The 56,450-nt window shown below is 71.2% G+C and carries 56 protein-coding genes and 1 pseudogene (1 of these 57 running past the window's edge); 26 read left to right on the top strand and 31 right to left on the bottom strand.

Annotated elements, in window-relative coordinates; translation table 11 throughout:
- Positions 1-724, top strand: the end of a protein-coding gene (locus AC5L30_RS03815) for an LPXTG cell wall anchor domain-containing protein (protein WP_494865415.1). It extends 845 nt beyond the left edge of the window; 724 of the gene's 1,569 nt are visible here — the last part of the coding sequence; the start codon falls outside the window, past its left edge; it ends in the stop codon at positions 722-724.
- A gap of 129 nt (positions 725-853) precedes the next feature.
- A complete protein-coding gene (locus tag AC5L30_RS03810; protein ID WP_494865413.1) occupies positions 854-1,675 on the top strand; it encodes a DedA family protein in 822 nt (273 codons plus the stop codon).
- Between the two features lie 167 nt (positions 1,676-1,842).
- On the opposite strand, the gene AC5L30_RS03805 is transcribed toward AC5L30_RS03810, so the two are convergent.
- The 10 genes from AC5L30_RS03805 to AC5L30_RS03760 all read right to left on the bottom strand — a co-directional run bounded on the left by AC5L30_RS03805 (position 1,843) and on the right by AC5L30_RS03760 (position 10,806).
- Positions 1,843-2,220 carry an ArsR/SmtB family transcription factor gene (locus AC5L30_RS03805; protein ID WP_030332125.1) on the bottom strand — a complete coding sequence of 126 codons (378 nt, stop codon included), beginning with the start codon at positions 2,218-2,220 and terminating at the stop codon, positions 1,843-1,845.
- Positions 2,221-2,277: 57 nt separating this feature from the next.
- Positions 2,278-2,817 (bottom strand): orotate phosphoribosyltransferase, encoded by a 540-nt coding sequence (pyrE, locus tag AC5L30_RS03800; RefSeq protein ID WP_112586136.1) that lies wholly within the window; start codon positions 2,815-2,817, stop codon positions 2,278-2,280.
- Between the two features lie 169 nt (positions 2,818-2,986).
- On the bottom strand, positions 2,987-3,796 hold the full coding sequence (locus AC5L30_RS03795) for an SDR family NAD(P)-dependent oxidoreductase (protein ID WP_494865410.1): 810 nt from the start codon (positions 3,794-3,796) through the stop codon (positions 2,987-2,989).
- 10 nt (positions 3,797-3,806) lie between these two features.
- Positions 3,807-4,463, bottom strand: coding sequence for a hypothetical protein (locus AC5L30_RS03790; RefSeq protein ID WP_494865408.1), 657 nt, complete (start codon positions 4,461-4,463; stop codon positions 3,807-3,809).
- Between the two features lie 72 nt (positions 4,464-4,535).
- Positions 4,536-5,303, bottom strand: a complete 768-nt coding sequence (locus AC5L30_RS03785; RefSeq protein ID WP_494865407.1) for a hypothetical protein — start codon at positions 5,301-5,303, stop codon at positions 4,536-4,538.
- 92 nt (positions 5,304-5,395) lie between these two features.
- Positions 5,396-5,980, bottom strand: a complete 585-nt coding sequence (locus AC5L30_RS03780; protein ID WP_494865406.1) for a DUF4178 domain-containing protein — start codon at positions 5,978-5,980, stop codon at positions 5,396-5,398.
- A gap of 82 nt (positions 5,981-6,062) precedes the next feature.
- A complete protein-coding gene (locus AC5L30_RS03775; RefSeq protein ID WP_494865404.1) occupies positions 6,063-6,914 on the bottom strand; it encodes a hypothetical protein in 852 nt (283 codons plus the stop codon).
- A gap of 69 nt (positions 6,915-6,983) precedes the next feature.
- Positions 6,984-7,364, bottom strand: coding sequence for a hypothetical protein (locus AC5L30_RS03770; protein WP_494865402.1), 381 nt, complete (start codon positions 7,362-7,364; stop codon positions 6,984-6,986).
- 120 nt (positions 7,365-7,484) lie between these two features.
- Positions 7,485-10,076: an ATP-dependent chaperone ClpB gene (gene clpB / locus AC5L30_RS03765; RefSeq protein ID WP_494865400.1), complete on the bottom strand. Its 2,592-nt coding sequence runs from the start codon at positions 10,074-10,076 to the stop codon at positions 7,485-7,487.
- Positions 10,077-10,161: 85 nt separating this feature from the next.
- A complete protein-coding gene (locus tag AC5L30_RS03760; protein ID WP_494865398.1) occupies positions 10,162-10,806 on the bottom strand; it encodes a TetR/AcrR family transcriptional regulator in 645 nt (214 codons plus the stop codon).
- Positions 10,807-10,891: 85 nt separating this feature from the next.
- Here AC5L30_RS03760 and AC5L30_RS03755 point away from each other — a divergent pair, with 85 nt between their 5' ends.
- From AC5L30_RS03755 to AC5L30_RS03745, 3 genes are all read left to right on the top strand, one after another.
- Positions 10,892-12,028 carry an epoxide hydrolase family protein gene (locus AC5L30_RS03755; protein ID WP_494865397.1) on the top strand — a complete coding sequence of 379 codons (1,137 nt, stop codon included), beginning with the start codon at positions 10,892-10,894 and terminating at the stop codon, positions 12,026-12,028.
- Between the two features lie 204 nt (positions 12,029-12,232).
- Positions 12,233-12,733 carry a cation:proton antiporter regulatory subunit gene (locus AC5L30_RS03750; RefSeq protein WP_030332098.1) on the top strand — a complete coding sequence of 167 codons (501 nt, stop codon included), beginning with the start codon at positions 12,233-12,235 and terminating at the stop codon, positions 12,731-12,733.
- 5 nt (positions 12,734-12,738) lie between these two features.
- Positions 12,739-13,953: a cation:proton antiporter gene (locus AC5L30_RS03745; protein ID WP_494865396.1), complete on the top strand. Its 1,215-nt coding sequence runs from the start codon at positions 12,739-12,741 to the stop codon at positions 13,951-13,953.
- Here the strand turns inward: AC5L30_RS03745 and AC5L30_RS03740 are convergent.
- Positions 13,942-14,181, bottom strand: a pseudogene (locus AC5L30_RS03740) (GNAT family N-acetyltransferase); the annotation flags it as partial. The gene AC5L30_RS03745 and the pseudogene AC5L30_RS03740 overlap by 12 nt on opposite strands.
- A gap of 118 nt (positions 14,182-14,299) precedes the next feature.
- Here AC5L30_RS03740 and AC5L30_RS03735 point away from each other — a divergent pair.
- Positions 14,300-14,731, top strand: a complete 432-nt coding sequence (locus tag AC5L30_RS03735; RefSeq protein ID WP_112677468.1) for a hypothetical protein — start codon at positions 14,300-14,302, stop codon at positions 14,729-14,731.
- 84 nt (positions 14,732-14,815) lie between these two features.
- Here AC5L30_RS03735 and AC5L30_RS03730 read toward each other — a convergent pair whose 3' ends face one another.
- The 5 genes from AC5L30_RS03730 to dnaK form a co-directional block, all read right to left on the bottom strand.
- Entirely contained in the window at positions 14,816-15,010 is a 195-nt protein-coding gene (locus AC5L30_RS03730; protein ID WP_494865394.1) for a hypothetical protein, read from the bottom strand.
- Between the two features lie 138 nt (positions 15,011-15,148).
- Positions 15,149-15,589: a heat shock protein transcriptional repressor HspR gene (locus AC5L30_RS03725; protein ID WP_377523913.1), complete on the bottom strand. Its 441-nt coding sequence runs from the start codon at positions 15,587-15,589 to the stop codon at positions 15,149-15,151.
- A gap of 30 nt (positions 15,590-15,619) precedes the next feature.
- Positions 15,620-16,801 (bottom strand): molecular chaperone DnaJ, encoded by a 1,182-nt coding sequence (gene dnaJ / locus AC5L30_RS03720; RefSeq protein ID WP_494865393.1) that lies wholly within the window; start codon positions 16,799-16,801, stop codon positions 15,620-15,622.
- A gap of 85 nt (positions 16,802-16,886) precedes the next feature.
- Positions 16,887-17,645: a nucleotide exchange factor GrpE gene (grpE, locus tag AC5L30_RS03715; RefSeq protein ID WP_494865392.1), complete on the bottom strand. Its 759-nt coding sequence runs from the start codon at positions 17,643-17,645 to the stop codon at positions 16,887-16,889.
- 48 nt (positions 17,646-17,693) lie between these two features.
- The gene (gene dnaK / locus AC5L30_RS03710; protein ID WP_355417396.1) at positions 17,694-19,562 is read right to left on the bottom strand and encodes a molecular chaperone DnaK; all 1,869 of its coding nucleotides are present in this window, start codon (positions 19,560-19,562) and stop codon (positions 17,694-17,696) included.
- A 220-nt stretch (positions 19,563-19,782) separates the two neighbouring features.
- On the opposite strand from dnaK, the gene AC5L30_RS03705 reads away from it, so the two are divergent.
- From AC5L30_RS03705 to AC5L30_RS03695, 3 genes are read left to right on the top strand one after another with little or no spacing between them, the layout of a single operon-like run.
- Positions 19,783-21,603, top strand: a complete 1,821-nt coding sequence (locus AC5L30_RS03705) for an ABC transporter (protein ID WP_494865390.1) — start codon at positions 19,783-19,785, stop codon at positions 21,601-21,603.
- Positions 21,600-23,285: a GTPase gene (locus AC5L30_RS03700; RefSeq protein ID WP_494865389.1), complete on the top strand. Its 1,686-nt coding sequence runs from the start codon at positions 21,600-21,602 to the stop codon at positions 23,283-23,285. The genes AC5L30_RS03705 and AC5L30_RS03700 overlap by 4 nt, the downstream gene beginning before the upstream one ends.
- A gap of 57 nt (positions 23,286-23,342) precedes the next feature.
- Positions 23,343-24,566, top strand: coding sequence for a hypothetical protein (locus tag AC5L30_RS03695; RefSeq protein WP_494865387.1), 1,224 nt, complete (start codon positions 23,343-23,345; stop codon positions 24,564-24,566).
- Positions 24,567-24,637: 71 nt separating this feature from the next.
- On the opposite strand, the gene AC5L30_RS03690 is transcribed toward AC5L30_RS03695, so the two are convergent.
- Positions 24,638-25,261 carry a phosphatase PAP2 family protein gene (locus tag AC5L30_RS03690; protein ID WP_494865385.1) on the bottom strand — a complete coding sequence of 208 codons (624 nt, stop codon included), beginning with the start codon at positions 25,259-25,261 and terminating at the stop codon, positions 24,638-24,640.
- 65 nt (positions 25,262-25,326) lie between these two features.
- Complete coding sequence (locus tag AC5L30_RS03685) at positions 25,327-26,184, bottom strand: hypothetical protein (protein ID WP_494865384.1); 858 nt, start codon at positions 26,182-26,184, stop codon at positions 25,327-25,329.
- Between the two features lie 523 nt (positions 26,185-26,707).
- Here AC5L30_RS03685 and pdhA point away from each other — a divergent pair.
- From pdhA to AC5L30_RS03655, 6 genes are all read left to right on the top strand, one after another.
- Positions 26,708-27,886, top strand: a complete 1,179-nt coding sequence (gene pdhA / locus AC5L30_RS03680; RefSeq protein WP_494865382.1) for a pyruvate dehydrogenase (acetyl-transferring) E1 component subunit alpha — start codon at positions 26,708-26,710, stop codon at positions 27,884-27,886.
- Positions 27,886-28,875, top strand: coding sequence for an alpha-ketoacid dehydrogenase subunit beta (locus tag AC5L30_RS03675; RefSeq protein ID WP_494865380.1), 990 nt, complete (start codon positions 27,886-27,888; stop codon positions 28,873-28,875). The genes pdhA and AC5L30_RS03675 overlap by 1 nt, the downstream gene beginning before the upstream one ends.
- The gene (locus AC5L30_RS03670) at positions 28,872-30,338 is read left to right on the top strand and encodes a dihydrolipoamide acetyltransferase family protein (protein ID WP_494865378.1); all 1,467 of its coding nucleotides are present in this window, start codon (positions 28,872-28,874) and stop codon (positions 30,336-30,338) included. The genes AC5L30_RS03675 and AC5L30_RS03670 overlap by 4 nt, the downstream gene beginning before the upstream one ends.
- Positions 30,339-30,555: 217 nt before the next feature.
- Complete coding sequence (locus tag AC5L30_RS03665; protein ID WP_165435866.1) at positions 30,556-30,693, top strand: hypothetical protein; 138 nt, start codon at positions 30,556-30,558, stop codon at positions 30,691-30,693.
- Between the two features lie 344 nt (positions 30,694-31,037).
- Positions 31,038-33,809 (top strand): LppU/SCO3897 family protein, encoded by a 2,772-nt coding sequence (locus tag AC5L30_RS03660; protein ID WP_494865376.1) that lies wholly within the window; start codon positions 31,038-31,040, stop codon positions 33,807-33,809.
- A 127-nt stretch (positions 33,810-33,936) separates the two neighbouring features.
- Positions 33,937-35,769: an NHL domain-containing thioredoxin family protein gene (locus AC5L30_RS03655; RefSeq protein WP_494865374.1), complete on the top strand. Its 1,833-nt coding sequence runs from the start codon at positions 33,937-33,939 to the stop codon at positions 35,767-35,769.
- A gap of 32 nt (positions 35,770-35,801) precedes the next feature.
- Here AC5L30_RS03655 and AC5L30_RS03650 read toward each other — a convergent pair whose 3' ends face one another.
- From AC5L30_RS03650 to AC5L30_RS03640, 3 genes are read right to left on the bottom strand one after another with little or no spacing between them, the layout of a single operon-like run.
- Positions 35,802-36,551 carry a LamB/YcsF family protein gene (locus AC5L30_RS03650; RefSeq protein ID WP_494865372.1) on the bottom strand — a complete coding sequence of 250 codons (750 nt, stop codon included), beginning with the start codon at positions 36,549-36,551 and terminating at the stop codon, positions 35,802-35,804.
- A complete protein-coding gene (locus AC5L30_RS03645) occupies positions 36,535-37,497 on the bottom strand; it encodes a 5-oxoprolinase subunit C family protein (RefSeq protein ID WP_494866062.1) in 963 nt (320 codons plus the stop codon). The genes AC5L30_RS03650 and AC5L30_RS03645 overlap by 17 nt, the downstream gene beginning before the upstream one ends.
- Positions 37,395-38,081, bottom strand: a complete 687-nt coding sequence (locus tag AC5L30_RS03640) for a 5-oxoprolinase subunit B family protein (protein ID WP_494865370.1) — start codon at positions 38,079-38,081, stop codon at positions 37,395-37,397. Before AC5L30_RS03640 ends, AC5L30_RS03645 begins: the two co-directional genes overlap by 103 nt.
- 107 nt (positions 38,082-38,188) lie before the next feature.
- Between AC5L30_RS03640 and trhA the strand changes: the two genes are divergently transcribed.
- Positions 38,189-38,866, top strand: coding sequence for a PAQR family membrane homeostasis protein TrhA (trhA, locus tag AC5L30_RS03635; RefSeq protein WP_494865368.1), 678 nt, complete (start codon positions 38,189-38,191; stop codon positions 38,864-38,866).
- A 105-nt stretch (positions 38,867-38,971) separates the two neighbouring features.
- On the opposite strand, the gene AC5L30_RS03630 is transcribed toward trhA, so the two are convergent.
- On the bottom strand, positions 38,972-39,259 hold the full coding sequence (locus AC5L30_RS03630; protein WP_494865366.1) for a DUF6458 family protein: 288 nt from the start codon (positions 39,257-39,259) through the stop codon (positions 38,972-38,974).
- 112 nt (positions 39,260-39,371) lie between these two features.
- On the opposite strand from AC5L30_RS03630, the gene AC5L30_RS03625 reads away from it, so the two are divergent.
- Entirely contained in the window at positions 39,372-39,911 is a 540-nt protein-coding gene (locus AC5L30_RS03625) for a SixA phosphatase family protein (RefSeq protein WP_494865364.1), read from the top strand.
- 57 nt (positions 39,912-39,968) lie between these two features.
- On the opposite strand, the gene AC5L30_RS03620 is transcribed toward AC5L30_RS03625, so the two are convergent.
- The 4 genes from AC5L30_RS03620 to AC5L30_RS03605 all read right to left on the bottom strand — a co-directional run bounded on the left by AC5L30_RS03620 (position 39,969) and on the right by AC5L30_RS03605 (position 44,300).
- The gene (locus AC5L30_RS03620) at positions 39,969-40,238 is read right to left on the bottom strand and encodes a DUF6458 family protein (RefSeq protein ID WP_030487564.1); all 270 of its coding nucleotides are present in this window, start codon (positions 40,236-40,238) and stop codon (positions 39,969-39,971) included.
- 212 nt (positions 40,239-40,450) lie between these two features.
- A complete protein-coding gene (locus AC5L30_RS03615) occupies positions 40,451-42,307 on the bottom strand; it encodes an acyl-CoA dehydrogenase (RefSeq protein WP_494865362.1) in 1,857 nt (618 codons plus the stop codon).
- 128 nt (positions 42,308-42,435) lie between these two features.
- Positions 42,436-43,560, bottom strand: coding sequence for a PP2C family protein-serine/threonine phosphatase (locus AC5L30_RS03610; RefSeq protein ID WP_494866061.1), 1,125 nt, complete (start codon positions 43,558-43,560; stop codon positions 42,436-42,438).
- Positions 43,561-43,664: 104 nt separating this feature from the next.
- On the bottom strand, positions 43,665-44,300 hold the full coding sequence (locus AC5L30_RS03605) for a septal ring lytic transglycosylase RlpA family protein (RefSeq protein WP_494865360.1): 636 nt from the start codon (positions 44,298-44,300) through the stop codon (positions 43,665-43,667).
- A 187-nt stretch (positions 44,301-44,487) separates the two neighbouring features.
- Here AC5L30_RS03605 and AC5L30_RS03600 point away from each other — a divergent pair, with 187 nt between their 5' ends.
- On the top strand, positions 44,488-45,039 hold the full coding sequence (locus AC5L30_RS03600) for a phosphoribosyltransferase family protein (protein ID WP_494865358.1): 552 nt from the start codon (positions 44,488-44,490) through the stop codon (positions 45,037-45,039).
- A 148-nt stretch (positions 45,040-45,187) separates the two neighbouring features.
- Complete coding sequence (locus AC5L30_RS03595; protein ID WP_494865357.1) at positions 45,188-45,619, top strand: ASCH domain-containing protein; 432 nt, start codon at positions 45,188-45,190, stop codon at positions 45,617-45,619.
- Positions 45,620-45,654: 35 nt separating this feature from the next.
- Here the strand turns inward: AC5L30_RS03595 and AC5L30_RS03590 are convergent, their stop codons facing one another.
- Positions 45,655-46,536, bottom strand: a complete 882-nt coding sequence (locus tag AC5L30_RS03590; protein ID WP_494865355.1) for an LLM class flavin-dependent oxidoreductase — start codon at positions 46,534-46,536, stop codon at positions 45,655-45,657.
- Positions 46,537-46,762: 226 nt separating this feature from the next.
- Between AC5L30_RS03590 and AC5L30_RS03585 the strand changes: the two genes are divergently transcribed.
- The 3 genes from AC5L30_RS03585 (at position 46,763) to AC5L30_RS03575 (ending at position 48,577) form a co-directional block, all read left to right on the top strand.
- Complete coding sequence (locus AC5L30_RS03585) at positions 46,763-47,119, top strand: hypothetical protein (protein WP_494865353.1); 357 nt, start codon at positions 46,763-46,765, stop codon at positions 47,117-47,119.
- A gap of 76 nt (positions 47,120-47,195) precedes the next feature.
- On the top strand, positions 47,196-47,900 hold the full coding sequence (locus AC5L30_RS03580; protein WP_494865351.1) for a dihydrofolate reductase family protein: 705 nt from the start codon (positions 47,196-47,198) through the stop codon (positions 47,898-47,900).
- A gap of 32 nt (positions 47,901-47,932) precedes the next feature.
- Entirely contained in the window at positions 47,933-48,577 is a 645-nt protein-coding gene (locus AC5L30_RS03575) for a dihydrofolate reductase family protein (protein WP_494865349.1), read from the top strand.
- Between the two features lie 25 nt (positions 48,578-48,602).
- Here the strand turns inward: AC5L30_RS03575 and AC5L30_RS03570 are convergent, their stop codons facing one another.
- Positions 48,603-48,944 (bottom strand): VOC family protein, encoded by a 342-nt coding sequence (locus tag AC5L30_RS03570; protein WP_494865347.1) that lies wholly within the window; start codon positions 48,942-48,944, stop codon positions 48,603-48,605.
- Positions 48,945-49,087: 143 nt separating this feature from the next.
- Here AC5L30_RS03570 and AC5L30_RS03565 point away from each other — a divergent pair, with 143 nt between their 5' ends.
- Genes AC5L30_RS03565 through AC5L30_RS03550 form a run of 4 tightly spaced genes read left to right on the top strand, consistent with a single transcriptional unit; the run spans position 49,088 to position 52,523 of the window.
- The gene (locus AC5L30_RS03565; RefSeq protein WP_494865345.1) at positions 49,088-49,591 is read left to right on the top strand and encodes a SigE family RNA polymerase sigma factor; all 504 of its coding nucleotides are present in this window, start codon (positions 49,088-49,090) and stop codon (positions 49,589-49,591) included.
- A complete protein-coding gene (locus AC5L30_RS03560; protein WP_494865343.1) occupies positions 49,588-50,970 on the top strand; it encodes a hypothetical protein in 1,383 nt (460 codons plus the stop codon). The genes AC5L30_RS03565 and AC5L30_RS03560 overlap by 4 nt, the downstream gene beginning before the upstream one ends.
- A 50-nt stretch (positions 50,971-51,020) precedes the next feature.
- Positions 51,021-52,070 carry an LD-carboxypeptidase gene (locus AC5L30_RS03555; protein ID WP_494865341.1) on the top strand — a complete coding sequence of 350 codons (1,050 nt, stop codon included), beginning with the start codon at positions 51,021-51,023 and terminating at the stop codon, positions 52,068-52,070.
- A gap of 27 nt (positions 52,071-52,097) precedes the next feature.
- A complete protein-coding gene (locus tag AC5L30_RS03550) occupies positions 52,098-52,523 on the top strand; it encodes a DUF6924 domain-containing protein (protein WP_494865339.1) in 426 nt (141 codons plus the stop codon).
- A 350-nt stretch (positions 52,524-52,873) separates the two neighbouring features.
- Here the strand turns inward: AC5L30_RS03550 and AC5L30_RS03545 are convergent, their stop codons facing one another.
- From AC5L30_RS03545 to AC5L30_RS03535, 3 genes are all read right to left on the bottom strand, one after another.
- The gene (locus tag AC5L30_RS03545; RefSeq protein ID WP_494865337.1) at positions 52,874-53,950 is read right to left on the bottom strand and encodes a GTP pyrophosphokinase; all 1,077 of its coding nucleotides are present in this window, start codon (positions 53,948-53,950) and stop codon (positions 52,874-52,876) included.
- Positions 53,951-54,598: 648 nt separating this feature from the next.
- Positions 54,599-55,324: a PP2C family protein-serine/threonine phosphatase gene (locus AC5L30_RS03540; RefSeq protein WP_494865336.1), complete on the bottom strand. Its 726-nt coding sequence runs from the start codon at positions 55,322-55,324 to the stop codon at positions 54,599-54,601.
- Positions 55,321-56,121 carry a GntR family transcriptional regulator gene (locus AC5L30_RS03535; protein ID WP_494866060.1) on the bottom strand — a complete coding sequence of 267 codons (801 nt, stop codon included), beginning with the start codon at positions 56,119-56,121 and terminating at the stop codon, positions 55,321-55,323. Before AC5L30_RS03535 ends, AC5L30_RS03540 begins: the two co-directional genes overlap by 4 nt.
- Positions 56,122-56,450 lie beyond the last annotated feature (329 nt).

Genomic DNA, 56,450 nt, shown 5'->3' with positions numbered 1-56,450 from the left:
GCGCGGCACCGGCAAGACGCTGTCGCTGAAGGCGGTCTCCGCCGCTCGCGCGGCCCGCGCCGTGCAGACCGACACCGACCCCAGCAACAACTTCAGCGGGTTGCAGGTAGACGTCACCGGCAAGAACGGCGCCGACCTTGAGGCCGTCGGCGCCACGCTCAACGGCAAGAAGGGTGCCGAGCTGACGGCCGCCCTCGGTTTCCGCAACAACGGTCCGGCGACGCTGGACTACCTCCGCAGCGACTCCAACGTGACGTACGTCGACGTGACGGTCCCGACCGGCACCACCGCCGTTGAGGTACCGATGGAGTGCGCCCCGCGGACCGGCAGTGACGTTGAGTGGCCGGAGGCGGGCACCCCCGGTGCCGGCGAATACCGCTGCTACCCGGGCCCGTTCGCGCCGGCTGGCGAGACTCTGACCGGTGAGTTCACGTTCCGGATCGACAAGGTGATCGCCAACGCCACCGGCACGGTCAAGGTCAACGTGCCGTGCGAGTGCGAGGGCGGCTTCTATGACGACCTGAACCCGGCCAACGACGTCGCCAAGATCCTGGTCAACGCGGCCGGCGGCACGGGCGGTGGCGACGGCGATGGTGACGGCCCCTCGCTGCCGATCACCGGTCAGTCCACCGGCCTGATCGCCGGCCTCGGCGCGCTGCTGCTCGCCGCCGGCGTCGGCGGCTACCTGGTGGCCAAGCGCCGCCGGACCCGCTTCGTCGCCTGATCCACCCCGCACCACCGGTGCCCCGTCGACCACCACGGTCGGCGGGGCATCGTCGTTGAGGCGCACGGCGCGGGCGGGTGGTGACGGGCCGGTCCGGCGCGGCCGGGACCCTGGGCTTCGGTACCCTTTGTGGCCGTGGACACAGCTGAGAAGACCCGCGCTCTCCTGGAGAGTGTCGCCCTGAACCCGCTCGATCCCAAGGATCTGTTGCAGACCTTTGGGCTGATCGGCGTGTGGGTGATCCTCTTCGCCGAGACCGGCCTGCTGGTGGGCTTCTTCTTCCCCGGTGACTCGCTGCTGTTCCTCGCCGGGGTCGCCTCGTCACCGGTGGCGGACGCGATCTTCGGCGACGGCACCCGACTCTCCCTTACCGGCCTGCTGATCGGCGGGCCGATCTGCGCGATCGTCGGCGCCCAGCTGGGGCACTGGCTCGGCGCGCGGTACGGCCGGCCGATGTTCGAGCGGCCGAACTCCCGGCTCTTCAAGAAGGAGTACGTGGAGAAGGCCGAGTATTACTTCCAGAAGTTCGGCCCGGCGAAGGCCGTCGTGCTGGCGCGCTTCATTCCGATCGTCCGGACGTTCCTCAACCCGGTCGCGGGCGCGCTCGGCATGCCGGCCAAGAAGTTCCTGCTCTGGAACGTCGTCGGCGCGGTGCTCTGGGTGGACGGCATCCTGCTGATCGGCTACCTGCTGGCCGAGCAGATCTACCAGGCCATCGGCGACAAGATCGACCACTACATCCTGCCGGTGGTGGCCCTGATCATTCTGATCTCGGTGCTGCCGATCTTCTTCGAGTTCCTGCGCGACCGGCGGGCTCGTAAGCGCGGCGAGGCGGTCGCGGTGGTCGCGGCGGCCAGTGCCGCCGGCGCGGTGGAGGCGGCCCGCGAGGCGTTCGACCACGACCGGCACCAGCCCGGCCGTCAGCGCCCGGAGCACGGTCAGGACCATTGAGAGGTACGACGACGGCCGGCCCCCTGGGGAGGGGGTCGGCCGTCGGCATGTCGAACCCGGCCTCCGGTGGTGCGACCGGGGACGAGCAGGTGTCAACCACCGGTGGCGCCACCCCTGGCTCGCCACCGGACGCCGCCCCGGCTCGGGACGGCGGGTAGTGCCCTACGTCAGCGAGCCTTCTTGGTGGCCCGCTTACGCGGCGGGGTCAGCAGGTCGGCGATCGTCGCGATCGCACTCGGGACCAGGCTGTAGTACGCCCAGACACCGCGCTTCTCCCGCTGCAACAAGCCAGCCTCGGTGAGGATGCGCAGGTGGTGACTGACCGTCGGCTGAGAGAGGCCGAGCGGCGCCGTCAGGTCACAGACGCACGCCTCGCCCTCGGGGGCCGACTGGATCAGGCTGAGCAGCCGCAACCGAGCAGGATCAGCAAGGGCCTTGAGGACCCCGGCGAGACGCTCGGCATCGGCACGTTCGATCGGCTCGCCGTTTAGCGGCGAGATCTGAGGCATAGTCATTTCGGCCAACGCAGTTCCCACGTATTCCATCCTTCCACCAGCAGCATCGATCCGCCTGCATATCAGCAGATCCGAATCGGCAGACTTTTACGCCACAAGGCCGAGGTCAGCCAACGTATAGGCCGCCCGGTACGGCAATCCGGCGGCTCGCACCGCGTCGCCGGCGCCTCGATCAACAATAACCACCACGCCCACGACTTCCGCCCCGGCCTCGCGAAGCGCCTCGACCGCGGTCAAAACACTTCCGCCCGTCGTGGATGTGTCCTCCACCGCCAACACTCGGCGGCCGGCCACCTCCGGTCCCTCGATCCGTCGCTGAAGACCGTGGGCCTTGCCCGCCTTGCGCACCACAAAGGCGTCCAGGGCCCGGCCGGTCGGAGCGGCGGCGTGCAGCATCGAGAGCGCGACAGGGTCCGCGCCCAGGGTGAGGCCACCGACAGCGTCGAACTCCCAATCGGCGGTGAGGTCGAGCAGCACCCGGCCGACCAGAGGAGCGGCCCGGTGATGGAGCGTGACGCGCCGCAGATCCACGTACCAGTCTGCCTCGCGCCCCGACGAGAGCACGACCCGCCCGTGGACCACAGCCAGGTCGGTAATGAATTTACGCAGGTCGTCGTGGTCCCCCATGGCGATAGAGGTTACTGCGCAACTCTGAACGCCGTGTGCGGGGTCCACCCTGATCAGCCCCGGGGGGAACCGATGACTGGCGATGTTCGACTACGCTCAGCGACTGGGCCGACAGCGGCGCGCCAACCCCGTCCCACCGTTCGCTCGGGGTCGGCGGGCCGGTCGAAGCTCAGCGCTCGTCGCGACCGATCCGGCCGCGGGTGTCCCGCGCGACCGCCTGGAGCAGCCGTCGCGGCGCGTGTCGCATGCCGGCGACGACCACCTTGTACTTCCACGCCGGAATGCTGACGGCCTTGCCTTTGCGCAGGTCACGCAAGGCTTCGTCGACCACGTCCTCGGCCCGCAGCCACAGCCACTCCGGCGTCTTGGACATGTTGATGCCGGCCCGCTGGTGGAATTCCGTGCGGGTGTAGCCGGGGCAGAGGGCCATCACCTGAACGCCGAACGGCCGCGTCGACTGGCCGACGGACTCACTGAAGTTGGTGACCCACGCCTTGCTGGCCGAGTACGTCGATCCGGGCATCGCCGTACCGAAACCAGCGACCGAAGAGACATTTATCACTGCCCCATTTCGCCGTTCGGTCATCGGTCGAAGCGCCGCCAGGGTCAGCCGCATGACCGCGTGCACGTTGAGCCGCAACAGCCTCGCCTCGTCCTCCGCCGTCGAGCGCAGGAACGGTTTGTTCAGACTGATCCCCGCATTGTTGACCAGCAGGTGCACCGGGCTGCCGTCGGCGAGCCGCTGCTCCACGGTGGCGCAGCCGTCGTCGGTGGACAGATCCGCTGGGATCGTCTCCACCTCGCGGCCGTACGCGGAACCCAGCTCGGTGGCCAGCTCGGTCAGCCGGGCCGCGTCGCGGGCAACGAGCACCAGGTGCCAGCCGTCGGCGGCCAGCCGCCGGGTGAACGCCGCGCCGATGCCGGCGGTGGCCCCGGTGATCAGGGCTCGGCGCTCGGCAGTCGTGGGGTCGAGCGTCACGGGGCGGTCCTCACCTGGGCGGGTACGGGGGCGCGGGTGGCACCGACGGGGGCTGGGGCGGGGCGGGCGTGAACATGGGCGGTGCGGTTGGCGCGGGCGAGCGGTGGCGGCCGAACCACCTGTTCGCCGCCGGCAGCGCCAGCAGCGTAGCTACTACAAGGTAACCGAGCCCCTGTGCGACGGAAAGCCCGGCGTTGAACGGGATCCACCAGGCCGGGTACGCGTCGCCGATCAGGCCCAGCAACTCGGCGAGCGCCTGCTCGTCGGAGCCCAGTTGCAGTGGCGCGGCCCGTTCGCCGACGACCACCGCCACGCTGCAACAGCCGGCGAGCAGGCCGAGCCCGCTGACCACCCAGGTCGCCACCCGGACGCCGTTACGACCGGCCAGCAGCCCCAGGGCCAGGACGGCGAGCAGCAGCGCGGAGAGCGCCGCCACCACCGCCGACAGCACCCCGGACGCGCGGAGCAGAGTCACCACGTCGTCAATCTGCTCCTGGCTCGCCGAGGTGTCGCGGGCGGCGGAGCGGAACGCGTCGACCGTTCCACCCAGCACCACCAGGTCGAGCACGGCGTACGCGAGGGCGGCGACCGCCATCACCAACAGCACGGTCACGGCCGACAGCACGGCGGCGGGCCGGCGGGCCGGTGCCGATTCCGGGTACGACACGACGAATCCCTCCGGTAGGCGTCGGGTTGCAACCTACTCGGAGGGATCGTCGGCGTCGTGCTTATCGAGCCGTCAGCTCGTCGACGGCGGGGTTGACCCGGGCCGGTCCGTGGGCGGCGTGTCGTCCGGCCGGTTCGCGGCCGGTGGCGGCGGGTAGCTGGGCTCCCCACTCGACGGATAGCCCGGCTCGCCGGATGCCTGCGGGTAGCCGGGCTGACCCGGCGCCTGCGGCTGACCCGGGTAGCTGGCGCCCGGGGTCGGCGGCTCCCAGCCCGCGGTGGGCTTGCGGAAGAACGCGTTCGCCTTCGGCAGCGCCAGCAGGACCAGCGCCGTGATCAGCGCGATCAGGCTGAGCACGCCGAGCAGGAGGCTGACCGGGGTGACCCAGGAGGGCAGGGCCTCCTCCAGGCGGCGCTGGATCTCCTCGGGGCTCGGCCCGTCGCCACCGGTACCGCCACCGGTGTTGAACCCACCGGCCGCGTTGCTGAGCAGGCCACCGCCGACGCAGCAGACCATGATGCCGCCGACGATCCAGGTGGTGATCCGGGCACCGTTGCGGCCCTGGTTGTTGAAGAGGGCCAGCACGCCCAACACGATCGCGAGCAGCAGCAGGACAATGCTGCCGCCGATGCCGATGACGGCGAAGACGTCGGCCACCTGCTCGCCGTCGGTGGTGCTGCCCGCGTACGCCTCACGAAGCGCGTCCCGCGTCTTGCCGAAGGTGCTGAGCGTGATGATCAGACTGATCACCTGGAGCGCCAGGAACAGGAAGAGCAGGTAACTGGAAATCGACACAATGGATGGCCGCTGACGGGCCGGCGTGCTCTGGGGATCGACCACGATTCTCCTTCCCTAAGATCGCGCCCACACCGTATCGACAACCAGCCAGTTCGGCATGCCGTGACGAGCCCGGCGCGCCCGCCCGTTCGGGATCAGCGGGCCTCAGGCGTGGGGCGGATCGTCAGGTCGGCCGGGTCGAGCAGCTCACCGCGGGCCACCCGCCAGCCCTCTTCGCCGTACGCCTCGAAGGAGAGCCGCGCGGCGCCACCGGACTGGTAGTCGTGGTAGCGCATCGTCCCGGTCGACGGCAGCCCGGTCTCTGTGGTGGCGGTGTAACGCGCCTGCCCGGTCTCGGCCCAGGTGTAGCGCCGCCCGCCCAGCTCGATGGTCGGGGCGCCCGGGGTGACGGTGGCGCCCGGTTCGGCGGTCCAGAGCACCAGCTCGAGTTCCGGACCGTCCTCCACCGAGAGCCGGTGTCGGGTGCCGGAGTCGTCGTCGAGCAGGTGCTGCACCCAGCTCCAGTCGCCCTCGACCAGACGGATCGTGCCGCTCACCGCGTACTCCCGCTCGCGGATCCGCACGCGGTCGCCCGGGGTCAGGCGGAGCGGGCCGCCGCGCGGCGACTCCGCCGGCTGGCCATCCGGCCGGCTCGCCGCCCGCCGGCGGGCCCGCACGACGACCACGACCACCGCGAGTACGGCAACGGCCGCCACCAGGCATGTCACCAGCGCGTCCACCCGACCACCTCCCCAGGTACGTCGGCGCAGACGGTAACAACCTCGGGCACCAGGAAGGCCCGCGCTGTGGCCGACAGCTCAGCTAGCGGAGACCGTCGGGTCGGTCCTCCGGTGGCGCTGTCGGTGGTCCGGTCGGCCCTGGTGTCGTGCTCGGCAATCCCGGCGTCAGGTGTGCGGCCGGGTCGGGGCAGATCAGGTAGCCGGGTGGGAGCGGCTGGTTCGGCGGCAGGAAGCCCGGCCCGAGCGGATGGATCGGGTATCCGTAGCCGGCCGGCGCGTAGCTGGGAGCGGGCATCGCCCAGGCCGGGCCGGGCAGCGCCTGGTTCGTGGTGCCCGGCACGAACCAGCGGTTCGTCGGCGGCAACGCCAGCAGCAGGACCACGGCCGTGGAGAGGGTCAGGACGGTGAGCACGCCCAGCCCCGCCGCGGGGAAGAACAGGTCGTCCCAGGGATCGGTGCCGGCGTAGAGCGTGTCGAAGAACGTCGAGGTCTCCCACTCGTCCCACTCCGGTGGCGGCTCCGCGCCGGTCTCCGGGGTGGTCAGCAGGGGCACGAGGAACCCTCCGGAGCAGCACTGCGCGAAGCAGACCAGCAACTGCGCGCCACTGGCGACGAAGGTCAGGATCCGCGCGACGTTGGCGCCCCGCCGGACCGGGACGGCGGTGACCGCCAGCCAGACCGCGAGCAGCACCGCCGGTACACCGAGGATCAGCGCCATCGCGACGTTGCCCTGCCGCTCGCCCGCCACCTCCTCCGGGTCGGCGTCCGGCACCAGTCGCACCGCGCGGTCGATCTGGCCATCGAAGTGCACCGCCTGAGCCACCGTCAGCGCGGCCAGGCCGAGCAGCACCAGCACCACGGCGAGTTGCAGCCAGAAGGCGATGGTCACGGTGATCGGGCGGGCCGGACGCGGCGCCGTGTCGGGCGGGCTCATGGCTGGCAACGTACGGCGCGCCATGGGCGAGCGGCAGGACCAATCGGGCAGCACCGACCGGCGAATGGATCATGCTGCGGCTAGCCGCCGGCTGGCGTAGGTGCCCAGGGTTTCGCGGTCCATCACGCAGCCGACGAAGGTGGTGAACTCGCTCGGGTCGTCCCGCAACGACGTCCAGGCCGCTCGGGCCGCCTCCGGGTCGACGCGCTCCAGCAGCGTGGCCGCGTACGCCCGGCCGGCGGGTGTGCCGTCGGCCAGCACCCGGTCGAGCTGGCGGCGCACCTCCTCGGGGTGGTCGTCGAGCGCGGCCGAGACCCGCTCGTACGCCTCCGTCACCGGCAGCAGAGTCCCGGCGATGCCAACGCCCCCGAAGGCGAGCGTGTCAGCCGCCACCAACGTGTCGACGGCCGCGCCAAGGTCCCGCTCCCATTTCTTCCCAATCCCAAACATGCCCCAACTCTTTCCCCATCCACCCCACTTCGACCCCGGTGATCATGAAGTTATTGTCCCGACACGCCGCGTAGTCGGGCAATAACTTCATGATCAACGCAGGGAAGCATCAGGGGTGGGTCAGGCGGCGGTTACGGAGAGGGTGTTGGTTTCGGTGGCGCGGTCCACCTTCACCGTTTCGCCGTCGTGGATCGTCCCAGAGAGCAGCGCCTTGGCCAGTTGGTCTCCGATTGCCGTTTGGACCAGGCGGCGGAGGGGGCGAGCGCCGTAGATCGGGTCGTAGCCGTGCTCGGCCAGCCAGTCCCGGGCGGCGTCGGTGATCTCCAGGCCCAGCCTGCGGTCGGCCAACCGCCGCCGCATCCGGTCCAGCTGGATGTCGACGATGGAGCGCAGGTCGTCCCCGCGCAGCGAGGCGAAGACCACGATGTCGTCCAGCCGGTTGAGGAACTCCGGCTTGAAGTGCGACCGGACCACGGCCAGCACACCCTCCCGGCGCTGCTCATCGGCGAGCGTGAGGTCGCTGATGACCGACGACCCGAGGTTGGACGTGAGAATCAGGATCGCGTTCCGGAAGTCCACGGTGCGGCCCTGTCCGTCGGTGAGCCGGCCGTCGTCGAGCACCTGGAGCAGCACGTCGAAGACGTCCGGGTGGGCCTTCTCCACCTCGTCCAGCAGCACCACCGAGTACGGCCGGCGGCGCACCGCCTCGGTGAGCTGACCACCCTCGTTGTAGCCGACGTAGCCGGGCGGCGCACCCACCAGGCGAGCGACCGAGTGCTTCTCGCCGTACTCGCTCATGTCGATGCGGACCATCGCCCGCTCGTCGTCGAAGAGGAACTCGGCGAGGGCCTTGGCCAGCTCGGTCTTGCCGACACCGGTGGGGCCGAGGAAGAGGAAACTGCCGGTCGGGCGATCCGGGTCGGCGATACCGGCCCGGGCACGGCGTACCGCGTCGGAGACCGCGCCGACCGCTTCGGTCTGGCCGACCACCCGGCCGCCCAGCGAATCCTCCATCCGCAGCAGCTTGGCCGTCTCACCCTCCAGCAGGCGGCCGGCGGGGATGCCGGTCCAGGAGGCGACCACCGCGGCGATGTCGTCCGCGCCGACCTCCTCCTTGAGCATCGCGCCGTCGGCCTGGAGCTGGGCCAGCTCCTCCTCGGCCTGCTTCAGCTCGACCTTCAGGGCGGGGATCCGGCCGTAGCGCAGCTCGGCCGCGCGTTCCAGCTCGCCGTCCCGCTCGGCCCGCTCGGCCTCGCCGCCGAGGCGCTCCAACTCCTCCTTGGCGGTGGAGAGCTTGGTGATGTGGCTCTTCTCCGTCTGCCAGCGCTCGGAGAGCACGGTGAGCTGCTCGCGCTTGTCGGCCAACTCCTTGCGGAGCCGCTCCAACCGCTCGGCCGAGGCGGCGTCCGGCTCCTTGGCCAGGGCCATCTCCTCGATCTCCAACCGGCGGACCGCCCGCTCGATCTCGTCCACCTCGACCGGACGGGAGTCGATCTCCATCCGGAGCCGGGACGCGGACTCGTCGACCAGGTCGATGGCCTTGTCCGGCAGGAACCGGTCGGTGATGTAGCGGTCGGACAGCGTCGCGGCGGCGACCAACGCGGCGTCGGTGATCCGTACGCCGTGGTGCACCTCGTAGCGCTCCTTGAGCCCACGCAGGATGCCGATGGTGTCCTCGATGGTCGGCTCGCCGACCAGCACCGGCTGGAAACGGCGCTCCAGCGCCGGGTCCTTCTCGATGTGCTCGCGGTACTCGTCCAGCGTGGTGGCGCCCACCATCCGCAGCTCACCACGGGCCAGCATCGGCTTGAGCATGTTGCCGGCGTCCATCGAGCCCTCGCCCTTGCCGGCGCCGACGACGGTGTGCAGCTCGTCGAGGAACGTGATGACCTGCCCGTTGGAGTTCTTGATCTCTTCCAGGACGGACTTGAGCCGCTCCTCGAACTGGCCGCGGTACTGCGCGCCGGCGACCATCGCGCCGAGGTCCAGCGAGATCAGCTTCTTGTCGCGCAGTGACTCGGGCACGTCGCCGGTGACGATCCGCTGGGCCAGGCCCTCGACGATCGCGGTCTTGCCGACGCCCGGCTCGCCGATCAGCACCGGGTTGTTCTTGGTACGCCGGGAGAGCACCTGGATGACCCGACGGATCTCGGAGTCCCGGCCGATGACCGGGTCGATCTTGCCGTCCCGGGCGCTGGCGGTGAGGTCGACGCCGTACTTGGTCAGGGCCTGGTAGGTCTGCTCGGGGTCGGCAGTGGTGACCCGGCGGTCCCCACCGCGAACGGTCGGGAAGGCCGCGACCAGGGCCTCCTCGGTGGCCCCAGCGGTCTTCAGCGCGCCGGACACCGCGCCGCCCACCCGGGCCAGGCCGGCGAGCAGGTGCTCGGTGGAGGTGTACTCGTCGCCCAGCGGCCGGGCGATCTGCTCGGCGGCGCCGATGGCGTTGACGAACTCCCGAGCCAACGTCGGCTCGGCGATGCTGGAGCCGCGGGCGGCCGGCAGGTTGTCGACCGCACGCTGGGCGGTCTGGCGCAGCTCGGTCGGGTCGGCCCCGACGGCGCGCAGCAGACCGGTGGCGGTCGAGCCGTCGGTGTCCAGGAGTGACAGCAGCAGGTGCCAGGGCTCCACGGTGGCGTGACCACGCTGGTTGGCCAGCGCGACGGCGCCCGTGATGGTCTCGCGGCTCTTGGTGGTGAGTCTTTCGGTGTTCATGGGCTCCCCCGGATCGGCGTTGTCCATTGGGTTGGACACAACCAGAGTTGAGCGTATTCCGCTCAACCTTAGCGCGTGATGCCCATCACTCCCGGCGCCGCCACCGCCAGTCGAACTCGCCGGCCGCCGGGGGCGGGCCGGGCAGCGGGTCCGCGTCCGGCACCGACGACAGGCCGGCCAGCAGGACCGCGAGCTGCCGGCGGCGCAGTTGGCGGGTCCGCTCCGGATCGGGTACGCGGACCGCGGCGCACGCCTCCAGCAACAACCCCAGATCGTGTACGACCGCGTCAGGGCGCAGCCGCCCGCTGGCGTGGGCCCGGTCGACCAGGACGGTGGCCAGCTCGCCGGCGCGCCTCGCGTCCCGACCCATCTCCTCGGTCGGGGTGAACGTGCCGGCCAGATGGACGGTGAGCGAGTGCACGTCGGCGTCGACCACCCGGGCCAGGAAACCGGTGAACGCGGCCCAGTCGTCCGGCTCGGCGAGGGCGGTCTCAGCCTCCGCCACGTACCGGCGCAGGCCGTCGTGGCAGAGCTGGCGCAGCAGGTCCTCCTTGCCCGCGTACCGCCGATAGAGCGCGCTGATGCCGACGCCCGCGCGTTCGGCGACGGCGGCGATCGGCGCCTTCGGGTCGTCGAGGAAGACGGCGCGGGCAGCTTCGAGGATGACCTCGTCGTTGCGGGCGGCCTGGGCGCGGCGACCGCCCAGCGTCTTTCCGGAAGTCGTTGACATGCCCTCAGCCTAACAGTGGAACGGATCGTTCCGCTCTGCTATGGTGATTGCAGAACGAAACATTCCGTTCCGAAGGAGTTCCGGCATGAGCGACACCGCGATCCGCCCGTTCCGCGTCGAGATCCCGCAGACCGCCCTCGACGACCTGGCCGCCCGGCTGGGCCGCACCGTCTGGCCCGCCGACCTGCCCGGAGCGGGCGACTCGTACGGGATGAGCAACGACCGGGTCCGCGCCCTCGTCGACCGGTGGCGGGACGGGTTCGACTGGCGTGCCGTCGAGGCCCGCCTGAACGCTCACCCGCAGTTCGTCACCGAGATCGACGGCGAGCAGATCCACTTCCTGCACGTCCGGTCGTCCCGGCCGGACGCCACCGCGCTGGTGCTCACCCACGGCTGGCCCGGCTCGGTGCTGGAGTACCTCGACGTGATCGCCCCGCTCACCGAGCCGACCGACCTGGACGCGCCGGCCTTCCACGTGGTCATCCCGTCGCTGCCCGGCTTCGGCTTCTCCGGCCCGACCCGCAGCGCCGGCTGGAACCGGTTCCGCACCGCCCGCGCCTGGGCCGAGCTGATGAACCGCCTGGGGTACGACAGCTACGGCGCGGTCGGCAACGACGCCGGCTCGATGGTCGCGCCCGAGCTAGGCCGGGTCGCTCCGGAGCGGGTGCTCGGCGTGCACGTCACCCAACTCTTCTCGTTCCCCTCGGGTGACCCGGCCGAGTTCGCCGGGCTCTCCGAGGCGGACCAGGCGGCGCTCGGGCACCTCCAGTGGTTCTACGAGAACAAGTTCTCCTTCAACCAGGTGCACAGTCAGCAGCCGCAGACCCTGGCGTTCGCGCTGGCCGACTCGCCGGTGGGGCTGCTCGCCTGGAACGCCCAGCTCTTCGACGAGAGCCTGGATGCCGACTTCGTCCTGGCCAACGTGGCGCTCTACTGGTTCACCGGCACGGCCGCCTCGGCGATCCGGCTCTACTGGGAGGACGCGCACGCCGGCGAGCCGCCGACCGAGCCGACCACCGCTCCGACCGCGCTGGCCATGTTCCCCGGCGACTTCCAGTCGATCCGCCGCTTCGCCGAGCGGGACCACGCGAACATCGTCCGGTGGACGGCGTACGAGACCGACGTCGCCGGTCGCGGCGACGTCGGCGGCCACTACGCGGCCCACCAGGCCACCGACGTTCTGGTCACCGACATCCGCGAGTTCTTCGCCAGCCTCCGCTGACCCGAATTGATCGGTGCCCGCTCCGCTCGACCGGGGCGGGCGCCGACCGCTTGATCCACTCGACTTCCAGAAAGTCGCGGTATCCGGACCGCCAGGACACCGCGACATCATGAAAACCGAGTCGATCACGGTCGGATGCCTCGGCCCGAGGGGCGCCGTCTGTCCAAGATCTGCGATCTGTTCACAAAGCGGTAGCCTTGGAGAGTGCGAGTACGTGTCGAGCAGACCGCCTTACCCGGGATCGGGGTACGTCACGATCTGGTGACGGAGTCCGGACGCCGCCTGGGCGTCGTTTCCCACCGCAACGGCCGCCGTGATCTCGTCCTCTACGATCCCGACGACCCTGACGCCTGCCAGTCGGACATCCCGCTGACCGACGACGAGGCCGAGGCTCTGGCCGACATTCTTGGCGCGTCGCTGATGCTCGGTCAGCTCTCCGGGCTCCGCGAGCAGGCCGCCGGTCTGCTCACCGAGCAGATCGCCATCACGGCCGGTTCCCCGTACGTCAACCGGAAGCTCGGCGACACCAAGGCGCGTACCCGCACCAGCGCCTCCATCGTGGCAGTGCTGCGCGAAGGCGAAGTGATCGTCTCGCCACTCCCCTCCTTCCGCTTCGCGGCCGGCGACGTGGTGGTCGTTGTCGGGACCCGACGGGGTCTCGACGGCGTGTCCGCCATCCTCGCCGACAGTGACCCGGACGGCTGAGGCGGATGCACGATTCCACCACTCTGCTCGTCGAAGTCGGCGCGCTGCTGCTGCTGCTTGGCGTCCTCGGTCGGCTCAGCCGCCGGGTGGGCCTGTCACCCATCCCGCTCTACCTGCTCGCCGGGCTGGCGTTCGGGCACGGTGGGCTACTTCCGCTCGCCGCCAGCGAGGAGTTCTTCGCGGTGGGCGCCGAGATCGGCGTCATCCTGCTGCTGGTGATGCTCGGCCTGGAGTACTCAGCCAACGAACTGGTCGGCAACCTCCGGTCGGCGGCCCCCGCAGGGCTGATCGACGGCGTGTTCAACGCGCTGCCCGGCGCGGCTTTCGCCCTACTGCTCGGTTGGGACTGGGTCGCCGCCCTGGTACTCGGCGGCATCACCTGGGTCTCCTCCTCGGGCGTGATCGCCAAGGTCCTCGCCGACCTGGGACGACTCGGTAACCGGGAGACCCCGGTGATCCTCTCGGTCCTGGTGATCGAGGACCTGGCGATGGCGCTCTACCTGCCGCTGGTCACCGCCGTCCTGGCCGGCACCGGCCTGCTCGGTGGCGGCATCGCGCTCGCCGTCGCGGTGGGCACGGTGCTGCTCGTCCTGGTGGTCGCCATCCGGTACGGCCACCTCATCTCCTCTGCCCTGTCGGCGAAGGACCCGGAGGCGCTGCTCCTCGGCGTACTCGGTCTGACCCTGCTGATCGCCGGTCTCGCGGCGAAGCTCCAGGTGTCGGCGGCGGTCGGCGCGTTCCTGGTCGGCATCGCGCTCTCCGGCCCGGTGGCACACCACGCGACCGAACTGCTCTCGCCGCTGCGCGACCTGTTCGCGGCAGTGTTCTTCGTCTTCTTCGGCCTGGTCACCGACCCACGGGACATTCCGCCGGTGCTGCTGCCGGCGCTCGCGTTGGCCGTGGTCACCATGGCGACGAAGACGCTCACCGGTTACCTCGCCGCCCGCCGGGTCGGCATCGCCGAACCCGGTCGGTGGCGGGCCGGCCTGGCACTCGTACCGCGAGGTGAGTTCTCCATCGTCATCGCCGGGCTCGCGGTGGCCGCCGGAAGCGTCGAGCCGCGGTTGGCGGCTCTGGCCGCGACGTACGTCCTGATCACCGTGGTGACCGGGCCGATTCTGGCCCGGCTGCCCGACTTCCCGTGGTTCAAGCGGTGGCTGCGCACCCGCGCGGCGGCCCAGCGGCGGGAGCCGACCCCGGTCGTCGACTCACTTCACTGAGCTCCACCTGAACGCTGCGGCTGCATGGGTCGCGCGCTCGCGGAGGTAGAAGCGGTGCGCCTCGGTTCGGGCCAGACCGGACTCCAGGAAGACGTAGTCGGCGCCCTGTTCGTGCGCCCACGCCCTGGCCGCCCCCAGGAGCCTTGAGCCGACACGCTGGGAGCGCCAGTCGGGGTGTACAGCGAGATCCTCGATCGAAGCCCGACGGACCCGCCCATGCCAACGGTTGCGGAATTGCTCCCCATGGGGACTACCGCAGCACCCGGCGGCGGGTTACCGTTTCGCCCCAGCAGCCAGGGTCCGCAGGCAGCGTTGCCAGACGCGGGCGAGAGCGGAAGGTTGGCCGGTGAGCGTGCAAGAGTCGACGTTCCACGGCTTCGCCAACCCCGTCGATCCGACTCCGGCGGAGTTGCGAGCTTGGGCGTACAAGCCCGATTCGGTGCCGTTGGCCTCGATGCCACCCGACTGGGACCTGCTGGTCTCCGGCGACCGACTGGTGTTGACGCTTTTCGAGTTAGCCATGGATCCGACCTGCCCGGCCCGGCGTTTCGCGCTGCACTGCCTCTACATCTACGCGGCCGACGGCATCCGGACGAACTTCCGCGCCCACCCGAAGCGCCGCTTCCGCAAGCTCGTCGAACAGGCCGAGCGTGACGGCGACGAGCTGATGAAGGTCTGGGCGCACAACGGCCGGGTGCTTTTGGCTCGACCGGATCTCTTCGTCTACCGGGACTGGTGCGAGGGCGGCCTGGTCCGCGAAAACCGCCGCCTCGGCTGAGACAGCGAACGGGCCGCGAGACCCCCGATGACGGCGAACGGGTCGGGACCCCCCGTGAGTCCCGGCCCGCACGTCGGTCACCGGTCAGTCCTGCTTGCGTTCCGCCTCGCCGCGGCCCCGCTCGCCGGCGTGGTTGCCGTCCTCAGCGAACCGGCCGGCGATGATCCGGTCCCGGTAGGTCCCCTTGGTCACCTTGTCGAACTTCTCGCGGACGGTCTCGGCCAGGTTCTCCAACCGGTCCTCCGTCTGCTGGGCCACCTTCTTCGCCGGCTCCGCCATCGCTTCCCCCTCGCCATGCCGGTAGGTCCGGATTAAGCCGATTGGACCCTTATCGACAGGCTAACCGAAGCGGCCCGGACCCCGCCGGGAAATCCAGCGCGGTCCGGGCCGAGAAGACAGATCCGGGTGAGTGGCAGGTCAGCGATCAGGTGCACGGCGGGGACGCCACACCACCAGGGCGGTGGAGGTGCGGTTGGTCGGCACCAGATCCCGGCCCGGGAAGCGGGCCAGCGACTCCAGCTCGGCCACCCGGCGGTACGCGGCGTCCAGCTCGGCCTCCAACCGGGCCACCCGCTGCTGCGCCTGCTCCAGCAGCCGCTCCAGCCCGATGATCCGCTTGACGCCGGCCAGGTTGATCCCGTCGTCCTGGCTGAGCCGCTGCACCTCGCGCAGCAGCACCACGTCCCGGACGCTGTAGCGACGCCCGCCGCCAGCGGCCCGCCCGGGCTGCACCAGCCCCAGCCGGTCGTACTGGCGCAGGGTCTGCGGGTGCATCCCCGCCATCCGCGCCGCCACCGAGATCATCAGCACCTTGGCCTCGTAGGCAGGGTCGCCCGAACCGAGGAACTCGCCCGACATCCCGCTCACCTCCGCGTCCATTCCACCGGACTAACTGACTCGACGCACCCGTGCGTCGAGATGTTCCCGTGCCGCCGGCGGGGTCTGCTCGGCGAACGACTCCAGCGCCGTGCGCGCCTCGTCCGACAAGCGGGCCGGCACCACCACGTCCAACGTGACCAGCAGGTCACCGGCCTGCCCGTCGCGGCGGACCACACCCTTGCCGCGGGCCCGCAGCACCCGCCCGCTCGGCGTCCCCGGCGGAACCCGCAGGGTCACCGCGCCGTCGAGCGTGGGCACCCGCAGGTCCGTGCCGAGCACGGCCTCCGCGAAGGTGACCGGCACAGTCAGCGTCAGGTCGTCTCCGGTACGCCCAAACAGCTCGTCCGGCCGAACCTTGACCTGCACGAAGAGGTCACCGGCCGGGCCACCGCGCTCGCCCGGCTCGCCGCGCCCGGCCAACCGGATGCGTTGACCGTCGGCCACCCCGGCCGGGAAGCGCACGTTCATGGTGCGGGTCTTCGTGACACCGCCACTGCCGTGGCACTCCGGGCACTTCTCCTCGACCACGGTGCCGACACCCTGGCAGTTGCGGCACGGCTCGGAGAAGCTGAACGACCCCTGGTTGCGGGTGGTCACGCCGGCGCCATGACAGACCGGGCAGGTCCGCGGCTGGGTGCCGGGCTTGGCCCCGTTGCCATGGCAGGTGTCACAGACTCCCGGCGCGCGCAGCGTCAGGGGCAGCGTCACCCCACGCACCGCGTCGCCGAAGTCCAGCGCCACCTCGGTCTCCACGTCCCGACCACGGGCCGGACCGCGTGGCGCGGCCTGCCCACCGGCCTGCCCCCCGCTGAAGATCGAGCTGAACAGGTCCTGGAAGCCGGCGCCTCCGAAGCGGCGATCGCCGCCCCCGGCGCCGCCGAACATGTCGGAGACGTCGAACGGCATGCCGCCCGGCTGGCCCCCACCCCGGGCGCCACGCCGGAACGCGCCCGAGCCGAAGAGCGAACGCATCTCGTCGTACTCGCGACGGCGCCCGCTGTCCGACAGCACGTTGTACGCCTCGGACGCGGCCTTGAACCGCTCCTCGGCCTTCGGGTCGCCCGGGTTGTGGTCCGGGTGCGACTCCCGGGCCACCTTGCGGTACGCCTTCTTGATGTCATCCGCGGAGGCGGCCTTGTCCACGCCGAGCACGGCGTAGAAGTCCTTCTCGATCCAGTCCTTCGAACTCACCGGTCCACCTCCTTCCGACCCTGGTGGCCGGGCCGTCCCGCCCACCGCTGCGCGGTGGGCGGGACGGCCGGGTCACTGTCTGGCACTATTCCGGATCCGCGACCGCGACCAGCGCGGGGCGCAGCAGCCGCTCACCGAGCTGGTAGCCGCGTCGCATGACCTGTACGCAGGTCGGCTCGCTGACGTCGGCCGAGGTCTGGTGCGCGACCGCCTCGTGCCGGGTCGGGTCGAACGGGTCGCCCTGCTCGCCGAAGGCGTTCAGGCCGAACTTGCCCAGCGCGGTGGTGAGCTGTTCCGCCACCGTGCCGAACGGCCCGACCAGGTCGCCATGTTCCCGGGCCCGGTCCAGGTCGTCCAGGATCGGCAGCAGCGCGGCCAGCACCGAGCCGGTCGCCTGCTCCTGCACGAGACTGCGGTCACGGTCGACCCGCTTGCGGTAGTTGGCGTACTCCGCCGACACCCGTTGCAGGTCCCTGGTCCGCTCGTCGAGCTCAGCCCGGAGCGCCTCCAGCTCGGCGCCGAGCGAGGTGCCCGTGCCGCCGCCGTCCACCGGCTGCGCCGGGGCGTCCACCACCGGCGGACCGGACGGCTCCGGACCGTCGGTGGAGTTGACCTCGACCTCGATCTCGTCGACCACGACCTCGGCGTCCTCGACCAGACCCTCGGCCGGTGCGCCGGTCTCCGCGTCGGTCGCGGTCCCCTCCGGCTCGGAGGTGTCGACGAGCTTGCGGTTGTTGCGGATGACGACCCGCTCCCCGTCGCCGGTGGTCGGCTCCGTGGGCGCGGAGCCACCCGGCGTCGACCCGGTGTCGCCCGGGTCGGCGGCTCGTGGCTTCTGCGTCATGCGGCTACCTCATCCCCTTCGCGGTGGACACGTGTCGGAGGCCGACGGTCACTTCTTGCCGTCCTCGTCCACGATTTCCGCGTCGACCACGTCGTCGGCGCCGCCGGCCTGCGCGCCGGTGGCGCCGGTCGCGCCGGTCGCACCCGGGCCGGGCTCGCCACCCGGCTGCTGACCCTGCTCGGCCTGCTGCGAGTAGAGCAGCGAGCCGGCCTGCTGGGAGACCTGCGCCAGCTTCTCGTGCGCGGACTTGATCTTCTCGATGTCCTGACCGCCGAGGGCGCCGCGCAGCTCGCCGAGCGCCTCGTTGAGCTGCTCACGGTTCTCACTGGGCAGCTTGTCGCCGCTCTCGGCGAGGAACTTCTCGGTCTGCCACTGGAGCGCCTCGGCCACGTTGCGGGTCTCGGCGTCGTCGCGGCGGCGCTTGTCCTCCTCCGCGTGCTCCTCGGCGTCCCGGCGCATCCGCTCGATGTCGTCCTTCGGCAGCGAGGAGCCGCCGGTGATCGTCATCTTCTGTTCCTTGCCGGTGCCCAGGTCCTTGGCGTGCACGTTGACGATGCCGTTGGCGTCGATGTCGAAGGCGACCTCGATCTGCGGCACGCCGCGCGGCGCCGGCGGGAGGCCGGTCAGCTCGAAGGTGCCGAGCTTCTTGTTGTAGGCCGCGATCTCCCGCTCCCCCTGGAAGACCTGGATCAGCACCGACGGCTGGTTGTCGTCCGCCGTGGTGAAGACCTCGGAACGCTTGGTCGGGATGGTGGTGTTGCGCTCGATCAGCTTGGTGAAGATGCCGCCCTTGGTCTCGATGCCCAGGCTCAGCGGGGTCACGTCGAGCAGCAGGACGTCCTTGACCTCACCCTTGAGCACACCGGCCTGGAGGGCGGCGCCGACGGCGACCACCTCGTCCGGGTTGACGCCCTTGTTGGGGTCGCGACCGGTGAGCTGCTTGACCAGGTCGGTCACGGCCGGCATCCGGGTCGAACCGCCGACCAGGATGACGTGCTCGACGTCGGAGATCTTGATCCCGGCGTCCTTCACGGCCTGCTCGAACGGGCCCTTGCACCGGTCCAGCAGGTCCTGCGTCATCCGCTGGAACTCGGCCCGGCTGAGCGTCACGTCGAGGTGCAGCGGGCCGGCCGCGCCGGCGGTGATGTACGGCAGGTTGATGTTGGTGGTGGTGGCGGCGGACAGCTCGATCTTGGCCTTCTCGGCGGCCTCACGGAGCCGCTGGAGGGCCATCTTGTCCTGACCGAGGTCGATGCCGTGCTCGCCGCGGAAGGTCTTGACCAGGTGGTCGATGATCCGCTGGTCCCAGTCGTCGCCACCGAGGTGGTTGTCACCGCTGGTCGACTTGACCTCGATGACGCCCTCGGCCAGCTCCAGCAGCGACACGTCGAAGGTGCCGCCGCCGAGGTCGAAGACCAGGACGGTCTGCTCCTTGGAGCCCTTGTCCAACCCGTACGCCAGGGCGGCCGCGGTCGGCTCGTTGACGATCCGCAGCACGTTGAAGCCGGCGATCTCACCGGCCTCCTTGGTGGCCTGGCGCTGGCTGTCGTTGAAGTAGGCCGGGACGGTGATCACCGCGTCGGTGATCTGCTCGCCCAGGTACGCCTCGGCGTCCCGCTTGAGCTTCATCAGCGTCCGGGCCGAGATCTCCTGCGGGGTGTACTTCTTGCCGTCGATGTCGACGGACCAGTTCGTGCCGACCTCGCGCTTGACCGACCGGATCGTCCGGTCCGGGTTGGTCACCGCTTGGCGCTTGGCGACCTCACCGACGAGCACCTCGCCGTTGCGGGCGAACGCGACGATCGACGGAGTCGTCCGCGACCCCTCAGCGTTGGCGATGACGGTGGGCTCACCGCCCTCGAGAACGCTGACGCAGGAGTTCGTCGTGCCGAGGTCGATACCGACCGCACGTGCCATCTTCGCTTCCTCGCTTCGTAAGGTTGTGCAGGTGACGGGCGTCGCCCGTGGGCTGCTGGCGAGCACCGCCCGCAGCGGGCCCCACCACAAGTTGAGTGAACTTGACTCAATAGTGCCACGCGTTGGCCAATCGTCAAGTTGACTTGAGTCAACCCGACGCAACCCACCCGTTATTACCGTCCGGTTGTCTTCCCTTGCATCGGTCGGGCACGCTTTAGCGGTGACGACGCACGGCGATCCCGCCACCCGTTCCGGTGCGCCCGCCGTCGCAGCCCGCATTGACCCGCCGGCCGCCGCGGAGGAGCCGCCCGCCACCACCGGGGACGACAGCCTCCCCGGCGCCCTGGCGGGCCTCCGGGAGGCGATCGGCGCGACCCGGTATCCCCTCGCGCTGCCCTCTGCCAGCCCCGCCCGGCACAGCGCCACCGCCCTCACCGACCAGCTCGACGACTACCTGCTGCCTCGGCTCGCCCGGCTGGACGCCCCACTGCTCGTGGTGGTCGGCGGCTCCACCGGCGCGGGTAAGTCGACCCTGGTCAACAGCCTGGTCAAGGCCCGGGTCAGCGCCGCCGGCGTGCTCCGGCCGACCACCCGCTCCCCGGTGCTGGTCTGCAATCCGTCCGACGCGGCCTGGTTTCGGCAGGGTGACCTGCTACCCGGGCTGACCCGCACCACCGAGCCGAGCGACGATCCGCGCGCCCTGCACCTCGTCACCGCCCCGGCCCTACCCGCCGGGCTGGCCTTCCTCGACGCGCCCGACATCGACTCGGTCGTCGACGCCAACCGGGCGCTCGCCACCCAACTGCTGGCCGCCGCCGATCTGTGGCTCTTCGTCACCACCGCCGCCCGGTACGCCGACGCGGTGCCCTGGGAGCTGCTGCGCAGCGCCCGGGCGCGCGGCGCGGTGATCGCCATGGTGCTGGACCGGGTGCCAGCCGAGGCCACCGACGAGATCGCCGCGCACCTGACCGAGATGCTCGCCGAGCAGGACCTCGGCCGGGCGCCGCTGTTCGTGTTGCCCGAGACCTGGGTCGACGGCCAGGGGTTGCTGCCCGAGGGTGTGACCGCGCCGTTGGCCGACTGGTTCGCCCGGCTGGCCGCCGACGTGGACGCGCGGGCGGCGGTGGTCCGCCAGACCCTCGACGGGGCGCTGGCCGCACTGCACCCCGCCGTGGAGGAGCTGGCCGACGCCGCCGACGAGCAGGTCGCCGCCGCCGACGGGCTGGACGAACGGGTCCGGGCCGCGTACCGGGGTGCCGAGCGCACCGTCGAGCAGGGGTTGCAGGACGGCCGACTGCTCCGGGGTGAGGTGCTCGCCCGTTGGCAGGAGTTCGTCGGCACCGGCGAGCTGTTCCGCACGCTGGAGGCACGGATCGGCCGCCTACGGGACCGGGTCGTGGCCGCCGTCACCGGTCGGCCGGCACCCGCCGTCGAGTTGCGCAACGCCATCGAGTCCCAGTTGGTGACGCTGCTGCGGGGGGTGGCCTCGGAGGCCGCCGAGTCCGCGTATACCGGGTGGAAGGCACACCCGGCCGGCGCCGGGCTGCTCGACCCGGCGCTCGCCCACCCGAGCGACGACCTACCCGAACGCGCCGAGCGCATGGTCCGGGACTGGCAGCGCGGAGTGCTGGAACTGGTCCGGGTCGAGGGCGGTGACAAGCGGTTCGTGGCCCGCACCGCCGCGTACGCGGTGAACGCCACCGGGCTGGCCGTGATGATCGCCGTCTTCGCCTCCACCGCGTTCATCCCGACCGGGCTGGAGTTGGCCACCGGGGCCAGCACCACGGTTGCCGCGCAGGCCGTCCTCCAGGCAATCTTCGGCGACCAGGCGGTGCGTACCCTCGCCGCCAAGGCCCGCACCGACCTGCTGGACCGGGTGCGGACGCTGCTCGGCGCGGAGGCCGACCGCTTCTTGAGCCGGACCGCGGACGCCCGCCCCGCCGCGGACGCCGGCGACGGGCTGCGCCGGGCCGCCGGCCGGGTCGAGCTGGCCCGGCATCGCAGCGGGCTGTCCGCCGGCAACGGGGAGGATTCTCGGTGAGCAACATCGCCGGCCGGGTACGCGAGGTGTTCCGCGGGGACCAGCGGGTCGACGCCGATGCGCTGATCGCCCGACTGGACGCGGTGCGCCGGTTCCTGACCGCCGTGGACGGTCTGCTGCCGGACGCCGACCTGGTGCCCGCGCACACCCTGGTCGAGCGGGCCGGCACCCGGCTAGCGCTGTCCCGGGACCACACCGTGGTCGCCCTGGCCGGTGCCACGGGCAGCGGCAAGTCCAGCCTCTTCAACGCGCTGGCCCAGCTGGAACTCTCGCCGGTCGGGGTCCGCCGGCCGACCACCGGCGTCACCCACGCCTGCGTGTGGGGGCCGTTGGAGGGCGCCAACCATCTGCTCGACTGGATCGGCGTGCTGCCCCGACACCGCTTCGTCCGGGAGAGCGCCCTGGACGCCGACGACGAGACGGCCCTGCACGGGCTGATCCTGCTCGACCTGCCCGACTTCGACTCGGTGCAGCGATCCCACCGGCTCGAGGTTGACCGACTCCTCGGCCTGGTCGACCAGGTGGTCTGGGTGGTGGACCCGCAGAAGTACGCCGACCGGGTCATCCACGACAGCTACCTGCGCGAGTTCCACCGACACCGCGACGTCACCCTGGTCGTGCTCAACCAGGCCGACCGGCTGCCCCCGGCCGAGGTGCCCCGGGTCCTGGACGACCTGCGTCGGCTGCTCGACACGGACGGGCTGACCGGTGTGCCCCTGCTGGCCACCACCGCGATCGATCCGGCCGGCATGGTCGGGCTACGCAATGCCCTGGAGCGCACAGTCGCCGAGCGGCAGGCCGCGTTGCGCCGGCTCGCGGGTGACGTCGACACGGTCGTCGCCGGTCTGGACGAGCTGGTCGGTTCCGCCCGGCCGGCGGGTGGGCCGGACGACGCCACCGTCAACGGGCTGAACCGGGCATTGGCCGGGGCGGCCGGGGTGCCCGCGGTGACCGAGGCCGTGGAGCGGGCGTACCGGCACCGGGCCGGCGCGGCCACCGGCTGGCCCGTGGTCCGGGGTTGGCGGCGGTTGCGGCCCGATCCGCTGCGTCGGCTGCACCTGCCCGGCCCGACCGGCGACCAGGCCGACCCGGCGGAGAGCCTGGTCGCGGCCACCTCGGTGCCGGACCCGACGGCCGCCCAGCGTTCGGCGCTCGGCCTGGCCATCCGCGCGGTGGCCGACCGGGCCGCCACCGACCTGCCCGCCGCCTGGCCCGGCGCGGTGACCTCCGCCGCCCGGTCCCGCCTCGGCGACCTGCCGGACGCCCTGGACCGCACGATCGCCGGCACCGACCTCGGCCTCGACCGTCGACCGATCTGGTGGCGGATCGTCGGCGGTGCGCAGTGGTTGGTCACCCTCGCCGCCGTGGTCGGGCTGGGCTGGCTGGTGCTCGGCTACGCGCTGCGGGCGCTCGGCCTGCCCGCGCTGGACGATCCAATGGTCGGCCAGGTGCCGCTGCCGACCGTTCTGCTGCTCGGCGGCTTGCTGGCCGGGCTCCTGGTGGCGGCACTGACCCGCCCGGTGGTGCGCTGGGCCGCCCGGCGCGCCCGGGCCCGCGCCGACCAGCGGCTGACGGCGCGGGTCGCCCAGGTGGGCGACGAGTACGTGCTGACACCGGTACGAATCGTGCTCGGCTCGTACGCCCAGGCCCGCGACGCGCTGCGGGACGCCGCACACCGCTGACGCTCCGCACGGCCCGCTACCGCTCTCCGTACGCCCACAGCGGCGTAGGGTCGGAGCATGGCCACGCCTCAGACCCCCTACGACGCGGTGCTGCACGCCGCACGCGACGTGACCAAGCTGGAGTCCGCCCTCGACGCCGAGATGCTCGGCAGCGCCCTGCTGGGCAGTGTCTACGCGATCGCGGAGACCGACCGCGACGCCGCCGTACGGGAGTTCGTCACCGGCTTCCTCGCCGCCACCGGCCGCCGCAGGGTCGCGGCGGCGACCACCATCCGTCAGGTCTTCGCCACGCTCGTGCCGACCGCCGAGGGCACCGAGCGGGTCCGTCCGGGCAGCCAGGCGCCCAGTTGGACGGCCCAACTCGGCCGGGTGCACCTCACCGGCAGCTGGGCGTACGGCGACGTGTACGGCGATCAGACCTCCTACCTCGCGACCTTCGCCTACGACGACGAGTCAGGTGGCTCGGAGCACGCGCTGGTGGCCCTGGTGGACCACAACATCGGTATCACCAAGGACGTCTTCGTGGGCGGGCCGGCCGAACGGATCCTGGACCAGGTCCGGCAAATGTGCGCCGACGACGAGCTGACCTGGTTCCGTACCGAAGATCCAGCTCGGCTCCGGGGCGAGGTGGCTCGCCACCTGGCGGTCACCGACGACCTGGGCGAGCTGCCCGGCGAGGGGTCGCTCGCCACCGACCGAGCGTTGGTCGGGGCCCGGCTGGCGATGCTGCCCACCGCGGCCGACCCGACCGGTCCGGCGGAGGTCGAGCCGCTCTCGGCGGCCGAGCGCACCGACCTGGTCCGACGGTTTCTCGCCGCGCCGGAGGCCGTCCGCTTCGGGCTGGACGCCGTCGACGGCCCCGAGTTGGCCTCTCTGCACTTCTGCCTGAGCCTGCTGCTGGACCACTCGGCGAGCTTCCCGGACGCCGATCCGATGCGCTGGAGCCCTGCGGTGTCCGGGCTCTTCCTGCTCGACTGGGTGCACCGCCGGGCCGTGCTGGACATGGACGACGCGGCGATGCTGCCCCGGGTGCTGCGGGCCTGGGCGCGGTACGCGTCGCGCCAGCGCGGGCTGCCTGAGGCCGCGGCGACGCGCACCGACGAGGCGATCGAGGAGATGGTGCCGGAGTTCGCCCGCCTCTACTCGACCGGTGAGCGGCGCAGCGCGGCCACCGCCGCGGTGGCGCAGCTGATGGCCGACGGGGTGGACCCGGACGACCCGGCCGCACTGGACGCGTGGATCGAGGCGAACCGGCACCGCCTCGCCGACGACGGCGCCTGACGACGTCTGAGGGTGGGCGGCTCCGCGCCGCCCGCCCTGGGCCGGCTGGCGCAGCGGACCCAGGAGCCCGGCTAGCGCAGCGAGCCGAAGATCACCGCGGCGATCAGGGCGCCGAGCGCAGCTCCGGCCAGCACCTGGGCCACCGTGTGGTCCCTCAGCCGTACCCGGGACCAGCCAACCACCGCCAGCAGCGGTGCGGCGATGGCCAGTCGCGTCCCGAAGGTCAGTATCAGGATGACCAGCGTGCCGGCGGCCACCGCCGAGTGGATCGACATCTTCCACCAGTGGCTGACCGACACGGCGACGACGAGGCCGACGAGCCCTGCCACCGCCAGCGCCAGCACCGGGCGGGGCGCGCCGAGCACGGCGAGCAGGGCGAGCCCTGCCGCGACCGAACCGAGGCCAACCAGCAGCGGCGCCCGGCGCTGCTCCCGGCGGCCGACGTGGTGGTCGGTGAGCCTGCCACGGCGTACCCCGCCGACGATGTAGGCGAACGGAATGCCGGTGACGAAGAGGGTGGCGAGCAGACCCCAGACGAGGCCCTGACCGGGGCGGCGGGCGCTGTGCCAACTCACCGTGAGGATCAGCAACGACACGAGCACCGCCGGTGCGGTCACCTCGGTGACCAGCCGGGCGATCCGCAGCCCCGGGCCGGGTCGGGTGGTGACCGGGCGGAGTTCCGCACCGCCGCCCACGCCACCCCCTCCGGTACGCGCCTACCGCCGAACACCGCCGACGCCGGACGGGCCGCGCCTGATCGTCACCGTACCGCTGGTGACACCGCCGGGTGCGTCGGTCCGGCCAGCGGCGCCGGGCTGACGCGGAGCGTCGGGGCGACGGCCGACGGCGGCGGGATCGCCGGGCTGGGCCGGCGGGTCGGTTCCGCGGGCGGCGTGGGTGTGGGGGCCGGCACGGACCAGGTGCTGGTCGGTACGGCGGTGGCGGTCGCGTCGGTCGGCGTGGGTGTCGGCTCCAGCGTCGGGTCCAGCGTGGGAGTCGGGTCTAGCGTGGGGGTCGGATCCAGCGTCGGGTCCGGGTCGGCCGAGCCGGTCGGATCCGGGTCGGTGGGGTCCGGGTCCGGTGGGTCGGTCGGATCCGTCGGGTCCGGCGGGTCGGTCGGGTCGGGGTCGTTCGACGGCGGCGGAGCGACGGGCGGGGGTACCGGCGGCGAGCTGCCCCGCGTGGGTTTCGGTGCCGGCGGGGCGGTCGTCCGCAGGGCGGGCCCGGGATCGGCCCCGGCGGGCCCGTCCAGTGGACGCCGTGGGGCGGCGGGCAGCCAGCCGCTGGTCGGACCGACGCTGGGGGTGCCCAGTGGTGGCAGTGGCGGTTGGCTGGTCATCGGCAGCGGGATCACCACCGGCCCGACGGACGGGGTCGGGATGAACGGGGTGCTGGTGTCCGGCAGGGCGGTGCTGCCCGGAGTGGCCGAGCCCGCGCTGACCGCGGCGAGGATGGGCATCGACGCGGTGCCGGCCAGTAACGCGACAGTGAGCAGGTAACCGCGGGTGGGGCCACCGGCGCCGGGGGCCCGGTGAACGCCGACCATCCGGCGATAGCCGCCGGCCGACCGGTGCCGACCAAGCGCTGGGGTGCCGGGACCGTCACCTGGCTCGTACACCGCACACCCCTTGTCGTCAGCCGTCGGAGGACATGGATGGACGCCGCCGGGGCAATAACCCGACAATTAACCCGATAGGCGCGATCCTGCGGGAATCAGCCTCGCGCAGTCACCCTGGGTCAGCCAACCTCCACTGCGTGTCGACACGCGGTGCTGGCCGAACGGTGACGAATCGTGCCGCAACGCATGGGAAACGCGGGCCGGCATGATGGCGACAAACGGCGTCAAAGCATGGGCGGTCGGCAAGCGGGGCAGGCGTACTGTGGGCGCGCTCACCTGCTCTGCGAATATGGAGCACGACGGCAACGCAGCCGTGACCTCCGCGCACCCTCGCGGCAGGCGCGGTTGAACGCCGGCGCTCCCCGATCCGGGTTCGGCCAGAACCCGGTTCACGCCGTGCGGCAACCCCCACCGGGGCTAGGCGCGGCCGCCAGGAACCGGTCCGGCAGCAGCCGGGCAGGCGCACGAGTTGCGCGGCCGGGTGATCCCCCGGTGCCGACGCAGACACGACAGGGAGAGACCGATGGCAAAGGGCGACCCCGGGGGCACCACCCGCAGCAGGCGGCCTGCACCCCGCTCCAAGAAGGGCGCGGCGGCCGGTAATCCGGAGCTGGTGCAGCTACTCACTCCCGACGGTGAGCGGATCGACAGCGCCACCGGGCCGGACGGCACCGAGTACCGCGTCGACTTCACCGACGAGGAGTACCGCGGGCTCTACCGCGACCTGGTGATGGTTCGCAAGCTGGACGCCGAGGCGACCGCCCTCCAGCGCCAGGGCGAGCTGGGCCTCTGGGCCAGCCTGCTCGGCCAGGAGGCCGCGCAGGTCGGCTCCGGGCGGGCGCTGCGGACGCAGGACATGGCCTTCCCGACCTACCGGGAGCACGGCGTCCTCTACTGCCGGGGCATCGACCCGATCATGCCGCTGGGCCTGTTCCGCGGTGTGGACCAGGGCGGCTGGGACCCGAACGAGTTCAAGTTCAACATGTACACGATCGTCATCGGCGCGCAGACCCTGCACGCCACCGGTTACGCCATGGGCATCACCATGGACGGCAAGATCGGCACCGACGACGGCGAGGCGGCGATCGCCTACTTCGGTGACGGGGCCACCAGCCAGGGCGACGTGAACGAGGCGTTCGTCTGGGCCAGCGTGTTCAACGCGCCGCTGGTCTTCTTCTGCCAGAACAACCAGTACGCGATCTCCGAGCCGCTGGAGCGGCAGACCCGCGTTCCGCTCTACCAGCGAGCCGCCGGCTTCGGCTTCCCCGGCGTACGGGTGGACGGCAACGACGTGCTGGCCTCGTACGCGGTCACCCGCACGGCGCTGGACAACGCCCGGCACGGGCAGGGCCCGAGCCTGATCGAGGCGTACACCTACCGGATGGGCGCGCACACCACCTCCGACGACCCGACCCGCTACCGGATCGCCAGCGAGGTCGAGTCGTGGCAGGCCAAGGACCCGATCACCCGGGTCAAGGCATTCCTGGAGAAGCAGCAGATCGCCGACGCGGCGTTCTTCGCCGAGGTCGACGAGCAGGCCCGCCGCGAGTCGGTGCACCTGCGCGAGCGGGTGCTCAACATGCCCAACCCGGAGCCGGTGACGATGTTCGACCACGTCTACCCCAACGGCTCTCCGCTGCTCGACGAGCAGCGCGCGAAGCTCAACCGCTACATGGAGTCCTTCGAAGGGAGCGCCCACTGATGGCCACGGAGACGCTCACCCTCGGCAAGGCCCTGAACACCGGCCTGCGCCGCGCCCTGGAGACCGACCCCAAGGTCATCATCATGGGCGAGGACGTCGGCAAGCTCGGCGGCGTCTTCCGGATCACCGACGGGCTCCAGAAGGACTTCGGCGACCAGCGGGTGATCGACACCCCACTGGCCGAGTCCGGCATCATCGGCACCGCGGTCGGTCTGGCCATCCGCGGCTACCGGCCGGTCTGCGAGATCCAGTTCGACGGTTTCGTCTACCCCGCGTACGACCAGATCGTGTCGCAGGTGGCGAAGATGCACTACCGCTCGGGCGGCAAGCTCAGCATCCCCATGGTTATCCGGATCCCGTTCGGCGGTGGCATCGGCGCCGTCGAGCACCACTCCGAGTCGCCGGAGGCGTACTTCGCGCACACCGCCGGCCTGAAGGTCGTGACCTGCGCCAACCCGCAGGACGCGTACGTGATGATCCAGCAGGCCATCGCCTCGGACGACCCGATCGTCTTCCTGGAGCCCAAGCGGCGCTACTGGGAGAAGGGTCAGGTCGACCTGGAAGCGCCGCTGTCCGACGCGTACCCCCTGCACTCGGCCCGGGTGGTGCGGCCCGGCACCGACGTCACCGTGCTGGCCTACGGCCCGATGGTGCGCACCTGCCTGGAGGCGGCGACCGCCGCCGCCGAGGACGGCCGGGAGCTGGAGGTCATCGACCTGCGCTCGCTCTCCCCGCTGGACCTGACCGCGGCGTACGAGTCGGTGAAGCGCACCGGCCGGGCGGTGGTGGTGCACGAGGCGCCGTCCAACATCGGCCTCGGCGCCGAGTTGGCCGCCCGGATCACCGAGGAGTGCTTCTACTCCCTGGAGTCGCCCGTGCTGCGGGTGACCGGCTTCGACACCCCCTACCCGGCCGCCCGGGTGGAGGAGGAGTACCTGCCCGACCTCGATCGGGTGCTCGACGCCGTCGACCGCACCTTCGGCTGGTGAGCGACATGTCCCGGATCAAGACGTTCAACCTGCCCGACCTGGGCGAGGGCCTGACCGAGGGCGAGATCCTGGCCTGGCTGGTCAAGGTCGGCGACACCATTGAGCTGAACCAACCGATCGTCGAGGTGGAGACGGCGAAGGCGGCCGTGGAGATCCCGGCGAAGTGGGCCGGGCAGGTGCAGGCGATCCACCACCCGGAGGGCACCACGGTCGAGGTCGGTACGCCGATCATCGCGATCGACACCGACCCGGGGGCCGGCCCGCTGGAGACGCCGTCGACGACGGCCACGCCCAGCGGTGACCTGCCCACCCCGTCAGCGGCCTCGTTGGCGGCGGTGGAGGTGGCACCGGCCGAGGGCATGGTGGAGCCCGGCCTGATCGGCGGCGCGGCCCCGGGTGGGCGCACCGCGGTGCTGGTCGGCTACGGCCCGCGTACCACCGCCGCGAAGCGCCGCCCCCGCAAGGGGGCGGTCCCCGCGCAGGCCGCGGCGGCCCCCGCACCGGCTGCGCCGGCTCCGCCGCCGGTGGTAGCTCCGGTCGTGGCTCCGGCCCAGAACGGGCGGGCCGCGACGGCGACCGGCGGTGTGCTGGCCAAGCCGCCGGTGCGCAAGCTCGCCAAGGATCTCGGGGTCGACCTCGGCACGTTGACCGGGTCGGGGCCGCTTGGCTCGATCACCCGGGAGGACGTGCAGCAGGCGGCGAGCGGTGCGAGTGTGGCGGTTGCCGAGCCGATCGCGGCGACCACCGCGCCCAGCTTCGGCGCGGACCGGGAGCAGCGCATCCCGGTCAAGGGCGTCCGCAAGCTGACCGCCGAGAACATGTCCCGTTCGGCGTTCACCGCCCCGCACGTGACGGAGTTCCTGACCGTCGACGTGACCCGGGCGATGAAGGCCCTGGACCGGCTGCGCGGCCGGCGGGAGTGGCGTGACGTACGGGTCTCGCCGCTGCTGCTGGTGGCGAAGGCGGTGCTGCTGGCGGTGCAACGGCACCCGATGGTCAACTCGACCTGGGCGGGTGACGAGATCGTGGTCAAGGAGTACGTCAACCTTGGCATCGCGGCAGCCACCGAGCGCGGTCTGATCGTGCCGAACGTCAAGGACGCCGGCCGACTCTCGCTGCGGGAGTTGGCGGACGCGCTGACCGATCTGGTGCAGACGGCGAAGTCCGGCCGCACCTCGCCGGCGGCCATGTCCGGCGGCACCCTGACCATCACCAACGTCGGCGTGTTCGGGGTGGACACCGGCACGCCGATCCTGCCGCCGGGTGAGTCCGCGATCCTGGCCTTCGGCGCGGTGCGGGAAATGCCCTGGGTGCACAAGGGCAAGGTCAGGGTTCGCCAGGTCACCACGCTGGGGCTGAGCTTCGACCACCGGATCATCGACGGTGAGTTGGGCTCGAAGTTCCTGCGGGACATCGGCGATTTCCTCACGGATCCGGAGGCGGCGCTGCTCGCCTGGACCTGATCGTTCGAACGCCAGCCACGGCCGGTGTGCCACGGGTTAACGCCCGGCACACCGGCCGTGTCCGTTGGGCGACAGAACCGTCGGTCAGACTGCCTGTTGACCTTTGATTGTTAGGCAGGTGTCTCAGCTCACCTAATAATCGATGGAAGTTCACCGGCTTCTGCGGTTGAATAGACGCATCAGGGGCTGACAACCGAATAGCTAGGGGGACCCACCAATGAGCATGATCGAGCGAATCCGCAACCACCGCGACGCCACCCGCCGCGCCCGTGCCATCGAGCACGCGCTGCGCTCGGCGAACTCGCCGGCAGTTCGCGAGGAGATCCTCGTCATCGCCCAGCGTCACATGAGCTGACGCTCCACGACATTCCTCACCTCCTCCAGATCGATGGCCCACCCGGCCCACCGGGTGGGCCATCGGCGTTTCCCAGCCACCCACCACCGGGATTCCGCCCTGCCGCAGCGCCCGGTACGGTGGGCTTCGGTCGCCGCCCGCCGACCCGGCAGAGGCCGAGCCGACAGAAGCTGCTCGACACCAACCGGCCACGGTGAGTGACGGCCAGTGCTCCTTGGACGTGTCGTGCCACCACCCGATACCGTGCGGGGAGCCGGCACAGCGGTACGCCGGTGACGCCGGCAGCCACGCCGAGGAGACCGATCGGCACCGGCGAGCCGACATGTGATGGAGGAGGCGCACCCATGACGTCCGAGGGCCCGCACCGCCCCGGCCAAGAGCCGGACGAGGTGTCACCGGGCGCCGGCGGACCGGCGCCGTACGGCGACCGCCCGGCGCAGCCGGACAACGGCCAGAACGCCGCCGGCCCCGATCTGGGCTGGGCACCCCCGCCCCCGACGCGGCCCAACCCGTCGGCACCGGCATGGGCGACCCAGTCCGAGCAGCCGCCGGCCCCCGCCTGGGGTGCCGCAGCTGCTCCGCAGCCCAACGACCCGGCGCAGCCCGCCTGGGCCGCGGGCGGTGGCGCGAGTGAACCGCCACAGCAGCAGCCCGGCGCGTGGCCCGGCAGCGATGGCGCACCGGCTGCGGCACAGCCCGACCCCTGGGCAGCGCAGCAGCAGGGCTGGACGCCGAACGCCCCCGCTGAGCAGCCGGACTGGGTGCAGGTCCAGCCGGCCGCGCGGGGCGCCGCGCAGGTTCCCCCGGCCACCACCGCCTGGCCCGCCCAGGAGGACCCGGCCAGCGGCTGGCGCGGCGCGGCGCAGGCCAACCCGCCCGCCGCCGACTGGCGCGGGGCCGAGTCCCCGCAGACCGACGCACCGCAGGCCGCCGGCTGGTCCGGCGGCGCTCAGCAGGACCAGGCCGCCGACAACGGCGGATGGCCCGCCGGTGGCGCCGCCCGGGACGACCAGCCGGTGTGGACTCCGGCGGAGCAGTCGCCGCCGGCCTGGGGCCAGCCCGCCGAAGCGACCGAGCAGCCCGCCCCCGGCTGGGGTCAGGCCGCCCAGCCCAACGCGGCCCGTGGCGCTGCCCAGGTCCCGGCCCCGACGACGAACTGGCCCGCGCAGGACGACCCGGCCCACTCCGGCGGGTGGGCCGCACAGCAGCAGGCGCAGCAGCAGCCCGCAGGGTGGAACGACGGCAGTGACGCGCGGCAGGACCAGCCCGCGCAGCCGACCGCCTGGGGCGGCGCCGAGGGCCGGCCACAGCAGCCCGACTGGGTGCTCTCCCAACCGGAGCAGCCGACCGAGCGACCGGAGCAGGCGGGGTGGACCCCTGCCGAACCGAGCAACCTCCCCGCCCGGGCCAGCGCCAGCGTGCCCACCAGCGGTGGCGCACCCAACTGGGCCGCCAGCCCGGACAACCCCGCACAGGGCACCTCCGGCGGCGCGCCGGAGGTCGAGCCGTGGGCGCCCGGTGAGGTGTGGGGTCGCGCGGAGGCCGAAGCTTCCGCCCAGTCCCGTGGGGGCTGGGAGGCGGACCGGGGCGACGAGGCACCGGCCTACCAGCCCGGGCCCGCGCCGGGCATCTCGCCGGCGAACGCCGTGCCGCTACCTCCGCAGGAGCAGCGAGTGCCGGGTGCCAGCCTGGCCGCCGCCCCGCCGGCCGACTACGCGTCCCAGGCCCAGTTCGCTCCCATCCCCGAGCAGCCCGCCTACGCCGAACGGGAGACCCCGGACGCCGCCGCGCAGTACGGTGGCCGCCCCGAGGAGGTCTCCGCGGGTGGCGCGGTGGTGCCCGCCCCGCGTACCTCTCCGGAATCCGGAGCGGGCCGCGCGGTCGTACCGGTGTCGGACGCCGAGTCGGCAGCCGGCGCGGCGGCCCGGGCCACGGCGAGCGCTTCGGTGCCGCTGGCCAGCCGGGTGATGCCCCCGACCGACCAGGCCATCCGACCGACCGGCACGGCCACCCCGCAACCCCGGGTGTACGGCCGCCCGGCTCGACCGGAGCCGGAAGCCGAGCCGGAGCCGGAGGCGTTCCAGGGCGACCCGGGCGCCGACCGCCAGGGTGCTCCGGAGTGGCAGAACGACGCGCAGCGGCAGGCCGCGCCCGACTGGCAGAACGAGGGACAGCGGCAGATCGCCCCCGACTGGCAGAACGAGGCGCAGCGGCAGCAGGCCGCCCCCGACTGGCAGAACGAGGCGCAGCGGCAGCAGGCCGCCCCCGACTGGCAGAACGACGCGCAGCGGCAGGGTGGGCCCGGCTGGGGCGGCGACTCCCCGGCCGATCCGCGCTTCGACGACCGGCAGCCCGCACCGAACGCGTTCAACGACGCCCCGTCGGCGCCGCCGGCGTTCCCGCCCGGCGTGCCGTCCTTCGTCGACGCCCCGGGCAACAGCAGGCCGGTGAACGGCACCCGGCCGCACGCTGGTGCCGAGCCGCCGGCGGACCAGTTCGGCGGCCCTGGGTCGCCGGCGGACCAGTTCGGCGGCCCAGGTTCGCCGGCCGCCGGTGCCGGCACGGTGAACGGGACGCCGACCTTCGGTGGCCCGAACTTCGGTGGCCCGGGCTCCGGCGGGCCGGGCTTCGGCGGGCCGGCGACCGAACCGGTGCCGGGCGGCGGCTTCCCGCCGTCCTTCCCGCCACCGCCGCAGCCCGCGCCGTCCTGGGGCCAGGAGACCGGCCAGGCGGATCAGGGCCGGTTCGACGCGTTCAAGCCGGACGCCGACGCGCCGAAGGTGGAGCCACCGACGCCGAAGGTGCGCAACGGCCGGGTGCTGGCCGCGGTGCTGATCGCCGCGGTGCTCATCCTGGCGGTGCCGCTCGGCCTGCTGCTGCTGCTCGGCAAGGTCGGCGACAACGACACGCCGGCGTTCGACCCGGCGGTCGGCACCTGCGTGAAGCAGTCCGGGCAGGGCGGCGCCTCGGCGGCGGACTGCGGCGAGGCGGGCGCGTTCACGATCGTCTCGAAGGTGGACGCCAAGGAGAAGTGCACCGACACGACGCAGCCCCACGTGGTGCTGCCGGGTGAGGGCAGCAACCGGGTGCTCTGCCTGAAGCCGGCCACGAAGTAGCTCCACCGACGGCGGGGTCACGGGCAATCGTGGCTCCGCCGTCGTCGTACCCGCAGGTGGTGCCGGCGACCATCGAATCTCGCCCCCTCCGGCCGGGCGTGGGCCGATGGTCAGGCACGATGGGTGCATGAGCGCACGAGTACGGGCTCCCGAACTGCGCGGTCGGGGCTGGCTGAACACCGGTGGACGCGACCTCAAGCTCGCCGACCTTCGCGGCAAGATCGTCATCGCGGATTTTTGGACGTTCTGCTGCATCAACTGCCTGCACGTGCTCGATGAGCTGCGCCCGCTGGAGGAGAAGTACGGCGACGTGCTCGTCGTGATCGGCGTGCACTCGCCGAAGTTCGAGCACGAGAAGGACGCCGAAGCGCTCGCCGCCGCCGTGGAGCGGTACGGGGTGCACCACCCCGTACTCGACGATCCTGAGCTGGACATGTGGCAGCAGTACGCGGCACGGGCCTGGCCGACCCTGTCGGTGATCGACCCCGAGGGTTACGTGGTGGCCACCATGGCCGGCGAGGGGCACGCCGAAGGGCTGGCCCGACTGATCGACGAGTTGATCGCCACCCACGAGGCCAAGGGCACCCTGCACCGGGGCGACGGCCCGTACGTCGCGCCGCCGGCACCGGAGACCGCGCTGCGCTTCCCGGGTAAGGCGGTGCTGCTGCCGAACGGCAACCTGCTGGTCTCGGACTCGGCCCGACACTCCCTGGTCGAGGTCGACCCGGACGGCGAGACGCCGGTGCGTCGGATCGGCTCGGGCGAGCGGGGCCGGGCGGACGGGCCGGTCGCCGTGGCGACGTTCTCCGAGCCGCAGGGGGTGTACCTGCTACCCACGCATGTCGCCGAGGTGGCCGGCTACGACCTGGTGGTGGCCGACACGGTCAACCACCTGCTGCGCGGCGTACGGCTCGAGTCCGGCGAGGTGGTCACCGTGGCCGGCAGTGGGCGGCAGTGGCGCGCCGAGGTCGACGACCACGCCCACGACGCGTTCGCCGTCGATCTCTCCTCCCCGTGGGACCTGGCCTGGTACGACGACAAGTTGATCATCGCGATGGCCGGCATCCACCAGCTCTGGTGGTTCGACCCGATCAAGCGGACCGCCGGCATGTACGCCGGCACCACCGTGGAGGCGCTGCGCGACGGCCCGCTGGCCGAGGCGTGGATGGCCCAGCCGTCGGGGCTCTCCGTCTCCGCCGACGGCACCCGACTCTGGGTGGCAGACAGCGAGTCCAGCGCGGTGCGGTACGTCGAGAACGGTGTGCTGGGCACCGCCGTCGGGCAGGGCCTGTTCGACTTCGGGCACGTGGACGGGCCGGCGGAGTCTGCGCTGCTCCAGCACCCGCTGGGCGTCTGCGCGCTGCCGGACGGCTCGGTGCTGATCGCGGACACGTACAACGGGGCGGTGCGTCGCTTCGACCCGGCCAGCAACCAGGTCTCCACCGTCGCCGACGGGTTGGCGGAGCCGAGCGACCTGGTGCTCACCCCGGCCGGTGAGGTGCTCGTGGTGGAGTCCGCCGCGCACCGGTTGACCCGGCTCGCTCCGGGTGCCCTGTCGGCGGCGGGTGCCAGCACGGTGGACGGGCCCCGGCGCCGCACCGAGCGCAAGCCGACCGACGTCGCGGCCGGCGAGGTCACCCTGGACATCGTCTTCACCCCGGCGCCGGGGCAGAAGCTGGACGAGACGTTCGGCCCGTCGACCCGGCTGGTGGTCTCCGCCTCCCCGCCGGAGCTGCTGGTGGAGGGTGCCGGCACGGGCACCGAGCTGTCCCGCCGGCTGGTGCTCAACGGCGAGGTCACCGCGGGGGTGCTTCAGGTGACCGCGCAGGCGGCGACCTGTGACGCGGACGTCGAGCACGCGGCGTGCCACCTGACCCGGCAGGACTGGGGCGTACCGGTCCGGGTGGTCGACGGCGCCGTGACCCGGCTGCCGCTGGTGCTTCGCGGCCTGGACGCCTGACGTGGTCGGAGGGGCCCGCTGGGCCCCTCCGGTCAGGCGAAGGGAGCAAGGGTGATGTCGGCGTCGATCAAGGTGGCCCGGACGAGTTCGGCGGCGGAGACCGCGCCCGGGGTGTCGCCGTGCACGCAGATCGAGTCGACCGAGCACGGGATGACGGTCCCGTCGACCGCCACCACGCTGCGTTCGGTGGCCATCCGCGCCGCCCGTTCGGCCACCTGCTCGGGGTCGGTGATCACCGCGCCGGGGGTGCCGCGCGGCACCAGCGCCCCGTTGGGCAGGTAGGCGCGGTCGGCGAACGCCTCGGCAACCACCGGCAGGCCCGCACCCACGGCGAGTTGGGCGAGCGTCGAGCCGGGTAGGCAGAGCACGGGCAGCTCGGGGTCGTAACCGCTGACGGCGGCGACCAACGCCGCCGCCTGGGACTCGTCGGTGCTGGCCGCGTGGTAGAGCGCGCCGTGCGGCTTGAGGTAGCGGACCCGGGTGCGAAACAGCCGGCAGAACGCGTCCAGTGCCCCCAGCTGGTAGGTCACCTCGTCGCGTAGTTCGGCGAAGTCGTACGCGATGTGCCGCCGGCCGAAGCCGGCCAGGTCCCGGTAGCCGACCTGCGCGCCGACCGCGACCCCGCGTCGCGCGGCGCCCTCGCAGACCCGCCGCATGGTGGACGGGTCGCCGCCGTGGAAGCCGCAGGCGACGTTGGCGGAGGTGACGAGGCCGAGCAGTGCCTCGTCGTCGCCGAGTCGCCAGATGCCGAATCCCTCGCCCAGGTCAGCGTTGAGGTCCATGGAATCTGACGGTAGTACCTGGCCGGGCCTGCGCGAGCGGGGTCACGTCGGTGACCACCCCGATGACGGGGTATCCACCGGTGGTCGGATGGTCCGCGAGGAAGATCAGGGGTTGTCCGTCCGCCGGCACCTGCACCGCGCCGAGCACGATGCCCTCGCTGGGTAGTTCGCCGGCGACCGCGCGGGGCAGCGCCGCGCCGGCGAGCCGCGCGCCGACCCGGTTGCTCACCGGGCTGACGGTGTACGCGCTGCCGAAGAGCCGGTCGAACGCGGTCGGCGTGAACCAGTCCTCGCGAGGACCGGGGCCCAGCGTCAGGTGCAGCTCCGCCGCGGGGTTGGCGCAGACTGTCGAATCCACCGGCGCGGGTGCGTCGACCGGCTCGCCGAGCGGCAGTTGGTCGCCGTCGCGCAGCGGAGGTGGGCCGAGCCCGGAGAGGGTGTCGGTGGCCCGGCTGCCGAGCACCGGTGACACGTCGATGCCACCGGCCACCGCCAGCCAACTCCGTACGCCCCGTCGGGCGGGACCGATCCGCAGCACCGTCCCGGCCGGCACGCTGAGCGGGCGTCCGGTGTCTCCGGGCCGAACGCCCGCCTGGACCGGGACCTCGGCGCCGGTGACCGCCACCGTGCTGGCCCGGGTCAGTCGCAGGGTGCAGCCGGTCAGGGTGATCTCCAGGCCGGCCGCGTGCTCCGGATTGCCGACCAGTCGGTTGGCCAGCCGCAGGGCGGCCGGGTCGAGGGCACCGGATCGGGGTACGCCCAGGTGCGCCCAGCCGGGCCGTCCCAGGTCCTGCACGGTGGTGAGCGCGCCGGCGCGGAGCACCTCGATGGTGGCCGGGCGGGTCACGCCGCCACCATCCGGACGGTACTGCCCGGGCCGAGTCGGGCCGGCGGGTCGGCGGCCACGTCGAACAGCACCAGGTCGGTCCGACCGACCAGCTGCCAGCCGCCCGGCGACGCACCCGGATAGATGCCGGCGTACGGGCCGGCCAGCGCGACCGAGCCGGCCGGCACCCGGGGGCGAGGCGTGGGCAGTCGGGGCACCGCCAACTCGGCGGGCAGCCCGGTCAGGTACGGAAATCCGGGGGCGAAGCCGCAGAAGGCGACCCGGAACCGGGTGCTGGTCAACCGGTGCCGCACTGCTGGCACGTCCACACCCCAGTGCGCAGCCACCGCCGGTAGGTCCGGCCCGTCGAAGGAGACCGGTACGACCACGTCCGCGGCGTCGTCCTCGGCCTCGTATTCGTCTTCAGCGTCGGCGTCGGCGTTGAAGTTGTCGGGGCGGGTGGTCGCGGCGGCGACGGCGGACGCCCATCGGGTCAGCTGTTGGACGGTGGTGGCCGGGTCGGGCAGGCCGTCGAGTAGCACGGTCCGGGCCGCCGGCACGATCTCGACGGCGATCAGGTCGCCTCGCTCCCGACGCCGCCACAGCTCGGCCCGCCACGCTTCGACCAGCGCGGCCTCGGGGATGTCGGCGGGGGCGGTGCAGTCGAGTAGCAGGGCGTGCGCCCCGACCGGTCGGATCCGCATCCGCTCATCCTCGCCGATGTCGTTCCGATCCGGTGTTCACGTCGACGGTGCCGGGTGTCACCAACGCCACTACTTACAAGTAACCTACGGTGCCGTAACCTGACTGGGTGACCACCTCCGCCCCGCTTCGCCTGAAGCCGGTCGACATCGGTAAGCCCCGGATGCGCGGCTGGCTACACACGTACGCCTTCTTCGTCGCCCTGGTCTGCGGCATCGTGCTCTGCTCGATCGCCGCCACCCGGCCGGGGTGGGCACCCCTGGTGAGCTGCCTCATCTACAGCCTGACGGTCTGTGGGCTCTTCGGCACGAGCGCGCTGTACCACCGTCGAGTGTGGTCAGAGCGCGGCTACCAGGTGATGCGCCGGATGGACCATTCGATGATCTTCGTGTTCATCGCCGGTACGTACACACCGCTCTGCGCGATGCTGCTCGCGCCCCGACCGGCCACCGTGATGCTGGCCCTGGTCTGGGGCGGCGCGCTGGCCGGCGTGGCGGTCAAGGTGGTCTGGCCGCACGCGCCACGCTGGGTGTCCGCGCCGCTCTACCTGGCGCTGGGCTGGGTGGCGGTGGCCATGCTGCCGGAGATCCTGAACGGAGGCGGCGTCGCGGCGCTGGTGCTGCTGATCGTCGGCGGCGCGATCTACAGCATCGGCGCGGTCTTCTACGCGCTGCGCCGGCCCAATCCATGGCCGACCGTCTTCGGCCACCACGAATTCTTCCACGCCTGCACGCTGCTGGCGGCGCTCTGTCACCACATCGCGATCTACTTCGCCCTGTTCGCCTGACCCAAACGGACGGGGGCACCACGAGCCGGGCGCGCACACGAGCTGGGTAGAGACGCGAGCCGGGGCCCCGCGACGCTGCGGGGCCCCGGAGTGTGCGAGCGAGGGTCAGACCGGTCGGCCCGGCCGACGCACTTCGCGGTACTCCCGCATGACCTGGTTGTCCTGGGCCGGCACGACCCGGTCGGCCACCACGCGCTCCTCGCGAACCGGCGCGGCGACCACCGTGCGGCGGCGGCTGTTCCAGAAGTAGAGGGTGGTGAGCAGACCGGCGACGCCGGCCAGCATCAGCACCCAGCCGACCACGGCCAGGTCCAGCCAGCCCAGGTCGGCCTCCACTGCGAACGCGAAGATCGCGCCTAGTGCGATCAAGAAGATGCTGCCACCAATGCCCATGTCTCGCTCCTCGGCTCTAACCTGGCGTACGTCGCGCCGCGGCCGTCGGTAGGGGTGCGGCATCCATCGACTTACCCAGGCACGGAGATCGCCAATCGGGCAAGCTTGGGGCATGACGGACGCCGACCCCGACACACGGACACTGGTGTTGCTGCGGCACGCGAAGGCCGAGCAGGGCAGCGACGCGGCGGACGACGCCGAACGGCCGCTCAGCGCACGCGGGAACGCTGACGCGGCTGCGGCTGGGGCCTGGTTGGCGCACCACGGGCTGCTGCCCGACGTGGTGATCTGCTCGACGGCCCGTCGCACCCGGCAGACCTGGCACGGGGTGGCGATGGGGATGACCGGTTCACCGCCGGAGGGCGGCCCGACCGGTCCTCGCCCGACCGTGCGTTATGAGCCGGGCGCGTACGACGCGCACCCCGAGGAGTTGTTGTCGCTGGTCCGCACGGTGGACCCGGCGGCACGCACGGCGCTGGTCATTGCCCATAATCCGGGCATATCACTGCTCTCCGCGCTCCTTGATCCCGAGGGCTTTGGCGACGAGGGCTTGCGCACCGCCGAGCTGGCCGTGCACCGATGCCCGCTCGGCTGGGCGGAGTTGAGCAGGGCCGGAGCGCCGCTCACGGCCCGGCACACGGCACGCGACTGAGCCACCCGCCGATCTTCGACGGGTGGCTCAGCGGTACACGTCCAGGTCGTGCCGGGATCAGGACGGCGGCGCCGTTGGTGGCGGCGGGTCCGGTGGTGGCGGCATCATCGCCGTCGGATGGGACAGCCGGTTCTCCTCCACGATGAGGGTTCGGGCCCGCTTGCGCCGGTCCTGCCAGAACCAGACCGTGGTCAGTAGTACGGCCAGCCCGGCCAGGATGAACACCCAGCCGACCGCCCGGACGTCGATCCACCAGACGTTGGCTCTCAGCGCGAAGGTCAGGATCGCGCCGATCGCGATGAGAAAAATGCCGCTTCCTACACCCATGTGCGCTGCACTCCCCCGTGCGGTGGCTCTGGGCGTTCCCTTTCGAGGTCACGCGACGGTTACCCGCCACGCCAGCGGCATACCCGGCCGGGCTCGGCCAATACGTGCCCGCCGTCGCGGTGAGACGGCGACGGCCGGCGGGGCGCAAGCCCCACCGGCCGTTGCGGTGCCGGGTGGTGCGACCCGGAACCGTCAGACGTGCCGCAGCACGCTTAGAAGGCCTCTTCCGGGAGGTCCATGATGTCGAGGTCGGCACCCTCGATGATCCGCCGGTCGGCGCCGATGCGGGGCAGCACCTCGCGGGCGAAGAAACGGGCAGCGGCCACCTTGCCGGTGTAGAAAGCCTTGTCGCTGGCGGAGACCTCGCCGGCCAGCGCCTTCAGCGCCACGTCGGCCTGCCGCTGCAGCAGCCAGCCGACCACCAGGTCGCCGATCGCCAGCAGGAACCGCCGGCTGCTCAGCCCGACCTTGTAGAGCGCGCGGGTGTCGCCGCCCTGCGCCTCGCCCAGCCAGCCGGTCAGCACGCCGAGGATGTTCTGGATCTCGGCCAGCGCCTTGCCGAGCGCCTGCCGCTCCTCCTTGAGCTGGCCGTTGCCCGCCTCGGAGGAGATGAACTCCTGGATCTCGCCGGAGACCGCCAGCAGCGCCCTGCCGTTGTCCCGAACGATCTTACGGAAGATCAGGTCGAGGCTCTGGATGGCGGTGGTGCCCTCGTACAGGGTGTCGATCTTGGCGTCCCGGACGTACTGCTCCAGCGGGTAGTCCTGGAGGAACCCGGAGCCGCCGAAGGTCTGCAGGGCCTCGTGCCCGAGCAGCTCGTACGCCCGCTCCGAACCGACGCCCTTGACCAGCGGCAGCAGCAGGTCGTTGACCCGCTTGGCCAGCTTGGTGGCCTTCTCGTCGCCGGCAGCCTCGGCCAGCGCGACCTTGTCCTGCCAGGTGGCGGTGTAGAGGACCAGGGCGCGAAGACCCTCGGCGTACGACTTCTGCAGCAGCAGCGAGCGACGCACGTCCGGGTGGTGGGTGATGGTGACCCGGGGGGCGGTCTTGTCCGCCTGCTGGATCAGGTCGGCGCCCTGCACCCGGTTCTTCGCGTACTCGAGGGCGTTGAGGTAGCCGGTGGAGAGGGTGGCGATGGCCTTGGTGCCGACCATCATCCGGGCGTACTCGATGATCATGAACATCTGCCGGATGCCGTCGTGCTTGTCGCCCAGCAGCCAACCCTTGGCCGGTACGCCGTGCTCGCCGAAGGTCACCTCACAGGTGTTGGAGACCTTCAGGCCCATCTTGTGCTCGACGTTGGTGGCGTAGACGCCGTTGCGCTCGCCCAGCTCGCCGGTGCTCTCGTCGAAGTGGAACTTCGGCACCACGAAGAGCGACAGCCCCTTGGTGCCGGGGCCACCGGCACCCTCCACACCGACCGGACGGGCCAGCACGTAGTGCACGATGTTGTCGCTCAGGTCGTGCTCACCCGAGGTGATGAAGCGCTTCACACCCTCGATGTGCCAGGTACCGTCGGGCTGCTGGATGGCCCGGGTGCGGCCCGCGCCCACGTCCGAGCCGGCATCCGGCTCGGTGAGCACCATCGTGGAGCCCCACTGCTTGTCGATGAAGAGCTTGGCCCACTTCTTCTGCCGCTCGTTGCCCTCGACGTGCAGCACGTGCGCGAAGGACGGGCCGGAGGCGTACATCCAGACCGGTGCGTTCGAGCCGAGCACCAGCTCGGCGAGCGCCCACCAGAGGGCGCGCGGCGCGTTGGTGCCGCCCAGCGCCGGCGGCAGGTCCAGGCGCCAGAACTCGGAGTCCATGAATGCCTGGTAGGACTTCTTGAACGACTCCGGCAGCGGTGCGGTGTGCGTGGCCGGGTCGAAGACCGGCGGATTGCGGTCACTGTCCGTGTAGCTGGCGGCCAGATCCTCGCGGGCGAGGCGGTCGACCTCAGCGAGGAAGCTGCGGGCGGTGTCGGTGTCGAGATCCGAGTACGGCTCCTGGCCGAACGCCCGGTCCGCCCCGAAGACCTCGAACAGGTTGAACTCGAGATCCCGGAGGTTGCTCTTGTAGTGGGTCATGCTCGCTGGCCCCGCTTCCGGACAGGTGTTACCGATCAGTAACCCCGACTGTATTACTCGCGGGTAGGCAGCGACAAGCGGATCGCCCAAGTGACGGCGATTACACACCTGCGGACACGACCGGCGACTCAGCTCTCGGCGGCGCCGACCTCCCAGCTCGGGACGGCCACGGCCGCGCCGGTACGGGCACCGACGTACTCCATCAGGACCAGCGCGATGTCGTCGTCGAGCCGACCGTGGACCCACTCGACCAGGGCGGTCTCCAGCGACGCCAGCCCGTCGGCGACCGTGCCATGACCGAGCAGTCGCCAGGCCCGGTCGGCGGTGGGGAAGAACTCGCCGTCCCGCCGCGCCTCGCCGAGGCCGTCGGTGAACAACAGCAGCCGGTCCCCGGGCTCCAGGCGTTCGACCCGGGGGCGGACCACCGGCATGAACCCGAGCGGAGGCGCCGGGGCCGGCGGTTCCAGCGGGATCACCGCACCCCGGCGTAGCAGCAGCGGCGGCGGATGACCGCAGTTGACGATCGTGAGGGTGCCGCCACGCTCCTCGACCAGGGCCGCCGTGACGAAGTCCTCGTCGCCGACGTTGCGGGCCACGGCGCGGTCCAGGTCGGCGACGACGGCCCGCAGGTCGGCCCGCTCATACGCCACGTGCCGGTAGGAACCGAGGACGATGCTGGCCAGCCGGACCGCGTCCAGCCCCTTGCCGCGCACATCACCGATGATCATGCGGACGCCGTAGGGCGTGTCGATCGCCTCGTACAGGTCGCCGCCGATCTCGGCCGTCGCGGTGGAGGAGATGTAGCGTCCGGCGACCGAGAGCGTGCCGACCTGCGGCCCGAGCGGGCGCAACACCGCCTGCTGGGCCACCGCGGCGAGCTTGGTCAGCTCGACGATCCGCTCGGCCTGCCGCTGGCGAACCCACGCCACCGCCACGGCCATCCCGGTGGCGAGCGCGACCGCGACAACGTCGACCGAGGTGCCCAACGAGACCTTCGGCGCGACCAGCGCGAAGCCGACGCCGATCAGGGTCGCCGCGACGCCCACTCCCAGGACCACCAGCCAGGACGCCAGGGCGGCGGCGAGCACCGGCGCGGCCACCAGGAGCGCGACGTAGTGCACCTTACGGCCGTCCGCCGCCTCCACCGCCGACACGATCGCGAGCAGAACGAGGGCCGCGCCGAGGCCGGCGCGGGATCCGGGGCTCAGCGGGCGACGGCCCGACTGGAGGAGTCGCGTGGGTACGAGGGACAGTTTGCCTGATCCGCGTGAACCGGTGAATGAACCTGACCCGTCGTCCGAGGAGGTTCTGTCCGGCCGGCCCAGTCGGCCGACCGAATCGGCGTCGCCCGCCCCGGTCAGCCGAGGACCTCGTAGCGGACGGTGAGCGCGCCCACGTCGACCGAGGCGATGGTGGCGAAGGCGGCCCGGGACAGGTCCAGGCAGCGGCCGTCGATGAACGGGCCACGGTCGTTGATCCGCACCGTGACCGACTTGCCGTTGGCCGGGTTGGTCACCCGGACCTTGGTGTTGAACGGCAGCGTCTTGTGCGCGGCGGTCAGCGCCCCGGGGTTGAACGACTCGCCGTTGGCGGTGAGCTGCCCGTCGGAGTAGAACGAGGCACCGCACGAGCCGCTCTCCAGCACCTTCGCCGCGGCCGTGGTCTTCTTGACGGTCGGCTTCAGCTTCGGCTTCGGCGACGCGGTGCGCTCCTTGCCCCGGGAGGCGGCCTGCTGCGACCGGGTCGCCGACGGGCTGGCGGTCACGCTGGGCGAGGCGCTGACGCTCGGGAAGACGGCCGGGGAGCTGGGGGCGATGCTGCTCGCGGCGGTCGGGGTGAGGTCGAGAGTCGTCTGCCCGGACTGCTCGGAGCCGGAGGCCAGCTGCACGGCACTGACCGTGCCCCCGACGGCGAGGGCCACGCCGACCGCCGCGGTGGCCACGATGCCCGCCGGGGAGGAGAAGATGCGGGTACGGGAGTGCTTGGCTGCCACCGGCCCGGTCCTTTCGTCGTCTGAACAAACCGGGTCGGACCGTAACGAGAGAAGCACTTCCGAAGTCAACGTGATCATTGTGATATGCCCGTATTTGCGCGGGTACGTGTAGCCGATCATCCGACCCGGGGTGGGCCGGGTGGCCCGGGTGCCGCCACGCCCACCGCCCGTGCCGCAGGATGAGCGGATGCCCGCTGAGCTGACCGAACGTCTGGCCACCCTGTTCCAGTGGATCGACCCCGGCCCGGGCACCAGTCACCTGGTCAGCGACATCTCCGGCTGGTGGCGGGACCCGGCGGTGCTGGCCGAGTTGGGGCCGGCCCTGGTGGCGCCGTACCGGGCCGCCCGGCCCACGGTGGTGCTGGCACCGGCCGTCACCGGGCTGCTGCTCGGGCCGTTGGCCGCCACCGCCCTCGGGGTCGGCTTCGTGGCCGCACACAAACCCGGTGACGGGCGGCTGCCGGCCGGCCCGCTCACCTGGGCGCAGAGCCCACCGGACTACCGGGGCCGACGGGTCGACCTCGCCGTACGGGACCGGCACCTCGGCCCGGACGACCGAGTGCTGGTGGTGGACGACTGGGTCCGTACCGGCGCGCAGCTACGCGCCCTCTACGACATCTGCGCCACACGGGGCGCCGAGGTACTGGGCACCGCCGTGGTGGCCGTGGACTGTCCGCCCGACGTCGCGGCCGACCTACGGATCACCGGCTTGATCGACGCCGCCGATCTGCCGGCTTGACCTGAGGCGAGGCTCAGCACCGACGCGTACGCGGCCAGTGGTGACGAGCTGCTCCTCACCGCACCCGGCTACGCCGGCCAACTGATCTTGAGCGGGGCGACGCGTATTGCGGCGGCGGCCCGGGCCGTGCTGGCCTAGCCTCGGCAGGATGTGGCCTCGAATCGGTGAACTGCGCGCCCTCGCCCTCGGCACCCCCGGTGAGTTGCGGGCGACCCTCAACACCCTGGTGCTGGCCGGTGTGAAGACCGCGACGGCTGGCCGGCTCGCCGAGTACGCGGAGGAGAGCGAGGAGTTGGAGCACGTCGGCGAACGCCTGGCCCTGGTCGACGACAACAACGCCCTGGCCGGCGTCGTGGAGATCACCGGAGTCGAGGTGGTCCGCTTCGCCGACGTGCCCTGGGACTTCGCCCACGCCGAGGGCGAGGGCGACCGCTCGATCGAGGAGTGGCGGGCCGGGCACTCGGCCTACTGGGCGCGGCTCGACACGCCGGTCGACGGCGACACGCCGATCGTCTGCCTCCGCTTCCGGCTGGTCTCCGGTGGCGAGGGCGGGGTGGCCAGCGGCGACCTCGGCACCTGACCCGGCAGCGGCCCAGCCGGGCGGGCGCGTCGGCCTCAGCCGCGTAGTTCTGGCAGCAACCGCGTCGCCACGTCGACCAGGATGGCCTCGTCACCGGCGTACCAACTGCTGGCCCGCGGCCAGTGCGTCACCACGTCGGTGAAGCCCAACTCGGCGGCCCGGCCGACCTGATCGGCGAAGAACTGTGCGCTGCTGAGCGAGAAGATCGGCGCCGCGTCCAGCGAGAGGTAGCGGTCCAGGCTGGCCGGATCCCGGCCGGCCTCGTCCAGGGTCCGGTCCATCCGGGCGGACAGCGCCGACACGCTGGCCCACCAACCCGCCAGGTCGTTGTCGTCACCGGTGCCGGTGGTCACCCACCCCTGCCCGAAGCGGGCCACCAACCGCATCGACCGTGGCCCGTTGGCGGCCACCACGAACGGCACCCGAGGCTGCTGCACGCAACCGGGGTTGTTGCGGGCGTCCACCGCGGCGAACCAGTCGCCACGCCAGGTGGTGCCGTCCTCCCGCAGGATCAGGTCCAACAATTCGGTGAACTCGGCGAATCGGTCGACCCGCTGGCGCGGCGGCAGCGTCTCACCGCCCAGCACCGCCGAGTCGAAGCCGATGCCGCCGGCGCCCAGACCGAGCAGCAGCCGGCCGGCGGAGACGTCGTCCACCGTGGTGATCTGTCGGGCGAACGCGGCCGGGTGCCGGAAGTTCGGCGACGCCACGAGGGTGCCCAGCCGAATCCGCGAGGTCACCGTGGCGGCGGCCGTCAGCGTGGCCATCGAGTCGAACCACGGGCCGTCGACCAGGTCCCGCCAACCGAGGTGGTCGTACGTCCAGGCGTGGTCAAAGCCCCACTCGTCGACCTGCCGCCAGCGACGCTGCGACTCCGCCCACCGCTGGTCCGGCAGGATCACGATGCCAATCCGCATGATCGCCACCCTAGTCGGGGACGCCGCCCGGACCAGATTGTGGCTACGGCCACAGATCCTGGCCGCGTTCCTCATCTGACCGGCCTCGGTCTGCGGATCGAGGCGGCGGTCGCCGACCGGAAGTCCTAGATCCACCGCTGTTGCCAGCCCGTACCCTCCGGGGATGCCCCCCGAAGCGCCTGCTGCCCGCGCATCCCCGGATCGCCGGACGCGCATGATCCGCACGGTGGCGATGGTGTTCGGGGTGATCGTCCCGTCCCTCGTCCTCCGCGAGCTGATCGAGGCCCGGTTCGGCCGCGGACCGCTGGCCGACCTCAGCGCGGTCGCGGTGCCGATGTCGGCGACCGCCTGGCTCGCGCCGTACGCCTCCTATCGGCGACGCGACGCCCTGCTCTGGCTGGTCGGCCCGGGCATCTACGTCTTCGCCGTGATCGCCTGGCGGGTGGCCCTTGCGCCGTACCGTGACTGGAGCCCTCGCCCGGAGGAGAAGCCCCGGATGCGCTGGTCACGCGACCCGGAACACGCCGGGACGTGGTTCCTGACCGGGTCCACGGGTGACGCGGGTCACACTTCACTCCGGTAGGGACATCGCGTTCGGCTCCGACCCCTCGGGGAGCGGCACCCAGGCGGGGTGTCACCCGAGGAGAGGACCAGGCGCGATGACGAAGGTGACCGCACAGCTGTCGGTATCGGTGGACGGCTTCTACGCCGGCCCACAGTTCGACGGGAACGGCGACTGGATGGACTCGGCGGAGAGCGCCAAGTTCTTCCGGGTCACCAGGTGGGCGACCGAGGCGGCGGCCTGGCGCGAACGGCAGGGCTTTGCCGGCGGGGAGCAGGACACCAACTCCGAGGTGATCGCCGAGTCGTTCGGCGCGGCCGGCGCGTACGTGATGGGGCGCCGGATGGCCGACGGGGGCGAGATCCCCTGGGGTGAGGAGCCGCCGTTCCGCGCACCGGTCTTCGTGGTCACCCACCGCCCCCGCCAGCGGCTGCTGAAGGGCGGCGGCACCAGCTTCACCTACGTCACCGACGGCGTGGCCAGCGCCGTGGAGCAGGCGCGCGCCGTGGCCGGTGGCAAGGATGTCGCCGTCGCCGGGGGCGGCAGCCTGGTGCGCCAGGTGCTCAAGGCCGGCCTGCTCGACGAGCTGGAGCTACACGTCGTACCGGTCGTGCTCGGCACCGGCCTGCGGCTCTTCGACGCGGACCTCGACCTGGGTGACCGGGAGGGGGTCGAACTGACGCCGACCCGCGTCCTTGCCACCCCACAGGTGACCCACATCCGGTACGCGGTGCGTGGTCGCGCCCCGCTCGTGCTCGATGACCGGGGCAGCGGAGGCGGCCCGACGGTGACCGCGAACTGAGTCACGGCCCATCGAAGGAAGTAGGAGACACCATGCCGCAACTGTTGCGGGTGCAGTGCTTCAACGTTTCGCGCGACGGGTTCGGCACCGGAGAGGGGCAGAGCCTGGAACGGCCCTTCGGCCACGCGGACCCCACCCCGCTGTTCTCCTGGCGTGCCGCCACCGCCAGCTTCGTGTATCGCAGCGAGCCGGGTGGCAGTCGCGGCCTGGACGACTACCTGACCCGCGACGCCGAGTGCAACATCGGCGCGGAGATCATGGGTCGCAACAAGTTCGGCCCTCAACGTGGCCCCTGGGAGGACCACGAGTGGCGGGGATGGTGGGGGGACAACCCGCCGTTCCACACCCCGGTCTTCGTGCTCACCCACCACGAACGCCCGTCGTTCACCCTGTCCGACACCACGTTCCACTTCCTCAACGCCAGCCCGGCCGAGGCGCTGGCCCGGGCGAAGCAGGCAGCCGCCGGTCGGGACGTACGCCTCGGTGGTGGGGTGGCGACCGTCCGCGAGTTCATCGAGGCCGACCTGGTGGACACGATGCACTTCGCTGTCGCGCCCGTCGACCTCGAACGGGGTGAGCGTTTGTGGGACAGCCCCGACGAACTGCTCGACCGCTTCCACCTCGAGTCGGTGCCCAGCCCCAGCGGAGTCACCCATCTGCTGTTCTGGAGACGATGACCGTGCTCCGACCCGCCAGGGGTCGTTACAGCCGGGCCAGCACCAGCAACCGGTTGCCGTCGGGGTCGGTGACCCGCGCGGACCGCTCACCCCAGGGCTGGTCGACCGGCTCCTCGGTGACTGTCGCTCCACCCGTACGCAGCGCGCCCACGGCTGCGTCGCAGTCGTCGGCGTAGACACACAACTCCCAGCGGTGCGAGTCGGCCGGCCCGCCAGCCTCCGGGTTGGCGGCCAGGCCGAGCTCGCTGCCGCCCAGCCGGAGAGCGACGAACTCCGGGGCACCCTCGTCCGGGAACCGGTAGGTCAGCTCGAAGCCGACCACGTCCCGGTAGAACGCGATCAATCGTGGCAGGTCAGGTGTCGTCACGATCGGAAAAGCTTCGGTGAACACGGACCACCTCCAAACCGGACATTAGCCGGTGCCGAGGCCCAGCAGGAACTATCAGAACCGGTCGTCCGACCTCAACCATTCCCGGGACGGGTGGCGTTCTACCTGGCGAGGGGGTGGGGATGACCGAGACGTTCCACGAGTTCGTGGTGCACCGCACGCCGGCGCTGTCCCGGACGGCCTACCTGCTCACCGGCGACCATCAGCTCGCCGAGGATCTGTTGCAGAGCGCCCTGGCCCGGACGTACCGGCACTGGCGGCGGATTCGCGACGGCGACCCCGAGGCGTACGTGCGGCGGGTGATGTACCACCAGCAGGTCTCCTGGTGGCGGCGGCGCCGGCTGACCGAGCGCCTGGAGGCACAGCCCACCGAGCGGCCCGGCGACGACCACTCCGAGGCCACCGCGCTACGGCTGAGCCTGGTGAACGCGCTGCGCGGGCTCACCCCTCGTCAGCGCGCCGTGATCGTGCTGCGCTTCTACGAGGACCTGACCGAGGCCCAGGCGGCGGCGGTGCTCGGCTGCTCGGTCGGCACCATCAAGCGGCACGGCCACGACGCCATCCGCCGGCTGCGCGCGACCGCCCTCGACCTGATCGACCCGACGGTGGAGAGGAGCCAGCAGTGACCGACCGACTCCGCGAGACGCTGCACGCCGCCGCGGCCGACGTCCCCGCCTACCCGGTCTACGAACGAGCGCTCGCCACCGCCCGCCGCTCCCGCCGCCGGGCCGTCCTCGCCGCTGTCGTGGTGCTCGTGCTCGTCGCGCTGACCGGGGCTGTGCTCCCGCTGACGCGTACACCTGCAGTGGATCCGGCGGCCGGCGCGGACGCCGCGCTGCCCGACCGGATTGCGCTGCCACCGATCGGGACGCTGCACGCCACCGACCGACCCCGGCTCGGGCCGGCGTCGGTCATCTTCAGCGGTCAGGCCCCACGCCTCCAGGGCTGGGATGAGGACGGCGTCGTCGGCGTGGTCGGCGCCAACTCCGACCGCTACCGGATCTTCTCGATGGGTTACGAGGCACCCGCCGGCGAGGAGGTGCTCCTCTCCCCGGACGGCCGCTACGTGGCCCGGCCCGCCGGCCTCTCCGAGGCCCCCCGGGTCGACATCATCGACCTGGTTGCCGGCCGTACCCGGCAGCTGCGCAGCAAGGTGGCCGACAGCGTGGGTACGGGCCCCCAGGCATGGTCCCCGGACGGCAGGCAACTGGTGGTCGACGACACCGTGCCGACCGACCCGATGCGCAGCAGCTACCGGCGGGTGCTGAGCATCGTCACGCTCGACGACGAAGGTTGGACCCAGCTGGCCGACGGTGCCCAACAGCCGATCTTCGGCTCGTCCGTGGCCTTCGCCCCCGGGGGTGAACGCGTCGCGTACCAGATCGGTCGGACCGTGACGGTCGCCGACCTGGACGGGCGGACGGTGTCCACCTTCGAGCTGCCCGTCGAGAGCTGGCTGGCCGGCAAGGGGGCATGGACGGCGGACGGAGTGTTGACGCTGATCAGCCGGAAGGCCGGCACCACCGACTGGAGCCTGCGCCGGGTCGACCCCGCCACCGGCCGGGACACCGCATCGCTGCCCCTGCCCGGTGTCACCGGCGTGACCGCCATCCGACTGCTCGGCTGGGGCCCGGACGGGTCCGCGCTGGTGGTCGCCTACCAGCCCGAACCGCTCAGCCCGGACCGCTTCGACCAGCCGCTGGAGCTGGACCAACGCACCGCCTACCCCAATGTGCGCAGCGTACGGGTGCTGGCGCTGACGCCCGACGCCACCGCGCCACGAACCCTGATGACCGCCCCGGAGCAGGTCCTCGCCGTCGACGTCGCCGACAGCGTGATCAGCGCTGGTCGGACCCGCGACGCGAACCCGCCCGGCGGGGTGGGTGGTCGATTCTGGGGCTGGGGGATTCTGATCACCCTCGTGATCGCCGGCATCGCCGTCCACCGCAGCCGCGGCAGACTGGCGCTCTGGCTCGACGACCGGCGCGTCCGGCGGACGCGCTGACAACCGCAAATTGAGATGCGTGCGGACCGGCGCACCTGTTGGATCTCGACATGGAGCATGAGCTTGTTCGTCCTCGCAAGGCGCGACCGGGGGACCGCATCGCGGTTATCTCGCCGTCCTTCGCTGCGGCCGGTGCCTATCCCGGGATCCACGAGCAGGCCATGCGACGGCTTGCCGACCTGACCGGCCTCGTCCCGGTCGAATACCCCACCACCCGCCAGGTGGGTGCGAGCGCGGCGGCGCGGGCGGCGGACATCAACGCCGCCTTCGCGGACCCCCAGGTACGCGGCATTCTCGCCGTCATCGGCGGCGACGACCAGATCACCGTCATCCCCCACCTGGACGCCGACCTGGCCCGGGCCGACCCGAAGCCGTTCCTCGGCACCAGCGACAACACCAACCTGCACCACTGGCTTTGGGGCCTCGGCATCGCCAGCTTCTACGGCGGGTCCTCCCAGGTGCACCTCGGCCCCGGGCCCGCCGTCGACGACATTCACGTCCGGTCGCTGCGAGCGGCGTTGCTCACCGGGGAGCGGCTGGAGATCACCGATCCGGGTGAGTCCGAGGACATCGGCATCGACTGGGCAGACCCGCAGGCGTTGAAGTCCTTCGGAGAGCGCGAACCGACGGAGCCGTGGAGCTGGTACGGGCCGCCCCGCGCGGTCACCGGCCCCACCTGGGGTGGCTGCCTGGAGGTCATCCAGTGGATCCTGACGGCGGGACGCTTCCCGTTTCCCCCGGAGGTCCTGCAGGGTGGGGTGCTGCTCATCGAGACGTCGGAGGAGCTTCTCCCCGCCCGTGAGGTCGGCTGGATCGTCCGATCACTGGGTGAACGCGGCTTCCTCGGCGCCGTCGACGCGGTCCTGGTCGCCCGTCCGCCGGTCTCCGACCACACCCGCCGACCCCCGGCCGCGGATCGGGCACGGCTACGCGAGCAGCAGCGGGACACAGTCGTCGAGGTGGTGACCCGCTACAACCCCGAGGCGGTCGTCTGCGTCGGCGTCCCATTCGGCCACACCAGACCGCAGTGGATCCTTCCCCACGGCGGCCCGGTCACCGTCGACGGCGTGGAGCGCCGAATCTTCGCCGACTACCGATAGGGCTTCGCGAGGTGGAGGATCTTCATCGTGCCCGCTCTGCCTCAACCCGATGACCTCGCATCGCTCGTACTCCGGACCGACTTCACCGACGACAGCGCCTGGACGGCCGTCAAGGAAGAGTTTCGCCGGTGGGAGTGCTACTACAGCGCGACCTTCGTCGACGATCCCGCCTATCGCAAGGCGACCATCGAACAGTTGATCAACGCGAACGCCCCCATCAGTGACGCGGACTGGCTCCCCTACCTCTTCGTCGCCGACGCGACCACGATGACCGACGTCGAACGCCCACTGCTCGCCGTCGACCTGAGCCGCGAGCCCGGTCGCACCTTCCGGGTGCCGCCCCGCTGGTACGCGGACGTCTCGGCCAACCTCACCATCGCCAACATGGACTTCGCCGAGTTCGCCGACGCCGCCGACGAGTCCGGCACGTACCGAGGGTTCGAGGCGGCCTGACGGCCTGGCGAAGCACTGATGGCACGTCGCAGTTCGTTGACCCTGGAAAAGCGAGAGGCCCTGACCGGGACTCACGTCCTGGCCAGGGCCTTCGCTGTGGAGCGGGTGACGGGAATCGAACCCGCACTGTCAGCTTGGGAATCGGGTTGAGTCGCGACCCACGGGCGGGGTGCCACCTGGTCACGGAAGCACGGACCTAGTGGCTGGGCACTGCGGCGTACCTTCACTGGCCGGTGTTGACCCCTGCGTCGGGCACGGATCGGGCACGAGGACCAGTCAGGCTAGGACTTGACTTCCTAACCCGCAAGCGCGGCTATTTGGGCAGCAACGGGTAGGAGACTGCGCATTTGTCAGCTCCCCTTCCGTTGCTGAATTGGTTGCGACTCGCTGGGGTTTTGGATGCCAAGAATGTAGTCGCGATCAACCGATCTCACGGTTTCGAGAGAACAAAAGACCGCAACGAGCACCAGCGGCGTACTCAGGGTTTTTAGAGGCTCCCTGTCCGCTATAGTTTCCTTGAAACGCTCAAGATGCTTAAGTAGATCCGCTGTGTCTATAAACTCCTCTAACGCGCCCAGCGTAGCGATCCGCGCCACAGCCGAGCCTCGTGCAATAGCTAAAAGGACATCATCAATTACGCCATCACTTTTGCGGGGCTCCAACCCCACAGCTTCACGAGCGGATTCGAGAGGCCCCTTGGAGATTTTGCCCCAGTGGGATCTCAAAGAATAGATATCAACAGGCAGGGAGCGCCAGTCAATCTCCACGGCGTAGTGTTGCTTCAGCGCTCGGACGCTTTCCCTGTATCGCTCGAAGCTGTCGTCGGCGCTTTCGAGTAGTGCGGCTACCTTGAAGAGGTCGCGCCTGAGGTCCTGGGGGATATCCGACTCAGACTTATAGTCGAGACTATGACTTATCGACGCCCAAGCGTGTTGAAGGATGGTGCGGATCTGTATCTCTACGCGCAGATCCTGCGAGTCAGTCCATTCGGCCAAGCATGAGCGCTTTTCGGAAAGGGCGACCACCATATGGTGGCTTCGGTATCCGAAGCTGTCTGGAGATGAATAGTCGTGCGTGAAGGATTCGATTACTTCAAACTCTCGGGACAACATCTCGGCCACCCGAGCAACCTCGCTTGAATATCGCACAATTATGCGAATTCCAGCCAAGTCGGGTATATCATCCAAGGATGCGTAGCCCCGCTTTCTTTTAAGCTTGTCCGCCAAGTGGGACACGGCTTTCGCGCGGGCTTCAACCGTGGAAGAGAGTCCAGAGTTTTCGCACAGGCGCTGCACCAGCAGGCGCAATGACTCACAAAATGCTACGTACCTGGGACGGGCTAGAGAGAAAGATTCGACCAGGTCCGAATTCTTCTGCTCGTCTGCATTTGGTGCCATTCGCGCTACATCAGACTTAACGTCTTCCATGAATCCTCCGTATGGCGGCATGGAACTCTCTCCTGGTGCTGCTATTTATCTGTGGCTCAGAGCGTTGAGTCTATGCGGACAGTGCCCGAACCGCTGTCATCCCTCACGGTGTCACGCTTTCCACGTATGCAACGCGTCGTCAAGGTCGGCTTGACTGCATGCACGAGGTCGTGGTGGGGATGCGGCGCGAGCATCACGGGCAGGCCCCCGCCTGCCGGCAACGCCGGCCCAAGGGGTCGCAGAGGCTCCGGTGTCAAGGGCGGCCCGTAGGGCCGTCGCGCAGCGATGCGAAGCACCCTTGAGGTCGGAGGGGCGGCCCCGCATCCTTCGCGCCGCATCCCCACCACGACCGGCGGTGACTCGCGCCATGGCCCGGCGGTGCCACGGCCGCCGCGCCTAGGCCGGCTGCCGGCCCACCAATCTCAACCACCCTCGCCGCCACCGTCTGCGGCGGCCCCCGGGCTTCCCCGCTTTCCGCGCCAGCCGCCGGGCGTGTTGCGTGGCCGGAGTCGGAGCGTCAGCGGAGCGACGGACGCGCGCCCTGGCGGCGGCGCGTGCGGCCCGTTCAGGGCCGCCTTGAAGACGTATAGAAAGTTCTCACCGGCCGGCAGGCGGGCTGCCCCGTTCTGCGTCAGGGGCGAAGGAGCGCTACCGCTGGGTCACATCAATGACGATTACGGTGACGTTGTCGTGCCCGCCTTGGTCAACTGCCAAGTTCACGAGCTGGTCGGCGATATCCCCTGGTCCACCGTCGGAGTCGAGCGCAGCTCTTATTTGCTCGTGTGGCACGTACGAACTCAGTCCGTCAGAGCACAACAGGACTCGGTCGCCGGGAGAGAGATGGAGAGGCGTCAGGTCGGGCGACCGGCCGTCTTTCCGTCCGTCGAGGAAGCGGGCTAGCTTCTCAGGGAGGTTGGGCACGTCCTCAGCGTTGGCGACGAGGTGTCCGTAGGTGTGATCTTCGCTGACTTGGACCATGACGTTGTCGCGGGAGCCGTGGCGTCGGATGAGGTAGGCGCGGGAGTCCCCAACGTTTGCCACGACCGCATCGCTGCCGGATCGCAGCAAGGCGACCAATGTTGTTCCCATACCTGCCAGTGCCGGTTCTTCGCGGGTCTTCCGGCGTAATGCCTCGCTCGCTTCGTTGATCGCCCGTCCCAAAAAGCCGGCTAGATCCTCCGCTTTTACAGGACGGTCGTACGCCTTCAAGGCATCTATGACTGTGCTGCTAGCGATGTCACCGGCGACGTGGCCGCCGAGACCGTCTGCAACGACGTAGAGCCATTGCCCCTGGCTGTGAGAGTCCTCGTTTCGTTTGCGAACGAGGCCCTGGTGTGTCCGACTGGCGGCTTCGACAGTGAGGGTGACTGTCATGATTCACCTCTCGGTACGGGGTCGGGCCACGGCTCCTGGGCGCTCTTGTCGCGGCGCAAGACGTGGACCGTCTCGACCCGGTCGCTCGCCACGACGTACTCGGTCACCTCGACCGGCTTCTTGTCGCCTCCCGAGGTGCCGACCCGCACGATCTCCAAGACCGGCAGGTTGGTGGGGATCTCCAAGAGGGCTGCTTCGTCTTTGCTGGGCATCCGGGCGCGGTGAATCTCCATCCAACTGATGGGCCAGTGGCCAGCAGTCTCGATGTGGTACAGCCACTCGCCCGCTGCCGGGTTCGCGTCCAGGTCGGCAACGATATCGGCGACGCGCGGGTGAATCCACGAGATGTTGATCTGAAATGGGGCTTCCGACGCTGGCCCAGTGACCCGGAACCGGCGAAGCACTTCGGTGCCAGGCTCCACTCCAAGAAGCTTGGCGACACGGGGATCGTCCAGTCGGGCCGGCGCGTTGACGGCCTTGCCGTGGCGAACCCATACCTCCTGGCTGCTTGCTGAGGGGAACGAGTAACCGGTTGCTTGCTCGTTGCGCTTGACCAAGTCACCGCGTGGCCGACGTGGGCGCATCGTGCCGTACCGAACGGCGGTGCCTCGCCCCTGGACAGCCCACAAATAGCCCTCTGTCTCAAGCAGGGCGATGGCCCGACCGATGGTGTCGCGGTTGGCGTCGTACTCGGCTGCGAGGTCGTTGAGGGTTGGAAGCCGCGCGCCCGGCTCCCACTCCCCGGCTTCGATCCGCTCTCGGATCATGGACGCGATGTCCAGGTAGCGCGAGTGCACCGGCACGTCTATACCTCCTCCCCTGATTGTCCCACGACAATCCTTGACTATCAGTCAGATTGTCCCCACACTATCCCTACGTGATTGTCCCAAGACAATCCGGTACAGAAAAGGCCCCGACGGGCTGCAACCCGTCGAGGCCGGTGCATCGGCTCCCTGCGAAAGGACCAAACGATGCCTGTTCAGCGTACCCAAAACCCTGCGTGTCGCGTCTCGGGTCTTCAGACGGACGCCCCTGCCATGCCCTCCCTTAACGGGCATCGGTGGGTGGCGTCGACCCCTGTCGAGGCGTCGTGTGACTCGCCTGCGGGCTCTCGCTCGCATCTGTC

The organism is Micromonospora sp. BQ32 (genome assembly GCF_059358895.1).
Note: the sequence above shows the minus strand (reverse complement) of the source record. Positions and strands in the feature narration are given on the sequence as shown.

Coding starts and splice junctions, on each gene's coding strand:
- AC5L30_RS03805 (WP_030332125.1), bottom strand. CDS start 2,220: ATGGAATACGTGGGAACTGCGTTGGCCGAAATGACTATGCCTCAGATC.
- pyrE (WP_112586136.1), bottom strand. CDS start 2,817: ATGGGGGACCACGACGACCTGCGTAAATTCATTACCGACCTGGCTGTG.
- AC5L30_RS03775 (WP_494865404.1), bottom strand. CDS start 6,914: ATGAGCCCGCCCGACACGGCGCCGCGTCCGGCCCGCCCGATCACCGTG.
- AC5L30_RS03770 (WP_494865402.1), bottom strand. CDS start 7,364: ATGTTTGGGATTGGGAAGAAATGGGAGCGGGACCTTGGCGCGGCCGTC.
- clpB (WP_494865400.1), bottom strand. CDS start 10,076: ATGAACACCGAAAGACTCACCACCAAGAGCCGCGAGACCATCACGGGC.
- AC5L30_RS03760 (WP_494865398.1), bottom strand. CDS start 10,806: ATGTCAACGACTTCCGGAAAGACGCTGGGCGGTCGCCGCGCCCAGGCC.
- AC5L30_RS03755 (WP_494865397.1), top strand. CDS start 10,892: ATGAGCGACACCGCGATCCGCCCGTTCCGCGTCGAGATCCCGCAGACC.
- AC5L30_RS03745 (WP_494865396.1), top strand. CDS start 12,739: ATGCACGATTCCACCACTCTGCTCGTCGAAGTCGGCGCGCTGCTGCTG.
- AC5L30_RS03730 (WP_494865394.1), bottom strand. CDS start 15,010: ATGGCGGAGCCGGCGAAGAAGGTGGCCCAGCAGACGGAGGACCGGTTG.
- AC5L30_RS03725 (WP_377523913.1), bottom strand. CDS start 15,589: ATGTCGGGCGAGTTCCTCGGTTCGGGCGACCCTGCCTACGAGGCCAAG.
- grpE (WP_494865392.1), bottom strand. CDS start 17,645: ATGACGCAGAAGCCACGAGCCGCCGACCCGGGCGACACCGGGTCGACG.
- dnaK (WP_355417396.1), bottom strand. CDS start 19,562: ATGGCACGTGCGGTCGGTATCGACCTCGGCACGACGAACTCCTGCGTC.
- AC5L30_RS03695 (WP_494865387.1), top strand. CDS start 23,343: ATGGCCACGCCTCAGACCCCCTACGACGCGGTGCTGCACGCCGCACGC.
- pdhA (WP_494865382.1), top strand. CDS start 26,708: ATGGCAAAGGGCGACCCCGGGGGCACCACCCGCAGCAGGCGGCCTGCA.
- AC5L30_RS03675 (WP_494865380.1), top strand. CDS start 27,886: ATGGCCACGGAGACGCTCACCCTCGGCAAGGCCCTGAACACCGGCCTG.
- AC5L30_RS03665 (WP_165435866.1), top strand. CDS start 30,556: ATGAGCATGATCGAGCGAATCCGCAACCACCGCGACGCCACCCGCCGC.
- AC5L30_RS03660 (WP_494865376.1), top strand. CDS start 31,038: ATGACGTCCGAGGGCCCGCACCGCCCCGGCCAAGAGCCGGACGAGGTG.
- AC5L30_RS03655 (WP_494865374.1), top strand. CDS start 33,937: ATGAGCGCACGAGTACGGGCTCCCGAACTGCGCGGTCGGGGCTGGCTG.
- AC5L30_RS03650 (WP_494865372.1), bottom strand. CDS start 36,551: ATGGACCTCAACGCTGACCTGGGCGAGGGATTCGGCATCTGGCGACTC.
- AC5L30_RS03640 (WP_494865370.1), bottom strand. CDS start 38,081: ATGCGGATCCGACCGGTCGGGGCGCACGCCCTGCTACTCGACTGCACC.
- AC5L30_RS03630 (WP_494865366.1), bottom strand. CDS start 39,259: ATGGGCATTGGTGGCAGCATCTTCTTGATCGCACTAGGCGCGATCTTC.
- AC5L30_RS03625 (WP_494865364.1), top strand. CDS start 39,372: ATGACGGACGCCGACCCCGACACACGGACACTGGTGTTGCTGCGGCAC.
- AC5L30_RS03620 (WP_030487564.1), bottom strand. CDS start 40,238: ATGGGTGTAGGAAGCGGCATTTTTCTCATCGCGATCGGCGCGATCCTG.
- AC5L30_RS03615 (WP_494865362.1), bottom strand. CDS start 42,307: ATGACCCACTACAAGAGCAACCTCCGGGATCTCGAGTTCAACCTGTTC.
- AC5L30_RS03600 (WP_494865358.1), top strand. CDS start 44,488: ATGCCCGCTGAGCTGACCGAACGTCTGGCCACCCTGTTCCAGTGGATC.
- AC5L30_RS03595 (WP_494865357.1), top strand. CDS start 45,188: ATGTGGCCTCGAATCGGTGAACTGCGCGCCCTCGCCCTCGGCACCCCC.
- AC5L30_RS03590 (WP_494865355.1), bottom strand. CDS start 46,536: ATGCGGATTGGCATCGTGATCCTGCCGGACCAGCGGTGGGCGGAGTCG.
- AC5L30_RS03580 (WP_494865351.1), top strand. CDS start 47,196: ATGACGAAGGTGACCGCACAGCTGTCGGTATCGGTGGACGGCTTCTAC.
- AC5L30_RS03575 (WP_494865349.1), top strand. CDS start 47,933: ATGCCGCAACTGTTGCGGGTGCAGTGCTTCAACGTTTCGCGCGACGGG.
- AC5L30_RS03565 (WP_494865345.1), top strand. CDS start 49,088: ATGACCGAGACGTTCCACGAGTTCGTGGTGCACCGCACGCCGGCGCTG.
- AC5L30_RS03555 (WP_494865341.1), top strand. CDS start 51,021: ATGGAGCATGAGCTTGTTCGTCCTCGCAAGGCGCGACCGGGGGACCGC.
- AC5L30_RS03545 (WP_494865337.1), bottom strand. CDS start 53,950: ATGGAAGACGTTAAGTCTGATGTAGCGCGAATGGCACCAAATGCAGAC.
- AC5L30_RS03540 (WP_494865336.1), bottom strand. CDS start 55,324: ATGACAGTCACCCTCACTGTCGAAGCCGCCAGTCGGACACACCAGGGC.